Origin of the sequence: Paraburkholderia sp. BR10923 (genome assembly GCF_040948765.1) — a bacterium.
GTDB classification, from domain to species: Bacteria; Pseudomonadota; Gammaproteobacteria; order Burkholderiales; family Burkholderiaceae; genus Paraburkholderia; species Paraburkholderia youngii.
Map to the genome: position 1 here is coordinate 1 of NZ_JBFPKO010000008.1, position 57,104 is coordinate 57,104.

Below are 57,104 nucleotides of genomic sequence, written 5' to 3' on the forward strand. Positions count from 1 at the left end.
CAGCGCGGCGGCTTCTGCGACGCTTGGCGGGGCGCCCCACGGCGCCGCGGTGTCCGGCGCTGGCACGCTCATCGGCCACTGACGGCAGCGGCTGATGATGGTCGGCAGCAAACGGTCGATGCGCGCCGACACCATCAGGAACACGACGCCCGCGGGCGGCTCTTCGAGCGTCTTCAGCAACGCGTTGGCGGCCGCGACGTTGAGCGCCTCGGCCGGATACAGCACGACCACGCGCGCGCCGCCGCGGTGCGAACCGACGCCGACGAAGTCGAGCAGACCGCGGATCTGTTCGATCTTGATTTCCTTGCTCGGCGTGCGGGTCTTCTTGCCTTCGTCGCCATCGGCTTTTTCGGCCTTGTCGTCGGCGCCGTTCGCGGCGTTCGCGAGACCGGCTTCGGCGGCGAGCGCCTCCGGCACGACGATGCGGTAGTCCGGATGATTGCCCTGCACGAACCAGTTGCAGGCCGCGCACGCGCCGCACGGCTCGCCGTTCGGCAGCGGCGCCTCGCACAGCAGACCTTGCGCGAGGTGCTGCGCGAAGCGCAGCTTGCCGATCCCCGCCTGGCCGTGCAGCAACAACGCGTGCGGCCAATGGCCGCGCAGCTGCTGCAGGCGGTTCCAGTCATCGGCTTGCCACGGATAGATCATCGTTTGTCTTTTTGAATCAATTGGTTGCACGCATTACTTCAGGTGGTGAATCAACTTGACACGTGGTTATAAGAACCGATTATATCGTCTTGAAATCAAAGAGTTGCGATCAACTCTTCAAGCTGTTTCTGAATTCGCACGATGCTCTGCGAAGAGTCGATGATAGCGAATCGATGCGGCGCTTCTTCGGCGCGGCGCATGTATTCGGCGCGCGTGCGCTCGAAAAACTCCGCCGACTCGCTCTCGAAACGATCCGGGTTGCGCGCCGCGCTGCGCCGCTCGTTGGCGACGGCGGGCGGCAGGTCGAACAGCACGGTCAAATCCGGCTGGAAACCACCCTGCACCCAGCGCTCGAGCGTCTCCAGCTTGTCGCGCGGTAGGCCGCGGCCGCCGCCCTGGTACGCGAAGGTGGCGTCGGTGAAACGGTCGGACAGCACCCAGTCGCCGCGCGTGAGCGCCGGCTCGATCACCTCGGCCAGATGCTGGCGGCGCAGCGCGAACATCAACAACGCCTCGGTTTCGAGGTCCATCTTCTGATGCAGCACGATCTCGCGGATCTGCTCGCCGAGCGGCGTGCCGCCGGGCTCGCGCGTCATGACCACCGAGCGGCCGCTCGGCGCGAGCTTCGCCTCGAGGCGTTCGCGGAACCAGCCCAGATGGGTAGTCTTGCCCGCGCCGTCGATGCCTTCAAACGTTATGAATTTGCCGCGCGCCATCATTGCCCTCGAATGTATTTGTCCACGGCCTTGTTGTGTTCGCCGAGGGTGTCAGAAAAGATGCTGCTGCCGTCGCCGCGCGACACGAAGTACAGCGCGCTGCTCGGCGCCGGGTTCATCGCCGCCTGCAGCGACGCGACGCTCGGCAGCGAGATCGGCGTCGGCGGTAGGCCCATCCGGGTGTAGGTATTGTAGGGAGTGTCGGTCTGCAGGTCTTTCTTCCTGATGCGGCCAGCGTAGCTTTCGCCCATCCCGTAGATCACCGTCGGGTCGGTCTGTAGCGGCATGCCCGCGCGCAGACGGTTGGCGAACACGGCGGCGACGAGCGCCCGGTCGGACGCCTTGCCGGTTTCCTTTTCGATGATCGACGCCATCGTCAGAGCGTCGTACGGCGTCTTGTACGGCAGGTTCGGCGCGCGCGCGAGCCACGCTTCGTCCAGACGCACGCGCATCAGCCGGTACGCGCGGCGGTAGATGTCGAGGTCGCTCGTGTCCTTGTCGAACAGGTAGGTATCCGGGAAGAACAGCCCTTCGCCGTTGCCGATCGACGCCTCGGGCGCGCCGATTGCGCTCATCAGATCGGCGTCGCTCATGCCGAGCGTGTCGTGTTTCAGCGCGGGATTCGCGTCGAGCTCGGCGCGCATGCGCTTGAAGGTCCAGCCTTCGATGATCGTCGCCACATATTCGTTGACGTCGCCGCGGGCGATTTTCTGCAGCACCTCGTAGGGGGTGATGCCGCTCTTGAACTCATAGTTGCCGGACTTCAGGTCGCTTTGCAGGCCGAGCAGCCGCGTCATCGCGATGAACAGCTCGGGTTCGACCGGCACACCGCCGCGATTGAGCTGCAGCGCGACGCTGCGCAGGCTGCTGTGCGGTTTGACGGTGACGTCGAGTTGCGCCGGGGTCAATTCGAGCGGGCGGGTGGCCCAGAAGTATCCAGCGGCGATGGCCGCCGCGGCCAGCACAACGACGAGCGCGCCGGCTGCGAAACATTTCTTAAGAAAGGACACGACAGGAAAGCATTAGCGTTTAGATGGCAACGAACTGATTTTTAACGGGAAAGTCTTGCGTCGGTCAACACGGTGGCGGTGCCGCCTGGCAGCCCTTTCGGCGTTTTGCGCCCTGTATTGTATAGATGCGGGCACAAGATGGTCACAAGCCAGAGACGTCAACATGAAATCCACAGGCGTCGGTCCGATGCTACGCGGGTCTACGCGGCCACAACATGGGTCAGACGTCGCCCGGGTCGGACAGTTCGCGACAAACGACTTTCGGCCTCTTCCGCCTTTGACCGTTGTTGACAGTCTTGAACCACGCTTCAACCGCACCCTGGACGGCGCCGTCACCCCGCGGCAGGCGCGAAGTACACCGGTCCATGCGTCCCTCTCGATTCTGCATATCGCCTGCGTCGTTGTAGCCGCCAAGGCCATACGACAACAATAGCGCTCGCTTCGAACTTGTTTTTTCCCAAAGCATGATCGGGTCCCGGCCATAGGGCATCCCGGCTGATTTGACATGACAGAGGAGACGCATGGCGATCGACTTCAAAGTCGGCATCCACCGGAGCTGCACACTCCACACGCGGCAAGAATATCGCGGCAACGCACTCAGCGACGAGGCGCGTAACGGACGTAAGCTCATTACCTCGGCAAGCGCGTGGGAGCTTACGCACGACACGCGCCAGCTACCCCGGCTCGTCGAGTTCATGCGCAATGTGCGCGGCGGCGCATCTGCGAGCGGCACGGCACCGGATCAACTCGCCCGGACCCTACGAGCCGCCGTCGAGCGCGGCGAGGTGATTGCGGTGGCCCCGAAGCCGCACGTCCCGAGCGTAGGCGGCACGCCTATCCAACAGGAGATCCGTCCGTATTATCCGACCGTCACGCCGTCGCAGCTATTCCGGCGGGTGCTGCCGGCAGTGCGTGCCGAGCGCGCATTCGAGCGCCCCAAATTACCGCGGCTGGCGGCCGACGATGACCTCGCGATCTGGCACGCCCGCCCAGGCGACGTCTTGCCAGACGGAACCATCGCCACGCCAGTATCGACCCCGCTCGGCGATGCGCGGCCGTTTCAATACCCGGAGGATCCGCAGTTCGGCGATGTGCAGGAACTGGCGGCGCGTGGCGTCAGTGAGACGGATGAGGCTGAGTGTTTCGCGGACTACCATTCAGACATGGCCCAATGTCAGGTAGCCCGAGCCTTGTATCGAGATCCACGCAGCTATGCGCTCTGCACACAGCGAGCTTTCGACAAATTCCAGGCATGCAGGGGATATTGAGATGACTAAATCAGATCGGGCTAGCGTCATTTTTTACGATGCCGATACGCAGCAGTTAAAGATGTGCACAGTTTCACGGGTTCACGTGCAAGCGGCAATCGATCGAGCGCTGGCAATCACTATCCCACCGGATGCTGCGGAAAATTCAATATTGCCAGTTACCGACGAAGACGCACGGAAGCTGGGAGCGATGGCCATTCTGATTCAGGCAATCTCGCATCCCGAATTGCGCGAACGTCTGAAAATCACGACTGAGCAACCGATGGATTGGGCACCCGCCAAACCGCCCTCGGAATGACAGTAGAGCATCCGCCTCTCCAGCAGACGGCATTCCAAAATTACCAGAGCTGCAGAGGTTTCTGAGATGACAAAGCGCCAGCGTGCCACCGTGATCTTTTATAGCGAGGATGTCCAGCAGACACAGGTATGTACCGTGTCGCGCGACGAAGTCGAGGGGGCCCTAAATCGGCAGATCGCGCGGAGAATGGCAATGACTGTGCCACTGGGTTCTGAAGATTGCGGTGCGCCGATCACGGACGAAACCTTGCGTCAGATTGGTGGCATGGCCGTGCTCAACCAGGCGTCGGTCCATCCGGAACTGCACAGTCGGCTGCAGATTACGCTCCACCACGCCGTTGACTGGACGCCCGCCAAGCCACCCTCGGAATAACCATGGCTCATCCGCCTTGTTCAGCGGCTTGGCCTAGGCCACCTCGGGTCGCGCTGTGTAAGGCGCTCGCAAAGCCTTCATTCGCCAAGGACGTGCGAAACGTGACGGACTTGGACTGAATATAATGGGTGTTTGCCTTAGCCAAAGTCAGAATTGACGGAATCCATGAACACACCGCTCGTGAACGCCCCAGCTAACGCTTCCGGTCTCGCTCCGACCGCGGCGGCACCCGCCGCCCTGCCCATCCTGCCGCGCCCGTCGGCCGAAGAATTCGCCGCCGTGCTGGAACACGGCGCGTACATGCCGCTGTCGCAGTTCGGCGTGATCGACACGACCGGCGACGACGCGGCCAGCTTCCTGCACGCCCAGTTGACCAACGACGTCCAGCATCTCGATGCCGCGAACGCGCGCCTCGCCGGCTACTGCTCGGCCAAGGGCCGGCTGCTCGCGTCGTTCCTCAGCTGGCGCAGCGGCGACACGATCCGCCTGCTGGTATCGAAAGACGTGCAGGCCGCCGTGCAAAAGCGCCTGTCGATGTTCGTGCTGCGCGCAAAAGCCAGGCTCGTGGACGCGAGCGGCGAGCTCGCGGTGGTCGGCCTCGCGGGCGACGTGCGCGGCGCGCTGTCGGGCGTTTTCGACGCGCTGCCCGACGGTGTGCACGTGCAGGTCGACGGCACCGCGGGCACGCTGATCCGCGTGCCGGACGCCCTGGAGCGGCTGCGCTATCTGTGGATCGGACCGAAGGCGCAGGTCGAAGCGCTGCTGCCGTCGCTGGACGGCAAGTTGAAGCGCGTGTCGCCGGCCGTTTGGGACTGGCTCGACATCCGCGCGGGCGAGCCGCGCATCACGCAGCCGGTCGTCGAGCAGTTCGTGCCGCAAATGGTCAACTTCGACGTGCTCGGCGCAGTCAATTTCCGCAAAGGCTGCTATCCGGGTCAGGAAGTGGTCGCGCGCAGCCAGTATCGCGGCACGATCAAGCGGCGCACGTCGCTCGCCAACGTCGCCGGCGAGCTTGATACGGTGCGCCCCGGCGCCGAGCTGTTCCACTCGGACGATCCTGGCCAGCCGTGCGGGATGATCGTCAACGCGGCATCGGCACAAGGCGGCGGCGTCGATCTGCTGGTCGAGATCAAGCTCACGGCGCTCGACAGCGGCAGCGTGCATGTCGGCGCGGCCGACGGCCCCGCGCTGCGCTTCCTGGCGCTGCCCTACGGGCTGCCGGCCGAGGTCTGATCGTTGGGCAGGTAAGAAGCGGCGCAATCGGGCGCCGTTTTTTATTGGCTGCTTTATTCTCGTCTGATTTTTGTCGCTTTCTTTGCCGTCTGCCTTTGCGGCATCAGGCGGCCGCCCCACGCTCTGAACGGGAGATGCTCCCCGATGTGCCTGATCGTTTTCGACTGGCGACCCGATGCGGTCGATGGTCCGCTGTTCACGCTCGCCGCGAATCGCGATGAGTTCTTCCGCCGCACGGCCGAGCCGATCGGCTGGTGGCGCGACGCGCCGGGCGTGCTGGCGGGCCGCGATCTCGTGGGCGGCGGCACGTGGCTCGGGCTGTCGCGCGACGGCCGCTTCGCCGCGCTGACCAATTACCGCGCGCCGGGCGAAATGCGCGCCGATGCGCCGACCCGCGGCACGCTCGTCAGCAATTGGCTCACGAGCGCCGCGCGCGACACCGACGGCCATCCGCACGAAACGCCGCTCGCCTATCTGGAGCACGTCGCGCAAAGCGGCGACATCTACAACGGCTTCAACCTGTTGGTCGGCGACTGGACGCGCCGTGAGCTCGCGTGGTACTGCAATCGCGGCGCCGTCGACGCAAATAGTGGCCCCGCGCTGCTCGCGCCCGGCACGCACGGCATCTCGAACGCGGTGCTCGACACCGCGTGGCCGAAGCTGGTCAGAAAGCGCGGCGAGCTCGGCACGCTACTCGCGCGCAATGCAATGCCGCCGCTCGAACGCCTGATCGACCTGATGCGCGATCCGCGGCTCGCGCGCGACGACGAATTGCCGTCGACCGGTATTCCGCTCGAACGCGAGCGCGTGCTGTCGGCGGCATTCATCGAATCGCCGGAATACGGCACGCGCAGCACCACCGCGCTGCGCGTCGCCGCCTATGGCGACGTGATCGGCGTCGCGGTCGCCGAGCGCAGCGACGACAACGGCTCGCACCGCATCGTGAGGCCCGGCGATTTCGAGCGCAGCTTCGCGTTCAACGTCGAGCGCGACCGGATGAGCGTGGCGTGATCGTTTGATCGGCGCCTCGCCGGCGCATTCGCCGCCGGCCGCTCACCGCTTCGCGACGACTACCCTCACCCGATGCCGAATGCCGCGCGCAACGCCGCCGCGGCATCCGCATGCGCCTCTCCGACTTCGGGCACGAAGCCGCCCATCTTGAAGAACTCGTGGATCATGCCGGCGTAGCGCTTGAGCGTTACCGGATTGCCGAGCGCGCGTAGTTTTTCCGCATACGCATCGCCCTCGTCGCTGAGCGGATCGTATTCGGCGGTCGCGATCCACGCGGGCGCGACGCCGCGAAAATCCGGCGCGCCGCGCTCGCCGTCGAGCGGCGCGAAACGCCAGTCGTCACGATCACCGCTATCGCGCAGGTAGTGCTCGAAAAACCACTGGATCGTGTCGCCCGACAGCAGGAAGCCGTCGGCGAGGCGCGAGTGCGAGTCGGTCTGCTGATGGCCGGTTGTCCCCGGGTAGATCAGCAATTGCAGCGCGAGCGCGATCCCGGCATCACGCGCAAGCACTGCGCAGACCGTCGCGAGCGTGCCGCCCGCGCTATCGCCGCCGAGCGCGAGCCGGGTGTCGTCGATGCCGAACTCGGCCGCGTGCGCGTGCAGCCAGCTAAGGGCATCGAAGGCATCGTCGACCGCGGTCGGAAACTTGTGCTCGGGCGCGAGCCGGTAATCGACCGATAGCACCGCGCACTGGCCGTCGCGCGCGAACATCCGGCACAGCGCATCGTGCGTGTCGACGCTGCCGACCGTGAAGCCGCCGCCGTGGTAGTACACGAACGCCGGCAGCGGCTCGGCCCAGTTCGGCTCGACCGGGAAATAGAGGCGCGCGCGGATCGTCGCGCCGTCGCGCGTCGGCACCCGCAGGTCTTCGACGGAAAACATCGGCGCGCTCGGGATCTCGAGGATCGGCGCGCTTTTCTCGTACGACGCGCGCGCCGCTTGCGCGCTCATCTGGTGATACTGCGGGCGTTTGGCCCGCGCGATCATGTCGAGCACCTGCTCGATCGTTGGATTCAGCGGCATGGTTTCAGCAACGTGATGCGCACAGCGCAGCGCGGCGCGCGGTGCGCCAATTGTTGTGAGGACCCGGCGCAGCGGCCACGCAGCCGGCCGCTACTCCGCGTTCTTCACCTCGGGTTTCAGCGACATCGGATCGGACGGCTCGCGCAACTGTTCGATATCCTCGTGACGCAGCTTGACGGTCGCCATGATGCCCGGGTGCGTGATGATATAGAAACGCCGCGCGGCGATCGCCTCGAACGCAATGTCGGCGACATCGTCGGCGCTGAGCTTGCCCGACTGCACCGCACGCTGCAACTGCTTGGCTGCAGCGATCTGCGAGCGCGTCGGCCGGCTTGCGTTGCGCAGTTCGTCCGGACGCGCGCGCTCGGCGTCCGCGATGCCGGTCGGCACGAAGGCGGGACACAGCAGCGAACAGCCGACCTCGCCGCCCGTGCCGGCCTGCGCGAGCTTCAGGTCGTGATACAGCGTCTCGGTCAGCGCCACCACCGCATGCTTGGACGCGTTGTAGATGCCCATCGCCGGTGGCGCCAGCAGCCCCGCGACCGACGCCGTGTTGACGATATGCGCGGGCTCGTTCTGCGCGAGCATGAGCGGCGCGAACACGCGCACGCCGTGCGCGACGCCCATCACGTTGACGCCGAACACCCACGACCAGTCGTTGGCCGAGCTTTCCCACAGGAAGCCGCCGGTGCCGACGCCCGCGTTGTTGAACAGCAGGTGGACCTTGCCGAACGTGGCGAGCGCGGCTCGCGCTAGCGCCTCGACCTGCGTGGCGCTCGATACGTCGGTCGGCACGGCGATCGCTTCGGCGCCGCCTTCGCGCAATGCGTCGACGGTCTGCGCGAGCTGCTCGGCGTTGACGTCGGCGAGCACGAGCTTCATGCCGAGCGCCGCGCCCTTGTGCGCGAACGCGCGGCCGAAGCCGCTGCCCGCGCCGGTGATCACCGCCACCTTGCCTGCGAATTCGAACATCTAGTGACTCCCTGTTTGAGTGGCGACTGGCCGATGCATGACGACGTCGTGCTCAGATCAGCTTGACCAGTTGCTTGCCGAAGTTGCGGCCCTTCAGCAAGCCGATGAATGCCTCGGGCGCGGCTTCGAGCCCTTGCGCGATCGTCTCGCGATAGTGCAGCTTCTTCTGCGCGACGAGCGTGCCGAGCTGCTTGAGCGCCTCCGGCCACACGTCCATATGTTCGCTGACGATGAAGCCCTGCACGAGCAGCCGCTGCGTCAGCATTAGCGACGGATGCCTGAGCGGCAGCGGCTGGCCGTCATAGCCCGCGATGAAGCCGCACAGCGCGATGCGCCCGAACGCGTTCATGCGCGCGAGCGTCGCGTCGAGCCCCTCGCCGCCGACGTTCTCGAAGCAGCCGTCCACACCATCGGGCGTCGCGGCTTTCAGGTCCTGGTACAGGTTGCCGGCCTTGTAGTCGACGCAGGCGTCGAAGCCGAGCGTGTCGACCACGTAGCGGCACTTGTCCGCGCCGCCCGCGATGCCGACCGCGCGCGCGCCGGCCACCTTCGCGAGCTGGCCGACCACGCTGCCCACCGCGCCGCTCGCCGCACTGACGACCACCGTCTCGCCCGCCTTCGGCGCGATGATGCGGTTCAGCCCGTACCACGCGGTGACGCCCGGCATGCCGACCGGGCCGAGATACGCGGACAGCGGCACGTGCGTGTCGTCGACCTTCTGCATGCCCGCGCCGTTCGAGGTGCCGTACTCCTGCCAGCCGAACATCGCGACGACCTTGTCGCCGACCGCGAACTTCGGATTCCTCGTCTCGACGACCTCGCCGACCGTGCCGCCGATCATCACCTCGTTCAGCGGCTGCGGCGGCGCGTACGACTTGCTGTCGTTCATGCGTCCGCGCATATACGGATCGAGCGACAGATAATGGTTGCGCACTCGTACTTCGCCGTCGGCGAGCGGCGCCAGCGGCGTTTCGACGAGCTTGAAGTTATCGGGCGTGGCTTCGCCGTGCGGGCGCGAAATCAGCAGCACCTGGCGATTGATCTGGGCCATGAAGTCGTCTCCTTGGATTGTCGGGGATTGACCTGCATTCGTCGAATCCAGGTCGGAAGTTGATTGCGATGAGGGCTCAGTCGCTCGGACCGGGCCTGGCCGCCGGGTCGCTGCGCAGACGCTGACGCCTGACGTCGCGGCCCACCGCGAGGCGGCGCATGTACTTGAAGGTGCCGAGCGCCTTGGCGACGAAGTGACCTTCGCTGTCGCGGATCTCGCCTTCGCAATAGGCCATCGTGGTCGAGCGATGCAGCACGCGGCCGGTCGCGCGCAACTCGCCGCGCCCCGGCTGCATGAAGTTGACCTTCATCTCGACGGTGACGACGCCGACGCCGTCGCCCGCGAGACTGCGCGCGGCCATCGCGAGCGCGACGTCGGCGAGCGTCATCGTGACCCCGCCGTGCGCGACGTCCCATGTGTTCATATGATCGGGTTGCAACGGCAGCACGACTTCGCTGACGCCATCGGCGGCGCGCAGCAACTGCGCGCCGAGCCGGTCGATGAAGGGGCTTTCCGGCAACGATGGGTTGCCTGTTGTGGCGGATGTGGTGGGGTCGGTCATGGCGGTGTCTGGAGTTCGTGGCCGGCAACCTCGGAAATCGATTCGCCGCGTCCCGGCACTCCGCGAGGTGTACGCATTGGCGCTAAATGGGAAATTCTACCGGCTATCGCCTCGCTCCATCCGCCTCATTGCGCTCCGTCATGCGCGTCGCCAACCGCCCCGAGCGGCGCACCGCTTCATCGACCAGATCGAGCTCCGCGCTCGGGCAACTCAGGCGGATGAAACGATCGAAGCGCCCGGTGTTCGAAAACACGGTCCCAGGCATGACGCAATGCAGCGGAACTTCGCGAACTCCTGCGTCGAGCCGTCCGGCGACTCGCTAATGTCGTCGCGAGATCGTGGCGGCGTATTACCTGAACTCCGACTCGATCGCCAAAATCGACGCCTCGCCGCCAGTTAGAATGCGTGACCAACCGCTTCCTGCTTCGAGGTGCCGGTCATGTCCTTCCCACGCACGCGGCGTTTCAGCCGTTTCGCCACCTTCTTACGCTATTTCCACCTCGCCTGCGCGATCACGCTGACGCTTGGCGCATGCGCCGGCCTGCTCGGCGGCGATGCGTTGCGCGTCAATGTCGCCGGCATCGAGCCTCTGGCCGGCGAAGGCCTCGAGATGCGCTTCAACCTGAAGCTGCGCGTGCAGAACCCGAACGATTCCGCGGTGAGCTTCAACGGCATCGCGGTCGATCTCGAACTGAACGGCAAGCCGTTCGCGAGCGGTGTCAGCGACCAGAGCGGCACCGTGCCGCGCTTCGGCGAAACCGTCGTCAGCGTGCCGCTGACCGTGCCCGCGTTCGCCGCGGTTCGCCAGGCGCTCGGGCTTGCGGGCGTCGCGCAGTCCGGGCAGGTTCCGTACCGGCTGCAAGGCAAGCTCGCGGGCGGCCTGACCGGCACGACACGCTTCACCGATCAGGGCATGTTGACGCTGCCGGGCATGGCGTCGCAGTAGACACGAGGACGGCGGACAAAAAGAAGGCGCCGCGGGTCCAACATTGTCCCTCGTCGAACCGCGGCGCCCGTCTTCTTGAGGCGCGTTCGCGCCCGACTTACGCGATCTCGAACAGACCCGCGGCGCCCTGCCCGCCGCCGATGCACATCGTCACGACGACGAACTTCACGCCGCGCCGCTTGCCTTCGATCAGCGCATGGCCGACGAGCCGCGCACCCGATACGCCATACGGATGGCCCACCGCGATCGCACCGCCGTTCACGTTCAGGCGGTCGTGCGGAATACCGAGCTGGTCCGCGCAATAGAGCACCTGCACCGCGAACGCTTCGTTCAGCTCCCACAGGCCGATGTCCTCGACCTTGAGGCCGGCCTTCTGCAACAGCTTCGGCACCGCGAACACCGGGCCGATGCCCATTTCGTCCGGCTCGCAGCCAGCCACCGCGAAGCCGCGGAAAATGCCGAGCGGCTGCAGCCCTTCGCGTTCGGCCAGCGTCGCGTTCATCACGACGCAAGCCGATGCGCCGTCCGAAAACTGGCTCGCATTGCCCGCGGTGATCACGCCGCCCGGCAGCGCGGTGCGAATCTTCGACACGCCTTCGAGCGTCGTGTCGGCGCGGATGCCTTCGTCGCCGCTGACGGTCACTTCCTTCGTGTAGAGACGGCCGCTCGCCTTGTCGGCGACACCGGCGAGCACCGTCAGCGGCACGATCTCGTCGTGGAACCTGCCGGCTTCGAGCGCGGCCGCCGCGCGCTGCTGCGAGCGCACGCCGTATTCGTCCTGGCGCTCCTTCGAGATCGAGTAGCGCTTCGCGACGTTCTCGGCGGTCTGCAGCATCGACCAGTAGATTTCCGGCTTATGCTCGGTGAGCCAGCCGTCGGTCATCATGTGTTGGTTCATCTCGTTCTGCACGCACGAGATCGACTCGACGCCACCCGCGACGTACACGTCGCCCTCACCGGCGATCACGCGTTGCGACGCGAGCGCGATCGTCTGCAATCCCGACGAGCAGAAACGGTTCACGGTCATGCCCGGCACGCTGACCGGCAGGCCCGCGCGCAATGCGATCTGACGCGCGATGTTGCCGCCCGTCGCGCCTTCCGGATTCGCGCAACCCATGATCACGTCCTCGACGCGCGCCGGGTCGAGCTTCGCGCGCTCGACCGCGGCCTGCGTCACGTGGCCGCCGAGCGTCGCGCCGTGCGTCATGTTGAAACCGCCGCGCCAGGATTTGGCGAGGCCCGTGCGGGCGGTGGATACGATTACGGCGTCAGTCATGGGTGTCTCCAATTGCAATGTCGAAGTGGCGCGCCGGCTCCCTGCCGTGCGTTCAAAAGCGCATCACCGCGCCGCCTCTGTCGTTTGATGCGAGCGCTGCGGACGTCACCCGCAGCACTCAATTCGTCTGCTGAAGTGAGCCGTGCTCAGCCGTTGAAGCCGCGACCTTCGGCCGCCAGCTTCGCGATGCTCGGCGCGAGCTTCCACGCGTCGCCGTTCGGCCGCGCCGCATAGCGGCGAATCGCGCGCTCGACGTTGTACAGCCCGACCGTATCCGCGTACAGCATCGGGCCGCCGCGATAGAGCGGGAAGCCGTAGCCGGTCAGATAGACCATGTCGATATCCGACGCCTTCGACGCGATGCCTTCTTCGAGAATCTTCGCGCCTTCGTTGACGAGCGCGAACACCAGACGCTCGACGATCTCCTCGTCGCTGATCGTGCGGCGCTCGGAGTGGGTTTCCTTCGAGTACTCGACGATCATTTCGTTGACCACGCCGGACGGATACGCGGTGCGATCGCCCGCCTTGTAGTCGTACCAGCCGCCGCCGGTCTTCTGGCCGAAGCGGCCCATCTCGCACAGACGATCGGCGATCTTCGAGTAGTGCATGTCGGGATGCTCGATATAGCGGCGCTTGCGGATCGCCCAGCCGATGTCGTTGCCGGCGAGGTCGCTCATGCGGAACGGGCCCATCGCGAAGCCGAATTTCTCGATGGCCTTGTCGACCTGCGCGGGCAATGCGCCCTCTTCGAGCATGAAGAGCGCCTGACGCAGGTATTGCTCGATCATCCGGTTGCCGATAAAGCCGTCGCACACGCCCGACACCACCGCGGTCTTCCTGATCTTTTTCGCGAGCTTCATCACGGTGGCGAGCACGTCTTTCGCGGTCTCTTTGCCGCGCACGACTTCGAGCAGCTTCATCACGTTGGCCGGGCTGAAAAAGTGCATGCCGACCACATCCTGCGGACGCTTCGTGAACGCGGCGATCTTGTCGACGTCGAGCGTCGACGTGTTCGACGCGAGGATCGCGCCCGGCTTCGCGACTTCATCGAGCCGGCCGAACACCTGCTCCTTCACGCCGAGCTCTTCGAACACGGCTTCGACGATCATGTCGGCGTGCTTCAGGTCGTCGTAGGACAGCGTCGGGCTCAGCAGCGCGAGACGCTGCTCCATCACCTCGGGCTTCAGCTTGCCCTTCTGGACGGTCGCCTCGTAGTTCTTGCGGATCGTCGCGAGACCGCGGTCGAGCGCTTCCTGTTTCGTTTCGAGCAGCGTGACCGGAATCCCCGCGTTCAGGAAGTTCATCGCGATGCCGCCGCCCATCGTGCCGGCGCCGATCACGGCCACCTGATTGATCTCGCGCACGGGCGTATCGGACGGCACGTCGGGAATCTTGCTCGCGGCGCGCTCGCCGAAGAACGCGTGACGCAGCGCATGGCTCTCCGGCGTCTGCACGAGCGCAATGAAGCATTCGCGCTCGAATGCGAGGCCCTTGTCGAAGCCGTCCTTCACGCCGGCTTCGACCGCGTCGATGCACTTATGCGGCGCCGGGAAGTTCTTCGCGATGGCCGCGACGCTATTGCGCGCGAACTGGATGAAACCGGCCGCGTTCGGATGCTCGATCTTGCGCTCGCGCACATTCGGATGCGGGCCCGCTTGCGCGCCGACCTTGCGCGCGAACGCGAGCGCGGCTTCGGACAGTTCGGCGGGATTCGCGACGACCTGGTCGAACAGTCCCGAATCGGCGAGCTTTTCGGACAGCACCGGCGCGCCCGACACGATCATGTTCAGCGACGCTTCGAGACCGATCGCGCGCGGCAGACGCTGCGTGCCGCCCGCGCCCGGCAGGATGCCGAGCTTCACTTCGGGCAGCGCGATCTGCGCGCCGGCCGCGGCGACGCGGTAATGCGCGCCCAGCGCAAGCTCGAGGCCGCCACCCATCGCGACGCTGTGAATCGCCGCGACGACCGGCTTCGCGCTGCCTTCGACGGCCTTGATGACGGTCGCGAGCGTCGGTTCCTGGGTCGCCTTCGGCGTATTGAATTCGGTGATGTCGGCGCCGCCCGAGAAGGCCTTGCCCGCGCCCGTCAGCACGATGGCCTTGATGGCCGAGTCGTTCTGCGCGCGATCGAGTCCTTCGACGATCCCCGCCCGCGTCGACAGACCGAGCCCATTGACGGGAGGATTGTTCAGCGTGAGAACGGCCACGCCGTCATGAGTTGTGTAGTCCACTGCCATCTGCGTGCCTCCGTGCGATCCATGCATTCATTGAGGCGGCGCATGGTGCGCCGCCTGTCCGGGTCACCGCGTCTGCTCATTGTCAGACTTTTTCAAGCGGCGGTTCCAGGGTCAGCAGGCAGAATACACTGAAAAAGCACGAACGTTCAATTTATTCTAATGTAGGGTTTCCACCTAGGCCTCGGGGGTCAGCGGACAGTTGCGGCTGTCTTCGAGCGCGGACGGCAGCACGTGGTCGCGGAACAGATCGCGCAGCTTCAGCTTCTGCAGCTTTCCGGTCGCCGTGTGCGGCAGTTCGTCGACGAACACGACATCGTCGGGAATCCACCACTTCGCCACTTTGCCGTCGTAGAACGCCAGCAGTTCGTCGCGCGTGACGTCGTGCCCCGCGCGTTTGACGACGAGGAGCAGCGGCCGCTCGGTCCACTTCGGATGCGCGCACGCGATGCACGCGGCTTCCGCGACCGCCGGATGCGCGACCGCGACGTTCTCGAGTTCGATCGAACTGATCCATTCGCCGCCCGACTTGATCACGTCCTTCGAGCGGTCGGTGATGTGCAGGAAGCCGTCGGGGTCGATCGTCGCGACGTCACCGGTCGGAAACCAGCCGTCAATGAGGGGCGAGTCTTCCTTGCGGAAATACCGGTCGATGACCCACGGCCCGCGCACGTGCAGATCGCCGAACGCGACGCCGTCCCAGGGCAGTTCGCGGCCATCCTCGCCGACGATCTTCATGTCGACGCCATAGATCACATGGCCCTGCTTTTCGAGCAGCTTGCGCTGCTCGGCGAGCGGCCGCTGGCTCTGCTCCCAGTTCAGCTTCGCCAACGTACCGAGCGGCGACATCTCCGTCATGCCCCATGCATGGATCACCTGCACGCCGTAGTCGTCCTCGAGCACCCGCAGCATCGCGGGCGGACAGGCGGAGCCGCCGATCACCGTGCGCTCGAGCGACGAAAACTTCGCGCCGGTTTCGCGCAGGTAGTTCAGCAGACCGAGCCACACGGTCGGCACGCCGGCCGAACACGTGACGCGTTCGCTCTCCATCAGCTCGTACAGCGACTTGCCGTCGAGATCCTTGCCGGGGAACACGAGCTTCGCGCCGGTCAGCGGTCCGGCATGCGCGAGGCCCCACGCGTTGACGTGGAACATCGGCACGATCGGCAGCACCGAGTCGCGCGCCGACAGGCTCATCGAGTCGGGCAACGCCGCGCCGAACGCGTGCAGCACCGTCGAGCGATGCGTATACAGCGCGCCTTTCGGATTGCCGGTCGTGCCCGACGTATAGCAGAGGTACGACGCCTGCTGCTCGTCGAGCGCGGGCCAGTCGAAGCCGCCGTCCTGCCCGTCCATCAGCGTTTCGTAGCACAGCACCGACGTTTGCATCGGCGGCCGATGCGCTTCATCGCACAGTGCGATCCAGCCGCGCACGCGCGGGCACTGCGGCGCGAGCGTCTCGACCAGCGCCGCGAACGTCGTGTCGAACAGCACGTACGCATCGTCGGCGTGATTGATGATGTAGGCGATCTGCTCGGGGAAAAGGCGCGGGTTGATCGTGTGACACACGGCGCCGAAGCCGGTGGTGCCGTAATACGCTTCGAGATGCCGGTAGCCGTTCCACGCGAGCGTCGCGACCCGGTCGCCCGGCTCGACGCCGAGCGCGATGAGCGCCTGCGCGAGTTGCTTCGCGCGCTTCTCGCAATCGCGGTACGTGTAGCGATGCAGGTCGCCTTCGATGCGCCGCGACACGATTTCGGTGCTGCCGAAATGGCGTGCGGCATGCGCGAGCAACGATGATACGGTGAGCGGCACGTCCATCATCTGGCCCAGCAGCGGCGTCGTCATAAGGCGGGGTCTCCTCGGCTTGTCAGTGTGTCGATGGGTTGCGGTCGGGTTTGTTGAATACGTGGTGCAGGATCGTGGCGGCGTCGTACGCAGCATGGTCCGGACGATGAAGGCGGCCGCCCAGCAGCGCCGCGGGCGCGGACTTACAATATCGGCTAATCCAGAGGCGCTCAACATGTCGTTTTCCCCAAGCTTTGCAGGCTTATCCGCAGCATTGACGGATCTTTCCAACACACTCGCCACTCCCCCTGCCAACGCGTTCGCGCGGCTCGGCGGCACCTTCTTCACGCGGCTGCCCGCCGCGCCGCTCGACGCACCCTACCTCGTCGGCTTCTCGGCCGAGACCGCCGCGCGGCTCGGGATGCCCGAGGGCATCGAACGCGAGCCGGGCTTCCTCGAGCTGTTCTGCGGCAATGCGACGCGCGACTGGCCGGCCGACGCACTGCCTTACGCGTCGGTGTACTCGGGGCATCAGTTCGGCGTGTGGGCCGGCCAGCTCGGCGACGGCCGCGCGCTCACGCTGGGCGAGCTCGAACACGACGGCGAGCGCAATGAACTGCAGCTCAAAGGCGCGGGCCGCACGCCTTATTCGCGCATGGGCGACGGCCGCGCGGTGCTGCGCTCGTCGATCCGCGAATATCTGTGCTCCGAGGCGATGCATCACCTCGGCATTCCGACCACGCGCGCGTTGTGCGTGATCGGCTCCGACCAGCCGGTGCGGCGCGAGACGATCGAAACCGCCGCGGTGGTCACCCGCGTCGCGCCTAGCTTCGTGCGCTTCGGCCACTTCGAGCATTTCTATGCGAACGATCGCGTCGACGCGTTGCGCGCGCTGGCCGATCACGTCATCGAACGCTTCTATCCGCATTGCAAGGACGCCGACGATCCGTATCTGGCGCTGCTCGCCGAAGCGGTACGGTCCACCGCCGATCTGATGGTCGACTGGCAGGCGGTCGGTTTCTGTCACGGCGTGATGAATACCGACAACATGTCGATTCTGGGCCTGACGATCGACTACGGCCCGTTCGGTTTCATGGATGGCTTCGATGCCGGCCACATCTGCAATCACTCCGATACGCAGGGGCGTTATGCCTACCGGCTGCAGCCGCAAATCGCGTACTGGAACCTCTTCTGCCTCGCGCAGGGACTGCTGCCGTTGTTCGGCGAGAAGCACGACGAAAGCGTGCGCGCCGACAAGGCGGTCGAAGAAGCGCAGCACGTGCTCGCGGGCTTCAAGGAGCGCTTCGCGCCGGCGCTCGAAAACCGCATGCGCGCGAAGCTCGGCCTCGAACAGCCGCGAGACGGCGACGACGCCCTGGTGAACCGGCTGTTCGAAGCGATGCACACGAACCGCGCCGATTTCACGCTGACGTTCCGCAACCTCGCGCGCCTGTCGAAACACGATGCGAGCGGCGATGCGCCGGTACGCGACCTGTTCCTCGATCGCGCCGCCTTCGACGCATGGGCGAACGACTACCGCGCGCGGCTGGCCGTTGAGTCACGCGACGACGCTGCGCGCGCCATTGCAATGAATCGTGTGAACCCCAAATTCGTACTTCGCAACCATCTGGCGGAAACGGCGATCCAGCGTGCGAGGGAGAAGGATTTCTCCGAGGTGGAACGGCTCGCGGCCGTGCTGCGTCGTCCGTTCGACGAGCAGCCCGAATACGCGTCGTATGCGGGCCTGCCGCCCGACTGGGCAAGCTCACTGGAAGTGAGCTGTTCGTCATGACGCGCCTTTGCAGTTGAATCGCCACGGCCGTCCCGCCAGAAAACACCGGTACAAACCCGAGACAGGAACCCGACCATGAGCAACCCCGACGATCTCAAGCATGACGCCCCAGCCGTCCAGAAAAGCGACGCCGAGTGGCGCAAGGAGCTGTCCGACATCGAATACCAGGTGACCCGACACGCGGCCACCGAGCGCCCGTTCACGGGCCGCTACAACGATCACTGGGAACGCGGCGTCTACGACTGCGTGTGCTGCGGCACGCCGCTGTTCGAATCGGACACCAAGTTCGACGCCGGCTGTGGCTGGCCGAGCTATTTCCGGCCGATCAACGGCGAGGTGATCGCCGAGAAGACCGACCGCTCGCACGGCATGCTGCGCATCGAGGTGCAGTGCAAGAACTGCGGTGCGCATCTGGGCCACGTGTTCGAGGACGGTCCGGCGCCGACCGGTCTGCGCTACTGCATCAATTCGGCTGCGTTACAATTCGAGCCCAAGTAACGCGGCGCGGCAGCAGCCTTGCCCGCTTCGGGCGCCGGGGCGCGAAACCGCGCGCGGCGCCCTTTCAATGCGGTACCCCCGCTCGTTGGCGGGCACCGCGCACCTTGCACGCCAGGCTGGCGCGCATCAATGTTCGACTCACCGTTCGACTCACTCTCCGATTTCCCGACCAGATAATGAAATTCCTGTTCGATCTGTTCCCGATCATCCTGTTCTTCGTCGCCTTCAAGATCTGGGGCATTTTCACGGCGACGGCAGTGGCGATCGTCGCCACGCTGGTGCAGATCGCGTGGGTGGCGTTCCGCCACCGCAAGGTCGACCCGATGCTGTGGGTGAGCCTCGGCGTCGTCGTGGTATTCGGCGGTGCGACGCTCGTACTGCACAACGACACCTTCATCAAATGGAAGCCGACTGTGCTGTACTGGGCGTTTTCGGTCGCGCTGATCCTGTCGCAGCTCGGCTTCAACAAGAACCTGATCGAAGCGATGATGGGCAAGCAGATCACGCTGCCGCACGCGATCTGGGGCAAGCTGAACCTGATCTGGGCGGTGTTTTTCGTGCTGCTCGGTCTTCTGAACCTGTTCGTCGCGTATCACTACACGACCGATCAGTGGGTCAATTTCAAACTGTTCGGCGCGACCGGGTGCCTGCTCGTGTTCATCGTCGGACAGAGCCTGTGGCTGTCGAAGTACATGAAGGAGGAATGACATGAGCGACCTGTTCATGCACGCCACCACCGCCGAGCGCGCCGCGCTGATCGAGGCACGCCTCGCGGCCGCGCTCGCGCCCGTCGAGTCGATCCGCATCACCGACGACAGCGCGCAGCACGCGGGCCACGCAGGTGCCGCCGCCGGCGGGCATTTCAGTGTCACGATCGTGGCCGTCGCGTTTGCCGGCAAGCCCCGCGTGGCGCGGCATCGCATGGTGTATGATGCGCTGGCCGATGCCATGCAGCGCGGCATTCATGCCCTTGCCATCACGGCGTACACGCCCGAAGAATTTGCTTTGTTGCCCCGCTAGGAACCTTTCGATGACCTTGAAGAAAACCCGACTCTGGGTATTGCTGGCTGCGTTCGCGGCCGCACCTGCATTCGCACAGAACATCGCCGTCGTGAACGGTACGCCGATTCCGAAGTCGCGCGCCGATGCGTTGATCCAGCAACTGGTTCACCAGGGCCAGCAGGACACGCCGCAGCTGCAGCAGGCGGTGCGCGAAGAGCTCGTGAATCGCGAAATCCTGATGCAGGAAGCCCTGCGTCGCGGGCTGCCGAACCGTCCGGACATCAAGGCGCAAATCGCGGTCGCACAGCAAACCGTCGTGTTGCGCGGGCTGATCGAAGATTTCGTGAAGAACAACCAGCCGAGCGACGCCGAAGTCACCGCGCGCTACAACGCGCTCGTCAAGGAAGCAGGCGGCAAGGAATATCACCTGCACCATATCCTCGTCGACAACGAGCAGCAGGCGAAGGACCTGATCGCGAAGATCAAGGCCGGCGCAAGCTTCGAAGATCTCGCCAAGCAGTACTCGAAAGACCCGGGATCGGGCAAGAACGGCGGCGACCTCGACTGGTCGGACCCGAAGGCCTACGTGCCTGAGTTCGCGGACGCGGCCGCCCATCTGCAGAAAGGCCAGATGACCGACACTCCGGTGCGTACGCAATTCGGCTGGCACATCATCCGTGTCGACGACATCCGCGCCGTCACGCCGCCGCCGCTCGAGCAGGTGCGTGCGCAGATCGTGCAGCAGATCCAGCAGGAAAAGCTGCAGGCGTTCGAAGAGAATCTGCGCAAGAATGCGAAGATTCAGTGAGTGTCAGCGGCGCGCAGATCGTCTTTGGACAGTCCGCCGCCTCCTGGCTCTGAAGAAGCCGGAACGCAAAAAAGCCGCCCATGGGCGGCTTTTTTGTTGCTGTGAGACTTGCGGGGCGTCAACGTACTGCTGCCGCAAACAGAGGCCGCCGCACACGGGCGGCAGCCCCCTGAACCATCAGCCGAGCCAGCGACGCGCGTTCTGGAACACACGCAGCCACGGGCTCGCGTCCGTGCCGATCTCGCCCCAGCCCTGCGGATGCCAGCTCATCTGCACCGCGCGATGCACGCGCTCCATGTGCGGCATCAGCACCGTGAAGCGGCCATCGGCCGTCGTGACGGACGTGATGCCCTCGGGCGAACCGTTCGGGTTGAACGGATACTGCTCGGTCGCCTGACCACGGTGATCGACGTAGCGCATCGCGACCGCGACCTTCGACTTGTCACCCTGCTGCGAGAAGTCCGCGAAGCCTTCGCCGTGCGCGACGGCGACCGGAATGCGCGAGCCTTCCATGCCCGCAAAGAACAGCGACGGCGATGCCTGCACCTCGACGAGCGAGAAACGCGCCTCGAACTTCTCCGACTTGTTGCGCGTGAACTTCGGCCATGCTTCGGCGCCGGGGATCATCGACGCGAGGCTGCTCATCATCTGGCAGCCGTTGCAGATGCCGAGCGCGAACGTGTCTTCACGACCGAAGAACGCGGCGAACATGTCGGCCAGTTGCGCGTTGAAGCGGATCGTCTTCGCCCAGCCTTCGCCGGCACCCAGCGTGTCGCCGTACGAGAAACCGCCGCAGGCGACCGCGCCCGCGAAATCGGCGAGGTTCGCGCGGCCGGCGAGCAGGTCGCTCATGTGCACGTCGTGCGCGTCGAAGCCGGCGCGATCGAATGCATAGGCCGTCTCCAGATGCGAATTCACGCCCTGCTCGCGCAGGATCGCGACGCGGGGACGCACGCCCTTGCCGACGAACGGCGCGGCGACGTCTTCCGCCGGATCGAAGCTCAGCACCGGCGTGATGCCCGGGTCGGCCGCGTCGAGCAGCGAATCGTATTCGGCGTCGGCGCAAGCGGGGTTGTCGCGCAGACGGGCGATGCGCCAGCTCACTTCGCTCCACGTGCGATGCAGTTCGGCACGCGGGGCTTCGTAGACCTTCTTCGCGTCGCGATAGATCTCGATCACGTCGCGCTCGTTGGTCTTGCCGATCACGTGCGAGCACGCCGACAGGCCATGGTCGCGCAGCGCGGCGAGCACCGCGTCGCGATCGGCCGCGCGCACCTGCACGACGGCGCCGAGCTCTTCGTTGAACAGCGCGCGCAGCGTGCGGTCTTCGCGGCGACCGCTGGTCTGCTTCGCCCAGTCCTTCGCGTCGCCGTAATCCGATTCGTGGTTTGCATCGAGTATCAGCATGTCGACGTTCAGCGACACACCCGCGTGACCCGCGAACGCCATTTCGCAGACCGTCGCCCACAGGCCGCCGTCCGAGCGGTCGTGGTATGCGAGCAGTTTGCCGCCGCTATTGAGCGCCTGGATCGCGTTGAAGAAGCGCTTCAGATCTTCCGGATCGTCGACGTCCGGCACCGTGTCGCCGACCTGCTGCGTGACCTGTGCAAGGATGCTGCCGCCCAGACGCTGCTTGCCGCGACCGAGGTCGATCGCGATCAGCACCGACTCGCCGACTTCGCTCACGCGCCGCAGTTGCGGCGTCAGATGGCGGCGCACGTCTTCGACCGGAGCGAATGCGGAGATGATCAGCGACACCGGCGCGACCACTTCCTTCGCGACGCCGCGGTCTTCCCAGCGCGTGCGCATCGACAGCGAATCCTTGCCGACCGGAATGCCGATACCGAGCGCCGGGCACAGCTCCATGCCGATCGCCTTGACCGTGTCGTAGAGCGCCGCGTCTTCTCCCGGCGCACCGCACGCGGCCATCCAGTTGGCCGACAGCTTCAGCTTGTCGAGCGACGCGATCGGCGCGGCCGCGATGTTGGTAATCGCCTCGCCGACCGCCATGCGGCCCGAGGCCGGCGCGTTGATGACGGCGAGCGGCGTGCGCTCGGACATCGTCATCGCTTCGCCGCTGAAGCCCGCGTAATCCAGCGTCGTGATCGCGACGTCGGCCACCGGCACCTGCCACGGGCCGACCATCTGGTCGCGCGCGGTCGTGCCGCCGACCGAGCGGTCGCCGATCGTGATCAGGAACGACTTGCTCGCGACCGTCGGATGACGCAGCACGCTCTGCGCCACCTCTTGCAGCGCGAGCCCGGTCACGTCGACCGGTTCGAGCGCGCGCTCGACGCGCTTCACGTCGCGGTGCATACGCGGCGGCTTGCCGAGCAGCACTTCCATCGGCATATCGACCGGCTGGTGCGCGGCTTCGTTCTGCTCTGAATCGATCAGTTTCAGCTGACGCTCGGCGGTGGCCGTGCCGATCACCGCGAACGGGCAGCGCTCGCGCTTGCACATCGCCTCGAACACCGGCAGATCGGCCGGCGCGATCGCGAGCACGTAGCGCTCCTGCGCTTCGTTCGACCAGATTTCGCGCGGCGACAGGCCGCTTTCTTCGAGCTGGATCTTGCGCAGTTCGAACCGTGCGCCCTTACCCGCACCGTCCACCACTTCGGGGAACGCGTTCGACAGACCGCCAGCGCCGACGTCGTGAATGCTGAGGATCGGGTTCTTCTCGCCGAGCTGCCAGCACGCGTTGATCACTTCCTGCGCGCGCCGCTCGATTTCCGGGTTGCCGCGCTGCACCGAGTCGAAGTCGAGTTCAGCGGTGTTGGTGCCGGTCGCCATCGAGCTCGCGGCGCCGCCGCCCATGCCGATGCGCATGCCGGGACCGCCGATCTGGATCAGCAGCGAGCCTTCCGGCAGATCGTGCTTGTGCGTGTGCTGGTCGGAGATATTGCCGATACCGCCCGCGATCATGATCGGCTTGTGATAGCCGCGCACGAGGCCCGCGACATTCTGCTCGTAGGTGCGGAAGTAGCCGCCGAGGTTCGGCCGGCCGAATTCGTTGTTGAACGCGGCGCCGCCGAGCGGGCCGTCGATCATGATCTGCAACGGCGACGCGATGCGGTCCGGGCGGCCGTACGCTTCGTGCTGGTCGGCGGGATTGCGCTGCGCGAGCGGCTGTGCGGAGTCGCGCGCGTTTTCCCACGCCTCGACGCCGTCCGGCAGTTCGAGGTTCGATACTGTGAAGCCCGTGAGACCCGCCTTCGGACGCGCGCCGCGGCCGGTCGCGCCTTCGTCGCGGATTTCGCCGCCCGCGCCGGTCGCGGCGCCCGGGAACGGCGAGATCGCGGTCGGATGATTGTGCGTTTCGACCTTCATCAGCGTGTGCGTAAGCTCGACGCTGCGACCGTAGTGCTCGGGCAATTCGCCCGCGCCGAGTTCGGCTGGCGTGCGCGGGAACCAGCGCTCGGCCATGCCGCCGACCATGATCGCCGAGTTATCCGAATACGCGACGATGGTGCCCTGCGGGTTCAGCTTCTCGGTGTTGCGGATCATGTTGAACAGCGACATGTCCTGCTTCTCGCCGTCGATCGTCCAGTCCGCGTTGAAGATCTTGTGGCGGCAGTGCTCGCTGTTGGCCTGCGCGAACATCATCAGTTCGACGTCGGTCGGATTGCGCTCGAGTTTCGTGAATGCGTCGACCAGGTAGTCGATTTCGTCGTCGGCGAGCGCGAGGCCCAGTTCCACATTGGCGGTTTCGAGCGCGGCGCGGCCGCTCGCGAGCACGTCGACCGTTTGCAGCGGCTTGGCCGGCAGTTCGTCGAACAGATGCAGCGCATGGTCGCGCGACGGTGCGACGCTCTCGGTCATGCGGTCGTGCAGTGCGGCACCAACCGCCGCGCGCGCCTCGTCGGACAGCGTCTTCTTGCCGCCGAGCAGCCCGCTTTTCAGCGTCACCGAGTATTCGACGCCGCGCTCGATGCGGCGCACCTGCGTGAGACCGCAATGATGCGCGATGTCGGTTGCCTTACTGGCCCACGGCGACACGGTGCCGAAGCGCGGCACCACGAGGAAGGTCTCGACCGCACCACGTTCCTTGCCTTCTTCGAATGGATCGCCGTAGTGCATCAGCGCCTCGATCTTCGCGCTGTCTTCAGCGGACAGTTCGGTCTGGGCATTGACGAAGTGCAGATACTGCCCGCGCACGCCGGTGATATTCGGGTCGATGCGCGTGAGCGTTTCGAGCAGGCGGGTTTGACGGAAATCGGAAAGGGCCGAAGCGCCGGGGAAACACGAGAAGTGGGCCATGGGACTTGACGTTGCGTCGCTCATTGATGCCGGAGAGCCGCGCATGCAGGCGACGTGAGGCGGAAAGGAAGTCCGAGATTATACCCCGGGAACAAGCTTCCAGCGGGCTCCGGGGTGTGGCGCCGGCGGGCCGCGTTTGCCCGCGCGAGGCGCCGCCGGAGTGCCCGTCACGTCGCCGCGCGGGTGCTTTGACTGCTATCATTCGCGTTTCACCAGATCGGCGCATGCGGCCCGGGCTTCACCCGGCGGCGCGCCGCATGTCACAGCCAGCGGGAACGCGCGCGAGCCGCCCGTCGGCACATCGAATCAGAGCATGGATGTCATCGTCATTGGCGGCGGGGTAGCGGGCGTCGCCACCGCTTATCAGCTGCGCGCGGCCGGCCACCGGGTATGCGTCGTCGAGCGTCACGCGACCGTCGCCCAAGGCGCCACTTACGGACAAGGCGGCACCGTGCTGCCGACGCCGCTCGACGTCTGGTTCGGCCCGACCTTCATGGCGAGCCGCTACAACGCGAAAAATGGCGTGATCAGCAAGACCGGCTTCAACGGCGCCGCGCGGCAGTTCAGCAAACAGCTCGGAGCATGGCAGGAACCTGCGGCGTTCGCTCGCCAGTACGGGCTGTTGCGGCCGCTGATCGAATCGTCGCGCGAGGCGATGGCCGACATCGAAGCCCGCTTCGGCCTCGAATTCGAACAGGCGAGCGGTCTCTTGTACCTCGTGCGCAGCGCGCACGAATGGGAGTTGAGCGCCGCTGCGCTCGATCTGCTGGGCCAATTCGAGGTGCCGCATCACGTGATGAGCCCGGCCGAATGCGCGGCGTTCGAGCATGCGGTGCCCATAGATCCCGAATTCGCCGGCGGCGTGCTGTTCGAGCACGAGCGCACCGCGAACTGTCCGCTTTTCACCAAGCTCGTCAAACAGGTGCTCGATACGCAGGGCGGCGTGCAGTTCATGCCTAATTGCGAGGTGACGGGCATCCGGCTCGAAAATCAACGTGCGGCGGTCGAACTGGCGCCGCGCGACAGCGCGCCCCGCTCGCGCGAAATCGACGTGGTCCAGGCCGACGCGGTTGTGGTCGCAGCCGGTTATGGCAGCCTCGCGCTGCTCGACCGCGCGGGACTCAAGCTGCCGCTGCATCCGCTGCGGCTGCATTCGCTGGTCGCGCCGATCGCGCACGAGGAATGCGCGCCGCATGTCGCGATCGTCGATGCGGTCAAGCGCATCGGCATCAGCCGCATGAACCATCGGTTGCGGATCGCGGGCGGCGCGGTGCTGCAAAGCGCCAGCCAGATCGACAAGCCGCTCGGCGAAGCGCTGACCAAGGAGGCGCTCGCGATGCTCGGCCAGGCGACGCACGACTGGATTCCGGGCGCCGCACGCATTTCGGCGGCACTGCCGTGGGAAGGCGTGAAAGTGCTGTCGCCGGACGGCTTGCCGGTGATCGGCAACGCGCTGCATCCGCGGCTTTTCGTCAACGTCGGGCATGGGCCCGCGGGCTGGGGTCTCGCCTGCGGCGCGGGCAAGCTCGTTGCGGAGCTGATGTCGGGGCAGACACCGACGTTGCCGCCAGACACGCTCGCGGCGTTGCGGCCGGAGCGGTTCCAGTAAGGTTTCGCGCTCTTCCGCGCGGGGATGGCGGGCTGACAGCCCGCTGTCGACACCGCGCGTTCATCGCGCCCCTCCCACCGCCAGCACCGAAACAGCCGCACGCCGTGCGCCTATCGGCACTACCATAGCGATTCCCCAGTCTGCCCGCCGCGCCGCGGGCGCACCGCCAGGTTTCGCCATGACAGACGCCGAAAACTCGCTGCTCACCCTTTTCGATCCGCTAACCACCCCACTCAGCGACCCGCAGCCGCTTGCGCTGCCGCTGCTGACGCTGACCGACTTGCGGATCGCCGAGTCCCAGGCCGCCGCGGCCCTGCCCGAGCACACGCTGATGGCGCGAGCCGGTCACGCGGCCGCGCGCTGGCTGCTCGAACGGATCGCCGCTGACACGTCGGTGACGAAATCGCAGCAGCGCGCATGGCTGGTCGCCGGTCCAGGCAACAACGGCGGCGACGCGCTGGTCGTCGCGACGGAACTGCACAAGGCCGGCATCGCCGTCGAAGTCTGCATGCCGGTCGAAGTGAAGCCCGCCGACGCGCGCTGGGCACTCGACGCCGCACGCGCCGCCGGCGTGCCGATCGACGCGGCGCCGCCCGCCTCGCTCGACGGCTATGGCTGGCTCGTCGACGGCATGTTCGGCATCGGTCTCGCGCGGCCGCTCGACGGCGTCTTCGCGACGCTCGCGCGGCAGCTGTCGCAGCGCACGAAGACGCGCCCGACACAAGGCGCCGTGCTCGCGCTCGATGTGCCCAGCGGGCTCGACAGCGACACCGGCGCGGTGATCGGCGGCAATGGCGCGGCGGCGGTCCATGCGACCCACACGATCACGTTCATCGGCGCGAAACCTGGGCTTTTCACCGCGCAGGGCCGCGACCTCACCGGGCGGCTGACGGTCGCACCGATCGGGCTCGCCGCAGGGATCAACGGCGGCGGCGGTGGCCCGGACGCCGCCACAGGCGCCCCCCGCGCCGCGATCCAGCTCAGCGCCCCCGACCTCTTCGGCCCGTTCATGCCCCCGCGCAACTTCGCGACCAACAAGGGCACCTTCGGCAGCCTCGCGGTGGTCGGCGGCGACACCGGCATGTGCGGCGCGCCGATCCTCGCGGCGCGCGCGGCGCTCTACAGCGGCGCGGGCAAGGTCCATGTCGCGCTGCTCGGCGAAGGCGCCCCGCCCTACGATCCGCCGCACCCCGAACTGATGCTGCATCCGATCGACACGCTGCCGCTCGATTCGATGGACGCACTCGCGGTCGGCTGCGGCATGGGGCATGGCGAACGCGCGACGCGCGTCCTGCACGACGTGCTGAAACTCGACGTGCCGAAGCTGTTCGATGCCGACGCGCTGAATCTGATCGCCAAAGACCCTGCGCTCGCCGCCGAACTCACCGCGCGCGGCGTGCAAGGCGATCCGTGCATCCTGACGCCGCATCCGCTCGAAGCGGCGCGCCTGCTCGGCGGCGACGCGGCGAGCGTGCAGCGCGACCGTCTCGCGGCCGCCCGTGCGCTCGCGGCGCGTTTCGCGAGCGTCGTCGTGCTGAAGGGCGTCGGCACGATCATTGCCGCGCCCGACGGTCGCCTCGCGCTGAACCCAACCGGCAACGCCGCGCTCGCGACGGGCGGCACCGGCGACGTGCTCGGCGGCATCATCGGCGCGCTGCTCGCGCAGCACCTGCCACGCTTCGAGGCGGCGCTCGCGGGCGTCTATCTGCACGGTCTCGCCGCCGATACGCTGACCGCGCAGGGCCAAGGTCCCGCGGGATTGACGGCCGGCGAGCTGGCACCGATGGTGCGTACCTTGCTGAACCGGCTGTTCTATTCGGCGACGCCTGCGTGACGGACCTGTCGTGCGCGGCTTATTAGCGGCGCCCGTTCAGACCGGTGAAACATCGCCATCCCAATCATTGCGAGCGCGCGCAACGCACTGCTGCCCCTCGCGCATCCCCGCTATACTGATTGCCTGCGCCGCGCGTCGGATCGACTGCGGGTCGCGGCGATACTCCAGCGGGCGCGTGCGCCGCCTCGCGTTTTCGCGAAGTTCACCCGCTTCGCGAAGTATCGTCGGCACCCGCTCGCGAACCGGCCCGCGTGGCATCGCTCTGACTGAATCGCCGCATCATTCTCGGCCGCGCTTCATGCGCGCGCCTTCCTTCGTGCCCCTTGGTTAGACGGACGCTATGACCCAGAACTCGCTCCCCTCCTGGTCCTCGCTGCAAACGCATTACGACACGATTCGCGATGCGCATCTGCGCGACTGGTTCGCCCCCGAGAACGATCCCGCTCCCACCCGCGCCGAACGCTTCACGTTCGCGGGCGGCGGTCTCGCGGCCGATTTCTCGAAGCACCGCATCACCGACGAAACCCTGCAACTGCTCGTGCAACTCGCGCGCGAAGCCGGCGTCGAAAAGCGCCGCGACGCGATGTTCGCGGGCGAAGTCGTCAACCCGACCGAAGGCCGCGCCGCGCTTCACACGGCATTGCGCGCAACCGACCCGAAGGCGCCGTTCTTCGCCGACGTGCAGGCCGAGCGCAAGAAAATGGCCGCGTTCGCCGAACAGGTTCGCAGCGGCGCGTGGACCGGCTACACCGGTAAGCGCATTCGTCATGTCGTGAACATCGGCATCGGCGGCTCGGATCTCGGGCCGAAGATGGTCGTGCACGCGCTGCATCATCTGGCGACGCCCGAGATCTCGACGCACTTCGTGTCGAACGTCGACGGCGCCGATCTGTACAACGTGATGCAGCAGATCGATCCCGAGGAGACGCTCGCGATCATCGTGTCGAAGACCTTTACGACGCTGGAAACGATGACGAATGCGCGCTCGCTGCGCGACTTTTTCATCCAGAAAGGCTGCCCGGAAAGCGCGCTCGCGAAGCACTTCGTCGGCGTGTCGGCGAATACGGCCGAAGTCGTCAAGTTCGGCATCGCGAAAGAGAACGTGTTCTCGATGTGGGACTGGGTCGGCGGACGGTACTCGCTGTGGTCGGCCGTCGGTCTGTCGATCATGATCGCGGTCGGCCCGCAACAGTTCGACGAGCTGCTCGCCGGCGCCAACGAGATGGACCAGCACTTTCGCACCGCGCCGCTCGAGAAGAACCTGCCGGTGCTGCTCGGCATGATCGGCATCTGGTATCGCAACTTCTTCGGCTCGCAGAGCTATCTGGTCGCGCCATATTCACAGGCGCTGCATTTCCTGCCGTCGTATCTGCAGCAGCTCGAAATGGAGAGCAACGGTAAGTCCGCGCGACTCGACGGCGCATTCGTCGACTATGCGACTTCCGCGGTCACCTGGGGCGAGCCCGGCACGAACGGTCAGCACGCGTTTTTCCAGATGCTGCACCAGGGCCCGACGATCGTGCCGATCGATTTCATCGCGGTGCTGACGCCCGAGCATCCGCTCGCGAGCCATCATCCGAAGTTGCTCGCGAACTGCTTCGCGCAAAGCGAAGCGCTGATGCTGGGGCGCACGCTCGATGAAGCGAAGAAGGTGGCCGGCCCCGACAAGCCGGAACTCGCGCCGCACCTGACGTTCCCCGGTAATCGCCCGACCGCTACGCTGCTGCTCGACGCGTTGAGCGCGCGCACGCTCGGCGCGCTGATCGCGCTTTACGAACACAAGGTGCTGGTGCAGGCGTCGGTGTGGAACATCAACCCGTTCGATCAGTGGGGCGTCGAGCTCGGCAAGATCCTCGGCAAGGTGGTCGAAGCCGATCTGGGCGCGGCGAGTGCCGACGTGAAGAAGCATGACTCGTCGACGTCGGCGTTGATCGCGCGGGCGCGGGCTGCATTGAAGCGCTGAGTGGAAGTTTGAAGTGCGCGATAGTGCGCCCTGGAAAAAACAAAGCGGGCTACGGCCCGCTTTGTTTTTGCTTCGACGGCCACATGATCGCGGCGGTACGTGAGCCCATGCCCGCGATCCGGCAGACCATTACGCGAGCCGCCCCGCTTCGATCGTCACCGTGGTGTCGCAACGCCGCGCGAGTTCGATGTCATGCGTCACGAGCACGAGCGTCGCGCCGTGCGCGCGATTCATCTCGAACATCAGATCGATGACCGCGTGGCCGGTGGCCGCGTCGAGGCTGCCGGTGGGTTCGTCGGCAAACAGGATCTTCGGGCGGGTGACGAACGCGCGAGCGAGCGCAACGCGCTGCTGCTCGCCGCCCGACAGCAGCTTCGGATAATGACCGGTGCGCTGCCCGAGCCCTACCTGTTCGAGCAGTTCACGCGCGCGCGCGGAGGCCTCGCGTGTGCCGATGCCGCCTTGCAGTTCGAGCGGCAACGTGACGTTTTCGAGCGCGGTCAGATGCGGCATCAATTGAAACGACTGGAACACGAAGCCGACCGCGCCGCTGCGCAATGCGGCGCGCCCGTCTTCGTCGAGCTCGCCGAGTTCGCGGCCGAGCAGCCGAACCGAGCCCGCGCTCGCGCTGTCCAATCCCGCGAGCAGCCCGAGCAGCGTAGACTTGCCCGATCCGGATGCACCGACGATCGCGACGCTGCTGCCGGCATCGATGGCAAGATCGATGTCATCGAGAATCGTGAGTTCGCCCGTCGCATCCTTAACCCTCTTGCACAAACCCCGCACTTCAATGACTGGATCAGTTCTGTTTGGCATGGTGAAGCGTTGGTTGAAAGTGCGCGCCATCGCCGCTCGCGCCGCGGCGCTGACTGCGGCATTCGGCGCGACCATGATGGCCGCCGCGCTGGTTTGGTTACCGTTGCAGGCTCATGCGGCGAATACGCCCGAACCCGCGAAGCCGGTGATCGTCGTGCTCGGCGACAGCATCTCCGCCGAGTACGGGCTGCCCCGCGATACGGGCTGGGTCGCGTTGATGCGTCAGCGTCTGGCCGAAGAGCGCATCGATTATAGCGTCGCCAATGCGAGCATCAGCGGCGACACGACGAGCGGCGGGCGCGCGCGTCTGCCCGCGCTGATGGAACGGCTCAAGCCGAGCATCGTGATCGTCGAGCTGGGCGCCAACGACGCGTTGCGCGGCGTGCCCCTCTCGACGACCGAGGCCAACCTGCGCACGATCATCGAACAGGCGCAGCAAGGCCACGCGAAGGTCGTGCTCGTCGGCATGTACGTGCCGCCCAATTACGGCCCCGACTATACGCAAAAGTTCCACGGTCTCTATGGCCAGCTGTCGAAGGAATTCCATCTGCCGCTCGTGCCTTTTTTGCTCGCCGGCATCGCGGATAATCCGGATATGTTCCAGGCCGATCAGATCCACCCGACGCAGCAGGCACAGCCACTGCTACTCAACAACGTGTGGCCCGCTGTCAAGCCACTCCTTCGCACAAGTTCGCCGCACTGAAACACCTGCTAACGACTTGTTTCCGGAACCTGGGGGAGCACGGATCGCCGAGCCGTTCGGCGCATGGGGCGTTCCGTACCACCCGGCTCAATCTTGAGCGACTCCTGAGGAGATAACGTTGAAATACTTACCGTTAATCGCTTTGACTGTTGCCATCTCGGCCTGCGCGGCTCAACCGCCGGCCGGGGTTCAGTCGGTGGGTCAAAGCCAGCAGCCGCCTCGCGCCGTCGCAACCTGCATCGCGCAGAAATGGGCGGATAGCTCACAACAGCAGGTCGTTTCGCAAAGTATCCTGGCCAACGATCAGGCCATGGACGTCTACGTCCCGGGCCAGCAACCGCCCAACGGCGCGGCAGCGGTGGTCCGTCCGTCGTATAGCGGCAAGGGCACGTGGGTCGGCTTCCGCGCAGGCGGCGCCGGCGCAAGCAATGCTACTGGCGCGATCAGCGGCTGTCTGTGAAACGGTCGTCCTGGGTGTAGATAGAAAAAGCCCCGCATTTGCGGGGCTTTTCTTTTGACCGGCAGGTAATGCCTACTGCGGCTTACTGCGGCGGCTTACTGGTCGGCCGTCTGCGCGGCGTTGTCGAGCGTGCCGTAGAACTGCACCTTCGAGCGCTCGCGCAGCGCCTTCAGATAGGCCTCGGCCTGCGACTGCGCGTCCACCTGCGCAATCTGCTGCTGCGCGACGGCGAGATGCTGCGCGTCGGTGGCCGCGGGCGGCACGATCTGGTTCACGCGATAAACCGCATAGCCGTCATCGCCGAGATCGACACCGACGTAGGCCGGCAACTTTTGCGCATCGACCTTGTAGATCGCGCTCAGTGCGGCAGGCGGCACGCCCTGCGCGTCATTGCGCGATACCTTCAGCGGCGACGAGAAACCGGCGGTCGCCTTCGATTTCTCGAACTCGGCCAGCTTCGCAGCGCCGTCCTTGTGCGCCGCTTCGTTCGCCTGCTCGGCGATGACCTTCTGACGTACCGCGTCCTTCACCGCGTCGAAGGCGGGCACGGCGGCGGGCTTGTAATCCGTCACGCGCGCGGCGATCAGCGTGTTGTTGCCGACGTCGATGGCCTGCGTGTTGTTGTGCGCCGATACCGAGTCGTTCGCGAATACGGCTGCGAGGAACTTCGGATTGTTCAGCGGGCTGTCGGGCGGCAGCTTCGCATCCGGCTGTGGCGTGACCGTCGCGGTCTGGATCTGCAGCTTGAACTTGTCCGCGGCCGGCTGCAGGCTCTTGGCCTTTTCATAGACCAGCGACGTGAAGGCTTCCGAGCCGTCGGTGAACGCCTTGCTCGCCAGTTGCGTCTTCATCTCCCTGGTGATCTGGTCTTTCACTTCGTCGAACGACTTCGTGACCGCCGGCTTTACATCAGTGACCTTGATGATGTGGAAGCCGAAGTCCGTCTGCACGATGCCACTGATTTCGTCCTTCTTCAGCGCGAACACCGCGTCGTCGAACGCCTGGCCGCCCGCGATCATGCCGCGGCCGAAGTAACCGAGATCGCCGCCCTTCGATGCCGAACCCGGGTCCTGCGAGCTCTGCTGCGCGATCTGCGCGAACTGGTCTGGATGCGCCTTGAGCTGCGCGAGCAACTCCTCGGCTTTCTGCTTCGCCTTGGCCTTGTCGGCCGCGCTCGCGTCCTTCGGTGCCGCGATCAGGATGTGGCTCGCGCGGACTTCACCTTCGGTGCGGAAGTGGGCGATGTTGTCGTCGTAGTATTTCTTCAGGTCCGCGTCGCTAGGCTGCACCGATGCGCCCAGCGTGGCCGGCGACATCACCAGATACTGGATCGTTGCGGTAGCGGGCGTCGCGAAGTCGTTGCGATGCGCGTCGTAATACGTTTGCAGTTGCGCATCGGTCGGCTGGATCTTCGCTTCGTAATCGTGCGGATGGAACGCGATGCCCTGCACTTCACGCTGCTGCTGGGCCAGCTCGGTCAGGTGCTGCGCAAGCGTCTTCGACGTGAACGCGCTCGCCGCGATGCTCGCGGGCAGCTGTTGCATCGCGAGGTTGTAGCGCATGCGCTCGTCGTACTGATCGGGCGTCATGCCCTGCATCGCGAGCAACTGCTTGTAGCGCTCGAGGTCGATCGAACCGTCGGGATTTTTCAGCGACGAAATCACCGGATCGGACAGCAGCGCACGGCGCACCGCGTCGTCCGATGCGGTCAGATGCAGACGCTGCGTTTCGTCGGCGAGCACACGCTGCTCGATCATGCCGTCGAGCATCTGGCGGCGGCGCTCCGGTGTGTCGAACGACTTCATGTCGAACTGTGCACCGAGCATCTGACGCCCCCGGTCGATCTGCTGGCGCATCGCGTCGTCGTATTCGACGCGGGTGATCTTGTGACCGTTGACACTCGCGACGTTTGCGCTTTCGTCAAAGAAGCCGCGGAAGCCCTGAATACCCACAAAACCCAACCCCGGCAAAATGACGAGGATGAGCATGAACATCATCAGGCGTTGGTGATTGCGGAAAAAATCGAGCATGCGTGAGGGATGCCAAAAACAGAACGCCCGATCTTACCTCAGCGGGCAACAAAAAAGGCGAACCGGAGTTCGCCTTTCGTGGATACTGGCGGAGTGGACGGGACTCGAACCCGCGACCCCCGGCGTGACAGGCCGGTATTCTAACCGACTGAACTACCACTCCTTTTACTGCGCTCTTGCTATTGAAAACACTGCCGCCGAATCTGAAACTGGTGGGTGCTGAGAGGCTCGAACTCCCGACCTACGCCTTGTAAGGGCGCCGCTCTACCAACTGAGCTAAGCACCCGTTTCGTGATTCAGTGCTTGATGTGTTTTCTGCCTTGCAGCCGCTCACCCGATGAATCGACGATGCAACCGGGTCAAGCAATTCCTCAAGCAGCAAGCCCGTTAGTTTAGCGCATCCTTCAGCGCTTTGCCAGGCCTAAATTTAGGAACTTTTGCCGCCTTGATTTTGATCGCGGCGCCCGTGCGCGGATTGCGCCCGGTGCGCGCCGTGCGCTTGCCGACCGCGAACGTGCCAAAGCCAACCAGCGTGACCGATCCGCCCTTCTTCAACGTGCTTTTGACGCCCGCGATGACTGCATCGAGCGCACGGCCGGCCGCAGCCTTCGAAATGTCGGCTTGCTGTGCGATGTGATCGATCAATTCCGTCTTGTTCATTCAAAACCCCCGTGAATGGTTATTGGCAATCGTGACAGTGCTTTCCAGCACCTCGCGCCACGCGGCTGGCGCTAACGCCAGGCCGCCCCATTAGAAGCGGCCGAAACCCTTGTGTCAACCGGGGTTGAGCCTGATCGAGGTGATTTTAGAGGGGCGCTTTCATCACAGTATGTTGCAGCGGAGAGTCTGGTGATGCGACACCGCGCCAAGGTCGTGCGGGCAATAAAAAACCCGCGGCCTTGACCGCGGGTTTTCTGCTTCAGCGAACAACAGCGCCGCTGGATGCTTTGACGCCAGCGCATTCAGATGCGCTTCGGACCTTAGTGCTTGACGACGTCCGTCGCGGCATCCTTGCCCGGCTCGGCACCAACCGGCGCCGAAGGCTTCGGTTCTTCTTCCGGCAACGCCTGCGGCACGCGTTCGAGCGCAAGTTCGAGCACCTTGTCGATCCAGCGGACCGGCACGATTTCGATCGCGTTCTTCACGTTGTCCGGAATCTCCGTCAAGTCCTTGACGTTTTCTTCCGGAATCAGCACCAGCTTGATACCACCGCGATGCGCCGCGAGCAGTTTCTCCTTCAGGCCGCCGATCGGCAGGACTTCGCCACGCAACGTGATTTCGCCCGTCATCGCGACATCGGCGCGCACCGGAATACCGGTCAACACCGACACCAGCGCGGTCGTCATCGCGATACCAGCCGAAGGACCATCTTTCGGCGTCGCGCCTTCCGGCACGTGGATGTGAATATCCTGCTTGTCGAACGCTTCGTCCTTGATGCCAAGACGACGTGAACGCGAACGCACGACCGAGCGCGCCGCTTCGACGGATTCCTTCATCACGTCGCCGAGCGAACCCGTGCGGATCACATTGCCCTTGCCCGGCATCACTGCGGCTTCGATGGTCAGCAGATCGCCGCCCACTTCCGTCCACGCGAGACCCGTGACCTGGCCCACCTGATTTTCCTTTGCGGCCAGACCGAAGTCGTACTTGCGCACGCCGAGGAACGTGTCGAGATTGCTACCGTCGACCTTCACCGCGCCTTCCGCCTTCTTCAGCAGAAGCATCTTCACGACCTTGCGGCAAATCTTCGACACTTCACGCTCGAGCGAACGCACGCCCGCTTCACGCGTGTAGTAGCGAATGATGTCGCGGATCGCGGATTCGGTTACATCGACCTCGCCATCCTTGAGGCCGTTGTTCTTCTTCTGCTTCGGCAACAGATAACGCTGCGCGATGCTGACCTTCTCGTCTTCCGTATAGCCGGACAGACGAATCACTTCCATCCGGTCGAGCAGTGGCGGCGGAATGTTCAGCGAGTTCGACGTCGCGACGAACATCACGTCCGACAGATCGAAATCGACCTCGACGTAGTGATCGGCAAACGTATGGTTCTGTTCCGGATCGAGCACTTCGAGCAGCGCCGACGACGGATCGCCGCGGAAATCCTGGCCCATCTTGTCGACTTCGTCGAGCAGGAAGAGCGGATTGCGCACGCCGACCTTGGTCAGGCTCTGCAGGATCTTGCCCGGCATCGAACCGATGTACGTACGACGGTGGCCGCGAATCTCGGCTTCGTCACGCACGCCGCCCAATGCCATGCGCACGAACTTGCGGTTCGTCGCGCGCGCGATCGACTGGCCGAGCGAAGTCTTACCGACACCCGGAGGCCCAACGAGGCACAGGATCGGCGCCTTGACTTTGTCGACACGTTGCTGCACCGCGAGGTACTCGAGGATGCGTTCCTTCACCTTCTCGAGACCGAAGTGGTCTTCGTCGAGCACGCGTTCCGCATTCGACAGGTCGTTGTTGACCTTGCTCTTCTTGCGCCACGGCAAGCCGATCAGCGTGTCGATGTAGTTGCGCACGACCGTCGCTTCCGCCGACATCGGCGACATCAGCTTGAGCTTCTTCAGCTCGGCGTCGGCCTTCTTCTTCGCTTCCTTCGGCATGCGGGCAGCCGTGATGCGCTTCTCGAGCTCCTCGAGATCCGCACCTTCTTCGCCTTCGCCGAGTTCCTTCTGGATCGCCTTGACCTGTTCGTTCAGGTAGTACTCGCGCTGGCTCTTCTCCATCTGACGCTTCACGCGCCCACGGATACGCTTTTCGACCTGCAGGATGTCGATCTCGGCTTCGAGTTGCGCGAGCAGATGCTCGAGCCGCTCGATCACCGGGAACATCTCGAGGATGTGCTGCTTCTGGTCGAGCTTGAGCGGCAGATGCGCGGCAATCGTGTCCGCGAGACGCCCGGCTTCGTCGATACCCGACAAGGAGGTCAGGATCTCCGGCGGGATCTTCTTGTTCAGCTTCACATACTGGTCGAACTGCGACACGATCGCGCGACGCAGCGCTTCGGTTTCAGCGCTGTCGGCGTGGTCGGGTTCGAGCGGCATGACTTCGCACGAGAACTGCGTTTCCTGTTCTTCGATGGAAAGCGTCTTCGCGCGCTGCAAGCCTTCGACGAGCACCTTCACGGTACCGTCGGGCAGTTTCAGCATCTGCAGGATGTTGGCGATACACCCTACTTCGTACATGTCCTTTTCGGTCGGCTCATCTTTCGCAGCCGTTTTCTGGGCGACGAGCATGATGTGCTTGCCGCCTTCCATCGCTGCTTCGAGAGCCTTGATCGACTTCGGGCGGCCTACGAAGAGCGGAATCACCATGTGCGGGAAAACGACTACGTCGCGCAGCGGGAGCAGCGGCAGCGTAATGCGTTCCGGCGGGAGGAGTTGGGTTCCTGACATTTCATTTCCCCATGAGTGGAATCAGTTCGTTCGATAGGTGAGGCCAGCAGAAAATATTGCAAGCCTCCGCGTGTGGGAAAAGTTCAGTGACTCCGAAGGTTCAGTGACTCCATAGTTGAGAACAACCAGCCTGACCACACGATAAACGAAAAAGCCGTTCACGTCGCCATGAACGGCTTTTTTGCAGAACTCGAAAGCCGATCAGTTCGAACCCGCGACCTTCGGCGCGTCTTCGTAGATCAGCAGCGGTTTGCCGTCGCCGTCGATAACGTTGTCATCGATGATGACCTTGCTGACACCTTTCATTTGCGGAAGGTCGTACATCACGTCGAGCAACGCCTGTTCCAGAATTGAACGCAGGCCCCGCGCCCCGGTCTTGCGGCGGATCGCCTTGCGCGCCACGGCCTGCAGCGCGGCCGGACGAATTTCCAGTTCGACGCGCTCCATGCTGAAGAGCTTGTGATACTGCTTGACCAGCGCATTCTTCGGTTCGACGAGAATCTTCATCAGCGCCGCTTCGTCGAGCTTGCCGAGCGTGGCAACCACCGGCAGACGGCCGATCAGTTCTGGAATCAGGCCGAACTTGATCAGATCTTCCGGTTCCACTTCACGCAGCACTTCACCGGCATCGCGGTCCTGCTTGCTCTTCACGCTGGCGCCAAAACCGATGCCAGTCTTCTCGGTACGGTCGACGATGACCTTTTCCAGGCCGTCGAACGCGCCGCCGCAGATGAACAGGATGTTGGTCGTATCGACCTGGATAAAGTCCTGGTTCGGATGCTTACGGCCACCTTGCGGCGGCACCGACGCCATCGTGCCTTCGACCAGCTTCAGCAGAGCCTGCTGCACGCCCTCGCCCGACACGTCGCGCGTGATGGACGGGTTGTCGGACTTGCGGCTGATCTTGTCGATCTCGTCGATGTAGACAATGCCGCGCTGGGCCTTGTCCACCTCGTAATTACAATTCTGCAGCAGCTTCTGGATGATGTTCTCGACATCTTCACCGACATAGCCGGCTTCCGTCAGCGTGGTCGCGTCGGCGATCACGAACGGCACGTTCAGAAGGCGCGCGAGCGTCTGCGCGAGCAGCGTCTTGCCGGAGCCGGTCGGGCCGATCAGCAGGATGTTGCTCTTCGACAGCTCGATTTCGTCCTTCTTGTCGAGATGCTTGAGACGCTTGTAGTGGTTGTAGACCGCGACCGCGAGGATTTTCTTCGCACGTTCCTGACCGATCACGTACTGGTCCAGAATTTCGCGGATTTCCTGCGGAGTCGGTAGGTCGGACTTGGACAAGCCCGCCTCGATGCCCGCGCCTGCAGCCTCGTCACGAATGATTTCGTTGCATAGATCGATACATTCATCGCAGATGAATACCGACGGGCCAGCAATCAGTTTCTTGACCTCATGCTGGCTCTTGCCGCAAAACGAGCAATACAACAGCTTTTCGCTGTTAGAACCTTTCTTGTCCGCCATAGATGTGTGAGCCTCCGGACACCGGATTACATAATACGCCGTTTGCCCCCGCCACGCAGTTTGGGCGCGGCAGAGCTAGTGAGCAGGATAACGGCGCTTGCCGCAGACGCCCGGACGGAAGTTGAACATTCACCACCGGCCCGATGACGGTTTTGCCGCAACAGTGGGCAAAACAGCGTGGCAAAACCGTACCAGGTCAAGGACGTTTGTGCGCCACTTGGTCAACAAGGCCGTACGCCTGCGCGTCATCGCCAGACATGAAATTGTCGCGGTCGGTGTCACGCGCGATGCGCTCAACGGGCTGACCGGTGTGATGCGCGAGCAGATGATTCAGTCGATCCTTCAGGTACAGGATTTCGCGCGCCTGGATTTCGATGTCCGATGCCTGACCGCGCGCGCCGCCGAGCGGCTGGTGAATCATCACGCGCGAATTCGGCAGCGCGAAACGCTTGCCCTTCGCGCCGGCCGCGAGCAGGAACGCGCCCATGCTTGCCGCGAGCCCCATGCAAAGGGTCGAAACGTCCGGCTTGATGAACTGCATCGTATCGTAGATCGCCATACCGGCAGACACGGAGCCGCCCGGGCTGTTGATGTAGAAGTAGATGTCCTTGTCTGGATTCTCGCTTTCGAGAAACAGCATCTGCGCAACCACCAGGTTGGCTGTCTGGTCGTTCACTTCGCCTACGAGGAACACAATGCGTTCCTTCAGCAGACGCGAATAAATATCATACGAACGCTCGCCCCGGCCGCTCGTTTCCACGACGATCGGCACCAGACCGAGTGCCTGCGCTTCGAGATCCCGGGACGACTGGGAGGTCAACGTGTCCAGCATTTGGGCGCGAAAGGTCATGCAATGGATCCTTGTCTGGAAATATTCTGAATATTAGCTGCTAGACACAGGTTGGTGCGACGAGCCCGTATTCAAGTGCCGTCTTTGTGTGCACCCACGACCGGGATCCGGTACGTCACACACTCTCGCGGCGCAAAAAAACGGCGTGCGGGCCGTCGGTCGCTCCGACAGCCGGCACGCCGTTGCAGCGACGCTTACGATTGCGCCGTTGCGCTTGCCAGTTCCTCGAAGCTCACTTCCTTGTCCGTCACCTTGGCCTTGCTGAGGACGAAGTCGACGACGTTGGCTTCAACGACGTACGCTTCCATTTCAGCAAGACGTTGCTGGTTCGAATAATACCAGCGGACGACTTCCTTCGGGTCTTCGTAGCTTTTCGCGAATTCGTCGACTTCGGCACGGATCTGCTCCGGCTTCGCCTGGAGTTCGTTCGCCTTGACGAGCTCGGCCAACACGAGACCCAGCTTGACGCGGCGCTCGGCCTGTTCCTTGAACATCGCAGCCGGGATCGGCGCGTCCTTCGCGTTCGGCACGCCACGCTGCTCCAGATCCTGGCGAGCCATAGCGACGAGGCGTTCCTGATCCTGTTCGATCAGCGCGTTCGGCACGTCGAGTTCCGAGATCTTCAGCAGCGCGTCCATCACCTGATTCTTGACGATGGCTTGCGTGCGGCGCTTCGCTTCGCGCTCGAGGTTGTCCTTGATTTCGGCGCGCATCTTGGTCAGATCGCCGTCCTGGATACCGAGCGATTTCGCGAATTCGCCATCGACTTCCGGCAGATGCGGCCATTCGATCTTCTTCATCGTGATCGTGAATTGCGCCGTCTTGCCCGCCACTTCCTTGCCGTGGTAGTCGTCCGGGAACTTCAGGTCGAATTCCTTCGCTTCGCCGACCTTCAGGCCGAGCGCCGCTTTTTCGAATTCCGGCAGCATGCGGCCTTCGCCGAGGATGAAGCCGAAGTCTTCGGCGCTACCGCCCTGGAATGCTTCACCGTCGATCTTGCCGACGAAGTCGACCGTCACTCGGTCGCCTTCTTTGGCGGCCGCGTCCGCGCCGCCGTCGCCGTGCTCGCCGGCTTCGCCGCGAGCGTGGAAGTGCACGCGCTGCTTGCGCAAGATGTCCAGCGTGCGATCGATTTCCGCTTCGCTGATGGTGGTCGTGGTGCGCTCGATTTCAGCCGTGGCGACGTCGCCCAGCTTCACTTCCGGGTACACCTCGAAGGTCGCGTCGAACGCGTAGCTGCCTTCAGCGGCGTCGGTCTTCGGCGCGAAGCTCGGCTGACCCGCCACACGCAGGTTCTCGGCGCGGCTGATGTCGAAGAATTCCTTGCCGACCTTGTCGCTCAGCACTTCGGCTTCCACCTGGCCCGAATACTGTTGCGTGACCATCTTGAGCGGCACCTTGCCCGGGCGGAAACCCGGCATGCGCACGTTCTTCGCGAGTTGACGGATACGCGAATCCACTTCCTTCTGCACGGCATCCTTCGGCAGGGAAATCGTCACGCGGCGTTCGAGCTTGCCGAGGTTTTCAACAACGTTAGCCATGGCTTCAATCGTCCTAAAATTATTCGAGCGAATCAGTTATCTTCTCCGTGCTGCCCGTCGATGTCGCTTCGCATCGATTTGCGCCGATTGCATCGATCACGCACCTGCGCCGCGGGCTTGCAGGCCGCCGGCAGCACGGTTGAGTCCAAAGAGCCGAATATTTTAGCAAACTATTTGCGCGCCAAGCCGGGATTCGATGAATGCATCGAGTTTTCCCTTCATTCTGCGCGTTTTGCGGGGCATTTTCGGGTTGTTTTGGCACAGCAAGCGTGGTTTGTCTCTGGCGTCGCTATCCGGTTTGCAGCGATCCCGCCTATGCCTTTCGACATATTCAGCCGACGCCCCCATGCTGATAAGCTAACGCACTCGGTCGGGCCACCACCGCCGGTCACCAGCAGCCGGTCGCTTCATCGGCGCCAGCAACCGCTTACAACGACTCAAACCTCTCAGAGACACCATGCCGAATTCGTCGCCCTCGCCTGTCGTCGTCATCGCTCCCGATTCATTCAAAGGCTCGCTCAGCGCGGAAGAGGTCGCGCAGGCGATCGCAGCCGGCATCCAGCGTGCACGCCCCGACGCAAGCGTGCGCATTTGTCCGATGGCCGACGGCGGCGAAGGCACGCTCGACGCCATGCTCACGAGCGGCGGCGAGCGCCGCACGCTTAGTGTGCGCGGCGCGGCCGGCCCGACGCGCGCGGCGCTCACAGGCCTGCTCGCGGATGGCAGCGCAATCATCGAAACGGCGGAGATCGTCGGCATTACGGACCCAGTCGGCATGGGCGTGCCGGTCGAGGCGCGCAGCACGCGTGGCATGGGCGAAGCGATTCGCGCGTTGCTCGACGCCGGCGTGCGGCGCTTTTTCGTCGCGCTCGGCGGCAGCAGCACGAACGACGGCGGCGCCGGCTTGCTGACCGGCCTCGGCCTGCAACTGTTCGACGCGCAAGGCAACGCGCTCGAAGGCACGCCCGAGCAGCTTGCACGCGTGGCGCGGGTCGATGCGTCGCTACTCGACGCGCGGCTTGCCGACACGCAGTTCGTCGGTATGTCGGACGTCGACAATCCGCTGACCGGCGAGCACGGCGCGACCGCGATCTTCGGACCGCAAAAAGGCGTGAAGCCCGAACAGGTCGTACCGATCGACGCGGCGCTCGCGCGCTTCGCCGATCTGCTCGAAGCCGCGCTCGGCCACAGCGCGCGCGACCTGCCGGGCGCGGGCGCGGCAGGCGGTCTCGGCTTCGCGTTGCATATGCTCGGCGCGCAGTTCGAGCCGGGCGCGGAGACCGTCGCGCGGCAAATCGGCCTCGACGCGGCGCTCGCCGGCGCCGACTGGCTGATCACCGGCGAAGGCCGCTCCGACGTACAGACGCTGCATGGCAAGGCGCCGTTCATCGCGTGCGCGCATGCGCGAGCCGCGGGCGTGCCCGCTACGCTGCTGTCGGGCGCAGTCGACCCCGCCGCGCTGCCACGCCTCGCCGAACACTTCAGCGGCTGCTTTTCGCCGGCGCCCGGGCCGATCACGCTCGACATCGCGATTCGCGACGCAGCGCGCCTGCTCGCCAACGAGGCCGAGCAGTTGACGCGGCTGAAATACGGCGTGCGTTGACCCGCGAAACGGTTGCCGCAACAATCACAGCGCCACGACCGTTCCACACATCACGGGGTGACCATGAAGGACTCCGCCAAAGCCGGGCTCGAGCAACTCCTCACGTATCGTCTGCATGTTCTGAACAAACTGGCCGAGCGCGGCATCAGCGCGCGCTATGCGGCGAAGCTCGACGTAACGCTGCCTGAAGCGCGCGTGATTGCGTCGGTGGGATCGTTCGGACCATTCTCGATCATGGAACTGGCACGTCATGCCAATCTGGACAAAAGCCAGGCGAGTCGCGCAGCCGAAGCGCTGATCCGGCAGGGACTCGTGCAACGCGAGACGAGCGCCGCGGACGGCCGCGTCGTGCTGGTCTCGCTGACGCAGGAAGGCCGCGCGCTGTATCGCAAGGTGATGCCGATCGCGCGCAAGTGGAACGGCGATATGTTCGACTGTCTCGACGAAGAAGAAAGGGCCGCGTTCGGCGCGGCGCTCGACAAGGTAATTCGCGCGATGAACGCGCGGGAGTGATCACCCGCGGCGCACCGGCCACATTTGAAGAGCGCCGTTTCACGGCATTGGGCGGCGCGTGTCAAAATTGAGCATTGGCCAACGTGCCTTCACCCTCTTTTTCATCCAGGGACGTTTCAGTGGACATCAACAAACAGGTCGCGGCACTCACCGCGTCGGAACTTCAGACCGCCGGCGCGAGCCAGGCAACCGCAATCGCGGTCAGCGTCGTGCTGCGTCATCTTCGTTCGCCGGAACTGGCGAAACTTCTGTCGTCGGCATTTGAAAATCATCAGGCCGTGATGCTGCAAACGCCGTGGCCGGACCAGATGCTGCAAGCGTTCGAGTCGACGCGCCGCTTCCTCGAAGGTGCCGCGCAAGCGGAGTTGCCGGGTTCGCAGCAAGCGCCGGGAACGCCGGGCGCCTAAGTCGCGCGGCCGCAATGACAGGCCGCGGGGCAACCCTGCGGCCTTGCAGAGACCGTGCAGCAAAGAAAAAACCCCGTCGGTCCGAAGACTTGACGGGGTTTTTCTTGACTACCGATAAATGGTGCGAGGGAGGGGACTCGAACCCCTACACCCTTGCGGGCGTCAGGACCTAAACCTGGTGCGTCTACCAATTTCGCCACCCTCGCAGCCGGGTACGCCGCGATGCGTCGTGCCCGATTGTCCTGTGCACTTCCATGCGCGCCAAACACGTGCCCGAAAGCGTAAGCGCGAGATTCTAACCGATTGATTCGCGCTTGTCTGCACCCAGCGGTATCTGCGCGCGCGGCGCCGATGCTACAATTTTCGGCTCGTCGAGACGGGCGCCGCAACGGACGCCAGCGCCCTTCTCGCCAGCCCTTCCCCACACTCTCATCCCGTGAATTTCGACGACTATTGCCAGCAGAAAGCGGCGCCCCCAGGATCGAGCACCTACTATGCGCTTCGCCAGGCCCGCGCAGCCAGTCAGCCGCTGTTGACGGCGCTCTTCGCATTGCGTCGCGAGTTCGAGGAAACGGTCAAGGAGACGAGCGATCCCGCGGTCGGCCGCACCAAGCTCGCGTGGTGGCAGAAAGAAATCGCCGCGCTCGCCGCGGGCTCGCCGTCGCATCCGGTGTCCAAGGCCCTCGCGGCCTATCTGCCCGACGCGCAGGCCGAGTATCCGGCTCTGCAGGAATTGCTCGCGGGCTTCGAGATGGATCTCGACCAGGCACGCTATCTCGACTATCCGAACCTGCGGCGCTATGTGCGCGGGGTCGGCGGCAATTTCGCGTCGCTGGTGTCGCGCGCCGCGGCAGCCGGATCGGCCGACGATGCCGAGCAAGCGTCGACGTGGGCCGCTCCGCTCGGCGAGGCGCTGATGCTCGCGCAGTTCGTCGCCGAAACCGGCAACGATGCGCGGCACGGCCGCATCTACGTTCCGATCGACGAGATGCAGCGCTACAACGTCACCGCCGCTGATCTGATCAACCGCAAATACACCGATGCGTTCACCGAGCTGATGCGCTTCGAGACGCATCGCGCGCGCGATGCCGTGCAGAGCGCGCTCGCCGCGGTGCCCGCGAGCGCGCGGCGTGCGCAGCGCACGCTGCTCGCGCTCGCGGCGCTCGCGTTGGCGTTGCTCGATGAAATCGAGCGCGACGGTTATCACGTGCTGCATCAACGCATCGCGTTGACGCCGATCCGCAAGCTATGGATCGCATGGCGCGCGAAGTAGCGTGACAGCGAGGCGCGTCGATTCGCTCCCATCCGCTCACGCCCGCAGCAATGGCAGCGGCTCGAATCGCTGTCGCAGAATCGTCGACGCGTCCAAGCCCCACCAGGGCCCGAGCACCGTCGCATAAATCTGGCGAAAATCCACGCCCACCGGCAGGTTGCCATTTCCGTCGAGCCGCGCAAGCATCGGCGGTACGCCATACAAACCGCCCCGCACGCGACCACCCGTCACGAAGTGCGGCGCCACCGTGCCGTGATCGGTGCCGTTGCTCTCATTCTCGCGCGGACGGCGCCCGAACTCCGCATGCGTCATCACGAGCGTATCGTTCCACCGGCCCAACTCGACGAGCGCGGCCTGCATCGCCACCATCCCTTGCGCGAAGTGTTGAAGCAACGCGGCGTGCTGTCCGCGCTGGTTCTGGTGCGTATCGAAACCGTTCAGCGTTAGCCGGATCCCGGCCACACCTCGGCCGCTCGACGACTGCTCCATTGGCGCGCGTCCGGCGGCAGTTATCTTCAGGGTGTCCGAAGCGGCCAGCACCTGCATCGCCGTTTTGATCGAACTGCCGAACGCGCCATCAGGAAACGCGGTCTTCAACTCAGGCACCGGCGTCGCGAGTCGCAAGGTCCCGACGAACTGCGTGCGATTGACCAGCGCGATCGCGCGCGCGCCATTTGCGAGCGGCCCCATTTCGGCGCTGCCGATCACGACGCCGTCGGCCGCGAAATCGAAGGGCACCGGCTTCATCGCGAACGCGCGCGTGAGCCAGCCGTCGCGCAGATACTGATCGGAGCGTGACGCGGTATCCCAGATCTCGATCGACCGGAAATGCGACAGGTTCGGCTGCGCGTAGCCGACACCCTGCACGATCGCGAGTTGCCGGCTGCGCCATAGCGGCATCAACGGCTGCAACGCTGGATGCAGCGCGGTGCGCTCGTCGAGGTGGATCATCTGTTCGCGTTTGATGCCGATGTTTTTGCGCAGCGCGTAGTACGCGGGATCGGCGAACGGGATCACGGTGTTCAAACCGTCGTTGCCGCCTTTGAGTTCGATCAGGATCAGCAGGTTGTCGTAACCGCGCCCCGGCACAACCGACGCTTTCGATGCATCCCGCCAATGCGCAGCGTTCGCGTCCTCCGCGGCGAGCGCGCGAGGCAAACACAGCAGTGCGCCGGCGGCCGCGCTCATCGACAGAAAGCTGCGTCGTTTCATGCTGCACCTCGTCGTGATCATGATGGCGCGTGCCGGGCCGCCCGTTGCCTCTGCGCGAGCCAGATCGCGATGTCAAAGCGTACGCCACCCCGGCCATTGCGCGCCATGACGCGCTGCAGCGGCGGGCGCACCTGATTCGAGGCAAGCGCTGGCCGCGCCATTCATGCGCGGCGCCGCTGCACTCCTGGTCGCGCGAAACAGCTGCTCGACGAACTGCTTGTGCGCGAGCAGCGTCGAGCTGTTGATCCGCGACGCCCCGCCCAGCCATCGCTTGGCGTTCGGCGGATAGAACAGGTTCGCCCGGAACGCGCGGATCGGCGCGACGAACCGCGAGGTATCGTCGTAGCCGACATCGAATGCGCGCAATGCGCCGATCACGAACTCGACTGGCGGCGAAGGCGTGTTCGCCCGGCGCGCACTCAGCTTGCACGTAATAGTTCGTAACGCTGTCCGAGCCGCATTTGTTGCTCGCGACGCTGGTCCGGTCTCCGTGTGATGCGCTCGGCACGCATTGGAATGGGCTCGAACACCCAGTCAGGAGACGCCGATATCGCTTCGCTGCGCGCGCTAACGCGCGACGCTCACCACACACGTTGAAAAGGTTCGCCAACGCTGATCCGTTGCGCGTGAAATCTCGAACGGATGCTAGCGACTCAACAGAGCAGCGGACCAGAAAGTGGAAGCTGAAGGTGCGACAGGATTGTTCACGCGACGATGCGCGCGCTGAGACTAACGCTTGTACAACTCGCGCACGGCATCTTCGATGTGCTGCCGCAGCAGCCGACGCTCTTCGGGCGTCATATGCCCGTCGCGCCGACGTTGATCGAGATCGGGGGGAACCGCGGTACGCAACATCACGTCAGAAGCAGGGTGATCGATGCTCGGATTGCGGTGGCTGGGTTTGCCATTGCCGGAGCGGGGCGCATGCTCGCTCGCCGCTCTATCCGCGGACGGCTGCGCATGGGCGAGCGTCGGGCCCAGTGTGCCTGCGAGCGTACCGGCAACCGCCAGTGCAATCACGCTCAGGCGCACATTTGGCCAAACCCCTCCCTTCATGTTGTTCCCTTCGTGGCGCGGCAACCGGCTACCTCAGATGCGTATACAAACCCCGGTAACAGCCGGGTACGAGAGTTTTGTCGAGTGAAGTATCCACCGAACAGCCGCATTCAGTAAAGGAGTCTAAACGCGCATACTTTACGTCGCGCCATACCGCGGGTAAATTTTGTAACTGACTGTAACCCCAGAAATGGTGTAACCGCGCACCACTTTCTAATCGCGCTAAGATGCCGACCATGGAAACCAAAAACCCTTCGAAAATCCTCGTCGTCGACGACGATCCACGCCTGCGCGATCTTCTGCGCCGCTATCTCGGTGAGCAGGGCTTCAACGTCTACGTCGCCGAAAATGCGCCGTCAATGAACAAGCTCTGGGTGCGCGAGCGCTTCGATCTGCTGGTGCTCGATCTGATGCTGCCCGGTGAGGACGGCCTGTCGATCTGCCGGCGTCTGCGCGGCAGCAACGACCGCACGCCGATCATCATGCTGACGGCCAAGGGCGAGGATGTCGATCGCATCGTCGGACTCGAGATGGGTGCCGACGACTACCTGCCCAAGCCGTTCAATCCGCGTGAACTGGTCGCGCGCATTCACGCGGTGCTGCGCCGTCAGTCGCCGTCCGAGTTGCCGGGCGCGCCGTCCGAGACCACCGAGGTGTTCGAGTTCGGTGAGTTCGCACTGAATCTCGCCACCCGCACGCTGACCAAGGCCGGCCAGGAAATTCCGCTTACCACCGGTGAATTCTCGGTGCTGAAGGTGTTCGCCCGTCATCCGCGTCAGCCGCTGTCGCGCGAAAAGCTGATGGAGCTCGCACGCGGCCGCGAATACGAAGTCTTCGACCGCAGCCTCGACGTGCAGATTTCGCGTCTGCGCAAGCTGATCGAGCCGGATCCGGGCAGCCCGCGCTTCATTCAGACCGTGTGGGGCCTCGGCTACGTGTTCATTCCCGACGGCGCAGCCTGAGTTTGTGCTCCGTTTTCATGTCGACCAGAGTAGGCGCTTTAGCTGTCGATCAGAGTTCGCGCTTCAGTGCGTCATCTGGTCTCATGCAAAGCACCTGCTTCGGTCCCATATAGTTTCTGTCTTTGACTCCAGATAAGAAGGGCCCATGCGGATCGACCGGCGCCTCCTGACGCTCGCGTTCGGCGGCCTTTTCTGGCGGACCTTTCTGCTGATCGCGCTGTTGATCGCAGTCAGTCTCGCCGCGTGGTTCCAGAGCTTTCGCGTGATCGAGCGGGAGCCGCGCGCGCAGCGCGTGGCTCTGCAACTCGTGGCGATCGTCAAACTCACGCGCACCGCACTCCTCTATTCCGATCCGGACCTGCGGCGCGCGCTGCTGCAGGATCTGGAGAGCAATGAAGGGGTGCGCGTGTATCCGCGCGAAGCCACCGACAAATACAAACTCCAGCCCGACGAATCACTGAATCGTCTGATCGAGCACGACATCCGCGGCCGTCTCGGCGACGACACGGTGATCGCGCAGAGCGTCAACGACATCAACGGCGTATGGATCAGCTTCAAGATCGACGACGACGATTACTGGGTCGCCCTCGATCGCGATCAGCTCGATAACGCGACCGGCCTGCAGTGGGCCGGCTGGGGCGTGTTCGCGCTTGCGCTGTCGCTGTTCGGCGCGGCGTTCATCACGAGTCTGGTGAACCGGCCTTTTGCGCGCCTCGCGATGGCCGCGCGTAGGGTCGGCTCCGGGCAATCGCCCGAGCCGCTGCCCGAGCGCGGCATGGGCGTCGCCGCCGAAACCAATCGAAGCTTCAACCAGATGGTGCGCGACCTCGAACAGCTCGAGGCCGATCGCGCGCTGATGCTCGCGGGCATCTCGCACGATCTGCGCACGCCGCTCGCGCGGCTGCGGCTCGAAACCGAAATGAGCCCGTCCGATCAGGCCACCAAGGACGCGATGGTCGACGACATCGAGCAGATGGACATGATCATCGGCCGCTTCCTCGACTACGCGCGTCCGGTGCAGCGCGTGCCGGAACCGGTCGACCTGTCGGTGATCGCGAGCGAGCTCGCCGCGCGCATGCAAAGCGAGGACAGCATGCGGCTGATCACGCGGCTCGCTCCGTCGGCGGTGATCGAGGCCGATGAAACCGACATGCGGCGCGTGGTCGGCAATCTGCTCGAGAACGCGCGCAAATATGGTCTCAGCGACGGTGACGGTGTGCCACGCGTGATTCTCGAAACGCGCGTGTCGCATTCGCGCGTCGAACTGTCGGTGGTCGACGAAGGCCCCGGCATTCCCGAAGACCAGCTCGCGCTCGTCACGCGGCCGTTCTATCGCGTAAATTCGGCGCGCACCCAGGCCAACGGCACGGGCCTCGGCATGGCGATCGTGCAGCGGCTCGTCGCGCGTTATCGCGGCGCGCTGCGTCTGCGCAACCGCTCGCCCGGACCTGGACTTGAAGTGACGATCGAGTTTCCGCTCGCGAAAAGCGCGTGAGCCGACGACGCGCGACACGGCGCGCCGTCGTGATTCGAAGCACGCCGCTTTATGTGACTTCCGAAGGAGCCTTTGCATGAAAACCGTTGGCGACAAACTCGAAGCGTTCACCGTCATTGCCGCGAAACCGGGTTTCAACCATCCCGAAGAGCACGGCGTCTCGGCGTTCGAATACATCACCGATCAGTCCTTTCCGGGCAAGTGGAAAATCATCTACTTCTATCCGAAGGATTTTTCGCTGATCTGCCCGACGGAAATCGTCGATTTCAGCAAGCTCGTCAAGGAGTTCGAGGACCGCGAGGCGGTGCTGCTCGGCGGCAGCGTCGACAATGAATATGTGAAGCTCGCGTGGCGCCGCGAGGACAAGGCGCTCGACAGGCTCAACCACTACTCGTTCGGCGACGTGAAAGGCGAGCTGATCGACCAGCTCGGCGTGCGCGACAAGGAAGCGGGCGTCGCGCTGCGCGCGACCTATATCGTCGATCCGGACAACACGATCCAGCACGTGTCGGTCAACAATCTATACGTGGGCCGTAACCCCCAGGAAGTGCTGCGCATCCTCGACGGCCTGCAAACGGACGAACTGTGTCCGAGTAATCGGACGATCGGCGGCGCGACGCTGTAAGCGGCACCGCCGGTCACGCAAACCAAAGCCCGCTCAGTTCCTGACCAGCAACACCGCGGCCTGCGCCTCGATGCCCTCGCCGCGGCCGAGATAACCGAGCTTCTCGTTCGTCTTCGCCTTGACGTTCACACGCTCGATCGGCAGGCCGAGGTCCGCCGCGATATTCGCGCGCATCCCTTCGATATGCGGCGCGAGCTTCGGCGCCTGCGCGATCACGCTGCTGTCGACGTTGCCGATCGCGAAGCCCGCCGCCTTCACGCGCGCCACGCATTCGCGCAGCAGCACGCGGCTGTCGGCGCCGGCGAACTTCGCGTCGGTATCGGAGAAGTGGCGGCCGATATCGCCCAGCGCGGCCGCGCCGAACAGCGCGTCGGTGATCGCGTGCAGCAGCACGTCCGCGTCCGAGTGACCGAGCAGCCCGCGCTCGTACGGAATCGTCACGCCGCCGATGATCAACGCGCGTCCCGGCACCAGCGCATGCACGTCGTAGCCTTGCCCAATTCTGAAATCCATATGCGTCACATCCTCAAGTGCTGAAGCGTTTAAAGCTTCTTTAAAGCCTTTCCAAATCTTTCTATTGAGCAAATACGAAGTATCACGAACCGGCGGCGCGGCTCAGAATCGCCTCGGCCAGATCGAAATCTTCCGGATACGTGACCTTGAAATTGCGCAGACTGCCTTGCACGAGCTTCGGCGCATGCCCCGACCATTCGATCGCGCTCGCCTCGTCGGTCAGATCGTGGCCGTCGGCCTGCGCACGCAGGATCGCCTCGCGCAGCATGCCGATGCGGAACATCTGCGGCGTCTGCGCCTGCCACAAGCCGTCGCGTGCCTCGGTACGGGCGATGCGGCCATCGGTCGACGTGCGATCGATACGCTTTAACGTATCGGCGACCGGCAGCGCCATGATGCCGCCGACCGCGTCGTCCTTGAGCGTTCCGATCAGCGTGCGGATCAGCGCCGGCGTGATGCCGGGCCGGGCTGCGTCGTGCACGAGCACCCAATCGTCGTCGTGGGCGCCGAACTCGGCGAGCGCGTGCAGACCGTTGAGCACCGACTCCTGGCGCGACGCGCCGCCCACGCGCCGCACCGCGAAACGCAGATTGCCGAAGCGGCGCGCGTCGAAGTGCTGGTCGTCGGGTGCGATGACGACCAGCGTCTGCGTGAATTCGCTGCACGCGTCGAACGCGGCGAGCGAGTAATGCAGCATGTCGCGGCCGGCGACAGTGCGGTATTGCTTGGGCATCGCGGCGCCGGAACGGCTGCCGGTGCCTGCGCACGGGATCAGGGCGAAGAGACGGGAAGTCACGAGTGCGGATGCCGCCAGGTCAAAGTAAAGGACGGATTTTATAATACGTCCTTCGCATTCACGCCCGTGGACGCGTAAACTTGGCCGTCGTGTGAGCCCCGAGCCGCTTTCTCTCCTTTATGCCAGACATCGCCGCAATCTCGCAGTCCTCCTCGCCTGTCGCGCTCGTCAAGGCCGGCCAGCGTTTCGCCTTCGACGGCACGCGCGGTTCGTCCGACGCGCTGCTGATCGCCCGCTACCACCTCAGCTATCGCGAGAAGATGCCGCTGCTGGCGGTGGTCTGCGAAAGCGCGGTCGACGCGCAGCGGCTGTCGCAGGAAATCGGCTTCTTCGCGCCCGACGCGCGCGTGCGCCTCTTGCCCGACTGGGAGACCCTGCCTTACGACACGTTTTCGCCGCATCAGGACCTCGTGTCCGAGCGTCTCGCGACGCTGCACGATCTCGGCGAAGGCCGCTGCGACATCCTGCTGGTGCCGGCCACGACGGCCTTGTACCGGATGCCGCCCGCGTCGTTCCTCGCCGCCTACACGTTCTCGTTCTCGCAGGGCGAACGGCTCGACGAAGCGAAGCTGAAGGCGCAGCTGACGCTCGCCGGCTACGAGCACGTGAGCCAGGTCGTGCGTCCCGGCGAATACTGCGTGCGCGGCTCGCTGCTCGATCTGTTCCCGATGGGCTCCCCGCTGCCCTACCGGATCGACCTGTTCGATGACCAGGTGGACTCGATCCGCGCATTCGACCCCGACACGCAGCGCAGCCTCTATCCGGTCAAGGACGTGCGCCTGCTGCCGGGCCGCGAATTCCCGTTCGACGAAGCCGCGCGCACCGCATTCCGCAGCCGCTGGCGTGAGACCTTCGAGGGCGATCCGAGCCGCGCATCGATCTATAAAGACATCGGCAACGGCGTGCCGTCGGCGGGCATCGAATACTATCTGCCGCTGTTCTTCGAGGAAACGGCCACCCTCTTCCATTACCTGCCCGACGGTTCCCAGCTCGCGTTCGTCGGCGATCTGGACGCGGCGATCCGGCGCTTCACGAACGACACGAAACAGCGCTTCAACTTCCTGTCGCACGACCGCGACCGGCCGATCCTCGAACCGCAGAAGCTGTTCCTGTCGGACGAAGATTTCTTCACGTTCGCGAAACCGTTCGCTCGGCTCGTGCTGCCCACCAACGGCGGCGGCGCCTGGTCGATCGCTCTGCCGAACCTCGCGATCGACCGTCACGCCGACGACCCCGTCTCGGCACTGCGCGCGTATCTGAGCACGACGCCGAACCGCGTGCTGTTCGCCGCCGAATCGGCGGGCCGTCGCGAGACGCTGCTGCAACTGCTCGCCGACAATCAGCTGAAGCCCGCCTCGGCCGACAGCTTCGCCGACTGGCTCAAGAGCGATGCGCCGTTCTCGCTCGGCGTCGCGCCGCTCGCGAACGGCTTCGCGATTCCGGGCGACGGCATCGCGATCATCACCGAAACCGAGCTGTACGGACCGCTCGCGCGCCGCGCGGGGCGCCGCCGCCAGGAACAGGCGAGCAACGTCGATTCGATGGTGCGCGATCTGTCCGAGCTGAAGGTCGGCGATCCGGTCGTCCATTCGCAGCACGGCATCGGCCGCTACATGGGTCTGGTCACGATGGACCTCGGCGAAGGCGAGACCGAGTTCCTGCACCTCGAATACGCGGGCGACAGCAAGCTCTACGTGCCGGTCGCGCAATTGCACGTGATCTCGCGCTACAGCGGCGCCGATCCGGAAAGCGCGCCGCTGCATTCGCTGGGTTCGGGCCAGTGGGAAAAGGCCAAGCGCAAGGCCGCGCAGCAGATCCGCGATACCGCCGCCGAACTGCTCAACCTGTACGCGCGCCGCGCCGCCCGCGAAGGCCACGCGTTCGCGCTCGAACCAAAGGACTATGTGAAGTTCGCCGAGAGCTTCGGTTTCGAGGAGACGCCGGACCAGGCCGCCGCGATCGCGGCCGTGATCGGGGACATGACGGGCGGCAAGCCGATGGACCGGCTCGTGTGCGGCGACGTCGGCTTCGGCAAGACCGAGGTCGCGTTGCGCGCGGCGTTCATCGCGGTGATGGGCGGCAAGCAGGTCGCGCTGCTGTCGCCCACCACGCTGCTCGCCGAACAGCACACGCAAACCTTCAGTGACCGCTTCTCCGACTGGCCGGTGCGCATCGCCGAGCTGTCGCGCTTCAAGTCGACCAAGGAAGTGAACGCGGCGATCCAGCAGATCAACGAAGGTTCGGTCGACATCGTGATCGGCACGCACAAGCTGCTGTCGTCGGATGTGCAGTTCAAGCGGCTCGGGCTCGTGATCATCGACGAGGAGCATCGCTTCGGCGTGCGTCAGAAGGAAGCGCTGAAGGCGCTGCGCGCTGAAGTCGACGTGCTTACGCTGACCGCGACGCCGATTCCGCGCACGCTCGGCATGGCGCTCGAAGGCCTGCGCGATTTCTCGGTGATCGCCACGGCGCCGCAAAAGCGCCTTGCGATCAAGACCTTCGTGCGGCGCGAGGAAGACAGCGTGATTCGCGAAGCGATGCTGCGCGAGTTGAAGCGCGGCGGCCAGGTCTACTTCCTGCACAACGAAGTCGAGACGATCGAGAACCGCCGGCAGATGCTCGAAGCACTCGTGCCCGAAGCGCGCATCGCGGTCGCGCATGGGCAGATGCACGAGCGCGAACTGGAACGCGTGATGCGCGACTTCGTCGCGCAACGCGCGAATGTGCTGCTGTGCACGACGATCATCGAAACCGGCATCGACGTGCCGAGCGCGAACACGATCCTGATCCATCGTTCCGACAAGTTCGGTCTCGCGCAATTGCATCAGTTGCGGGGCCGCGTCGGCCGCTCGCATCACCAGGCATATTCATATCTGCTCGTGCATGATCCGCAGGGGCTCACCAAGCAGGCGCAACGACGGCTCGAAGCGATCCAGCAGATGGAGGAACTCGGCTCGGGCTTCTATCTCGCGATGCACGACCTCGAGATTCGCGGCACCGGCGAGGTGCTCGGCGACAAGCAGTCGGGCGAGATTCACGAGATCGGCTTCCAGCTTTATACCGACATGCTCAATGACGCGGTGAAGGCGCTGAAGAACGGCAAGGAACCGGACCTCACCGCGCCGCTCGCGGCGACCACCGAGATCAACCTGCATTCGCCGGCGATCCTGCCGTCGGATTATTGCGGCGACGTGCAGGAACGTCTGTCGCTGTACAAGCGCCTCGCGAACTGCGAACACAGCGATTCGATCGACGGTATCCAGGAGGAGCTGATCGACCGCTTCGGCAAGCTGCCGCCGCAGGCGCATGCGCTGGTGGAGACGCATCGTCTGCGGCTCGCCGCCAAACCGCTCGGCATTTCGAAGATCGATGCCGGCGAAGCGGTGATCGGCCTGCAGTTCATCCCAAATCCGCCCGTCGACGCGATGCGGATCATCGAGATGGTGCAGAAGCACAAGCACATCAAGCTCGCGGGCCAGGACAAGCTGCGTATCGAAACGCGCAGCCCGGATCTCGCGGTGCGCGTCGCGACCGTCAAGGAGACCTTGCGCGCGCTCGGTTCGCCGAGCCGCGGCACCGCGCCGGCGCCCGCGCGCTGAGGGTCCTGAACTAGCAAAAAAAACGGGGGGACGTCCCCCGTTTTTTGCATCGATGCTGCGCTGCGCCAACGCGCGCCGGGCGTTTTGGCCACCTTACCAAAATGCAATATGGGATATGATCGATAGACACAAAATGATGGAGTCATGTCATGTCTCACGTCGCTGAAACAGCGCAATCGTCGCAGTCGCCCGCCTCCTCCGCTTCTCCCGCTTCTCCGGTATCTCTGCCCTGGGTCACCCGTCTCGTGTCGATGGACACGGTGAGCCGCAATCCGAATCTCGGCCTGATCGAAACCGTACGCGACGAACTGCGCGCGGTCGGTATCGACGCGACGCTGACGCACGGCAAGGGCGGCAAATGGGCGAACCTGTTCGCGACGATTCCCGCGCACGATGGCGAAACGAACGGCGGCGTCGTGCTGTCGGGCCATACGGACGTCGTGCCAGTGGATGGCCAGCAATGGGACAGCGATCCGTTCAAGCCCGAGATTCGCGGTGACAAGCTCTACGGCCGCGGCACCTGCGACATGAAGGGTTTCATCGGCGCGGCGCTCGCGCTCGTGCCCGAGATGCAGCGTACCAGGCTCGCGAAACCGATCCACTTCGCGCTGTCATTCGACGAGGAAGTTGGCTGCGTCGGCGCGCCGCTGATGATCGCCGATCTGATGAAGCGCGGCGTGAAGCCGGACGGCTGTATCGTCGGCGAGCCGACCAGCATGCGCCCGATCATCGCGCACAAGGGCATCAACGCGTATCACTGCTGCGTGCGAGGCCAGGCCGCGCATTCGTCGCTGACGCCGAAGGGCTTGAACGCGATCGAGTACGCGGCGCGCCTGATCTGCCACATCCGCGACATGGCCGACCAGTTCCGCGCGCAAGGCCCGTTCGACGAACTGTACGACGTGCCGTTCAGCACCGCGCAGACCAGCACGATCACGGGCGGCAACGCGATCAACACGGTGCCGGCCGAATGCCAGTTCCAGTTCGAATTCCGCAATCTGCCGACGCTCGATCCCGAGCAGATCTTCGCGCGCATCGACAGCTACGCGCGCGAAACGCTGCTGCCGAAAATGCTGCGCGAGCATCCGGCGGCCGCGATCGAGATCACGAAGATCGCCGCGGCGCCCGGACTGGATTCGTCTGAACAGGCCGCGATCACGCAACTCGTGCGCGCGCTGACGGCCGACCAGGACAAGCGTAAGGTCGCGTACGGCACCGAGGCAGGCCTCTTCTCGAACGCGGGGATTCCGAGCATCGTCTGCGGCCCCGGCGATATCCAGCAGGCGCACAAGGCGAACGAATTCGTCGAGCTCGAGCAGCTCGTCGCGTGCGAGCGCTTCCTGCGCAAGTTCATTCACAGCATGTCGGTCGAGGCCGCTTAGCCCGTCTCGTTGCAGCGGCGCGCAGCCGCGGTGAACCTGCGCGCCGCGCCACGGGTCTGAGCGACATCGACGACTCCGGAGCGACCGCCATGTCCAGCGCCATGCAGCAGCACACGGATCACACGATCGACGGCGAGCCGATCCCCACGCTCGACGACATCGCCGCGCAGCATTTCGCATTGACGCCGTGGGTCGCGCGCACGCCGGTGTTCGACCGG

Annotated in this window: 48 protein-coding genes, 3 tRNA genes and 2 pseudogenes (1 of these 53 running past the window's edge); 26 read left to right on the forward strand and 27 right to left on the reverse strand. The window is 64.7% G+C overall.

Going from position 1 to position 57,104, the window contains the following annotated elements:
* From holB to mltG, 3 genes are all read right to left on the reverse strand, one after another.
* The coding region (holB, locus tag AB3X94_RS16420; RefSeq protein ID WP_368612099.1) for a DNA polymerase III subunit delta' at positions 1-648 on the reverse strand (648 nt) is incomplete at its 3' end.
* Positions 649-743: 95 nt separating this feature from the next.
* Complete coding sequence (tmk, locus tag AB3X94_RS16425) at positions 744-1,364, reverse strand: dTMP kinase (RefSeq protein ID WP_368612100.1); 621 nt, start codon at positions 1,362-1,364, stop codon at positions 744-746.
* On the reverse strand, positions 1,364-2,374 hold the full coding sequence (gene mltG, locus AB3X94_RS16430) for an endolytic transglycosylase MltG (RefSeq protein ID WP_176108578.1): 1,011 nt from the start codon (positions 2,372-2,374) through the stop codon (positions 1,364-1,366). The genes tmk and mltG overlap by 1 nt, the downstream gene beginning before the upstream one ends.
* Before the next feature lie 521 nt (positions 2,375-2,895).
* Between mltG and AB3X94_RS16435 the strand changes: the two genes are divergently transcribed.
* From AB3X94_RS16435 to AB3X94_RS16455, 5 genes are all read left to right on the forward strand, one after another.
* Positions 2,896-3,642: a hypothetical protein gene (locus AB3X94_RS16435; protein WP_176108579.1), complete on the forward strand. Its 747-nt coding sequence runs from the start codon at positions 2,896-2,898 to the stop codon at positions 3,640-3,642.
* A gap of 1 nt (position 3,643) precedes the next feature.
* On the forward strand, positions 3,644-3,940 hold the full coding sequence (locus AB3X94_RS16440; protein WP_176108580.1) for a hypothetical protein: 297 nt from the start codon (positions 3,644-3,646) through the stop codon (positions 3,938-3,940).
* 66 nt (positions 3,941-4,006) lie between these two features.
* Positions 4,007-4,312 (forward strand): hypothetical protein, encoded by a 306-nt coding sequence (locus AB3X94_RS16445; RefSeq protein WP_368612101.1) that lies wholly within the window; start codon positions 4,007-4,009, stop codon positions 4,310-4,312.
* A gap of 165 nt (positions 4,313-4,477) precedes the next feature.
* Positions 4,478-5,545: a folate-binding protein YgfZ gene (locus tag AB3X94_RS16450; RefSeq protein WP_368612102.1), complete on the forward strand. Its 1,068-nt coding sequence runs from the start codon at positions 4,478-4,480 to the stop codon at positions 5,543-5,545.
* Positions 5,546-5,689: 144 nt separating this feature from the next.
* Positions 5,690-6,556 carry an NRDE family protein gene (locus tag AB3X94_RS16455; RefSeq protein WP_176108583.1) on the forward strand — a complete coding sequence of 289 codons (867 nt, stop codon included), beginning with the start codon at positions 5,690-5,692 and terminating at the stop codon, positions 6,554-6,556.
* Positions 6,557-6,621: 65 nt separating this feature from the next.
* Here AB3X94_RS16455 and AB3X94_RS16460 read toward each other — a convergent pair whose 3' ends face one another.
* The 5 genes and pseudogenes from AB3X94_RS16460 to AB3X94_RS16480 form a co-directional block, all read right to left on the reverse strand.
* Positions 6,622-7,581 carry an alpha/beta hydrolase gene (locus tag AB3X94_RS16460; RefSeq protein WP_368612103.1) on the reverse strand — a complete coding sequence of 320 codons (960 nt, stop codon included), beginning with the start codon at positions 7,579-7,581 and terminating at the stop codon, positions 6,622-6,624.
* 90 nt (positions 7,582-7,671) lie between these two features.
* Positions 7,672-8,553: an SDR family oxidoreductase gene (locus tag AB3X94_RS16465; RefSeq protein ID WP_368612104.1), complete on the reverse strand. Its 882-nt coding sequence runs from the start codon at positions 8,551-8,553 to the stop codon at positions 7,672-7,674.
* Between the two features lie 52 nt (positions 8,554-8,605).
* Positions 8,606-9,604, reverse strand: coding sequence for an NADP-dependent oxidoreductase (locus AB3X94_RS16470; protein ID WP_368612105.1), 999 nt, complete (start codon positions 9,602-9,604; stop codon positions 8,606-8,608).
* A gap of 76 nt (positions 9,605-9,680) precedes the next feature.
* Entirely contained in the window at positions 9,681-10,166 is a 486-nt protein-coding gene (locus tag AB3X94_RS16475; protein WP_176108587.1) for a PaaI family thioesterase, read from the reverse strand.
* Positions 10,167-10,269: 103 nt separating this feature from the next.
* A pseudogene (locus tag AB3X94_RS16480) lies at positions 10,270-10,434 on the reverse strand (PLP-dependent aminotransferase family protein); the annotation flags it as partial.
* Positions 10,435-10,605: 171 nt separating this feature from the next.
* Here AB3X94_RS16480 and AB3X94_RS16485 point away from each other — a divergent pair.
* On the forward strand, positions 10,606-11,112 hold the full coding sequence (locus tag AB3X94_RS16485; protein WP_176108588.1) for an LEA type 2 family protein: 507 nt from the start codon (positions 10,606-10,608) through the stop codon (positions 11,110-11,112).
* Positions 11,113-11,209: 97 nt separating this feature from the next.
* Here AB3X94_RS16485 and AB3X94_RS16490 read toward each other — a convergent pair whose 3' ends face one another.
* The 3 genes from AB3X94_RS16490 to AB3X94_RS16500 form a co-directional block, all read right to left on the reverse strand.
* Complete coding sequence (locus AB3X94_RS16490) at positions 11,210-12,388, reverse strand: acetyl-CoA C-acyltransferase (protein ID WP_368612106.1); 1,179 nt, start codon at positions 12,386-12,388, stop codon at positions 11,210-11,212.
* 146 nt (positions 12,389-12,534) lie between these two features.
* Positions 12,535-14,625 carry a 3-hydroxyacyl-CoA dehydrogenase NAD-binding domain-containing protein gene (locus AB3X94_RS16495; RefSeq protein ID WP_368612107.1) on the reverse strand — a complete coding sequence of 697 codons (2,091 nt, stop codon included), beginning with the start codon at positions 14,623-14,625 and terminating at the stop codon, positions 12,535-12,537.
* Positions 14,626-14,799: 174 nt separating this feature from the next.
* Positions 14,800-16,470, reverse strand: coding sequence for a 3-(methylthio)propionyl-CoA ligase (locus AB3X94_RS16500; RefSeq protein WP_368612108.1), 1,671 nt, complete (start codon positions 16,468-16,470; stop codon positions 14,800-14,802).
* A 175-nt stretch (positions 16,471-16,645) separates the two neighbouring features.
* On the opposite strand from AB3X94_RS16500, the gene AB3X94_RS16505 reads away from it, so the two are divergent.
* From AB3X94_RS16505 to AB3X94_RS16525, 5 genes are all read left to right on the forward strand, one after another.
* Positions 16,646-18,202, forward strand: coding sequence for a YdiU family protein (locus tag AB3X94_RS16505; protein WP_368612109.1), 1,557 nt, complete (start codon positions 16,646-16,648; stop codon positions 18,200-18,202).
* A gap of 75 nt (positions 18,203-18,277) precedes the next feature.
* Positions 18,278-18,700 carry a peptide-methionine (R)-S-oxide reductase MsrB gene (msrB, locus tag AB3X94_RS16510; RefSeq protein WP_013089415.1) on the forward strand — a complete coding sequence of 141 codons (423 nt, stop codon included), beginning with the start codon at positions 18,278-18,280 and terminating at the stop codon, positions 18,698-18,700.
* A gap of 176 nt (positions 18,701-18,876) precedes the next feature.
* Entirely contained in the window at positions 18,877-19,407 is a 531-nt protein-coding gene (locus AB3X94_RS16515; protein WP_176108593.1) for a septation protein A, read from the forward strand.
* A 1-nt stretch (position 19,408) separates the two neighbouring features.
* On the forward strand, positions 19,409-19,720 hold the full coding sequence (locus AB3X94_RS16520; RefSeq protein ID WP_013089413.1) for a BolA family transcriptional regulator: 312 nt from the start codon (positions 19,409-19,411) through the stop codon (positions 19,718-19,720).
* A 10-nt stretch (positions 19,721-19,730) separates the two neighbouring features.
* On the forward strand, positions 19,731-20,510 hold the full coding sequence (locus AB3X94_RS16525; RefSeq protein ID WP_176108594.1) for a peptidylprolyl isomerase: 780 nt from the start codon (positions 19,731-19,733) through the stop codon (positions 20,508-20,510).
* A gap of 177 nt (positions 20,511-20,687) precedes the next feature.
* Here AB3X94_RS16525 and purL read toward each other — a convergent pair whose 3' ends face one another.
* Positions 20,688-24,770: a phosphoribosylformylglycinamidine synthase gene (gene purL, locus AB3X94_RS16530; protein WP_368612110.1), complete on the reverse strand. Its 4,083-nt coding sequence runs from the start codon at positions 24,768-24,770 to the stop codon at positions 20,688-20,690.
* A 313-nt stretch (positions 24,771-25,083) separates the two neighbouring features.
* Here purL and AB3X94_RS16535 point away from each other — a divergent pair, with 313 nt between their 5' ends.
* The 3 genes from AB3X94_RS16535 (at position 25,084) to pgi (ending at position 30,176) form a co-directional block, all read left to right on the forward strand.
* A complete protein-coding gene (locus AB3X94_RS16535) occupies positions 25,084-26,379 on the forward strand; it encodes an FAD-dependent oxidoreductase (RefSeq protein ID WP_368612111.1) in 1,296 nt (431 codons plus the stop codon).
* Positions 26,380-26,557: 178 nt separating this feature from the next.
* A complete protein-coding gene (locus AB3X94_RS16540; RefSeq protein WP_176108597.1) occupies positions 26,558-28,213 on the forward strand; it encodes an NAD(P)H-hydrate dehydratase in 1,656 nt (551 codons plus the stop codon).
* Positions 28,214-28,553: 340 nt separating this feature from the next.
* Complete coding sequence (gene pgi, locus AB3X94_RS16545; protein ID WP_368612112.1) at positions 28,554-30,176, forward strand: glucose-6-phosphate isomerase; 1,623 nt, start codon at positions 28,554-28,556, stop codon at positions 30,174-30,176.
* A gap of 129 nt (positions 30,177-30,305) precedes the next feature.
* Here the strand turns inward: pgi and AB3X94_RS16550 are convergent, their stop codons facing one another.
* Entirely contained in the window at positions 30,306-30,992 is a 687-nt protein-coding gene (locus AB3X94_RS16550) for an ABC transporter ATP-binding protein (protein ID WP_176108599.1), read from the reverse strand.
* Between AB3X94_RS16550 and AB3X94_RS16555 the strand changes: the two genes are divergently transcribed.
* Together AB3X94_RS16555 and AB3X94_RS16560 are read left to right on the forward strand one after the other, a co-directional pair.
* A complete protein-coding gene (locus AB3X94_RS16555) occupies positions 30,991-31,695 on the forward strand; it encodes an arylesterase (protein WP_176108600.1) in 705 nt (234 codons plus the stop codon). The two genes, AB3X94_RS16550 and AB3X94_RS16555, sit on opposite strands and share 2 nt — an antisense overlap.
* 118 nt (positions 31,696-31,813) lie before the next feature.
* Positions 31,814-32,155: a hypothetical protein gene (locus AB3X94_RS16560; RefSeq protein ID WP_176108601.1), complete on the forward strand. Its 342-nt coding sequence runs from the start codon at positions 31,814-31,816 to the stop codon at positions 32,153-32,155.
* Between the two features lie 95 nt (positions 32,156-32,250).
* Here AB3X94_RS16560 and AB3X94_RS16565 read toward each other — a convergent pair whose 3' ends face one another.
* The 8 genes from AB3X94_RS16565 to tig all read right to left on the reverse strand — a co-directional run bounded on the left by AB3X94_RS16565 (position 32,251) and on the right by tig (position 41,450).
* Positions 32,251-34,185, reverse strand: a complete 1,935-nt coding sequence (locus AB3X94_RS16565) for a SurA N-terminal domain-containing protein (protein ID WP_368612113.1) — start codon at positions 34,183-34,185, stop codon at positions 32,251-32,253.
* An 86-nt stretch (positions 34,186-34,271) separates the two neighbouring features.
* Positions 34,272-34,348, reverse strand: a tRNA-Asp gene (locus tag AB3X94_RS16570).
* A gap of 47 nt (positions 34,349-34,395) precedes the next feature.
* Positions 34,396-34,471, reverse strand: a tRNA-Val gene (locus AB3X94_RS16575).
* 101 nt (positions 34,472-34,572) lie between these two features.
* Positions 34,573-34,845, reverse strand: a complete 273-nt coding sequence (locus AB3X94_RS16580; protein ID WP_008923411.1) for an HU family DNA-binding protein — start codon at positions 34,843-34,845, stop codon at positions 34,573-34,575.
* 320 nt (positions 34,846-35,165) lie between these two features.
* A complete protein-coding gene (lon, locus tag AB3X94_RS16585) occupies positions 35,166-37,586 on the reverse strand; it encodes an endopeptidase La (protein WP_018432018.1) in 2,421 nt (806 codons plus the stop codon).
* Positions 37,587-37,787: 201 nt separating this feature from the next.
* Positions 37,788-39,059, reverse strand: a complete 1,272-nt coding sequence (clpX, locus tag AB3X94_RS16590) for an ATP-dependent Clp protease ATP-binding subunit ClpX (RefSeq protein WP_013089402.1) — start codon at positions 39,057-39,059, stop codon at positions 37,788-37,790.
* 196 nt (positions 39,060-39,255) lie between these two features.
* Positions 39,256-39,909 carry an ATP-dependent Clp endopeptidase proteolytic subunit ClpP gene (gene clpP / locus AB3X94_RS16595; protein ID WP_013089401.1) on the reverse strand — a complete coding sequence of 218 codons (654 nt, stop codon included), beginning with the start codon at positions 39,907-39,909 and terminating at the stop codon, positions 39,256-39,258.
* 194 nt (positions 39,910-40,103) lie between these two features.
* Positions 40,104-41,450, reverse strand: a complete 1,347-nt coding sequence (gene tig, locus AB3X94_RS16600) for a trigger factor (protein WP_176108603.1) — start codon at positions 41,448-41,450, stop codon at positions 40,104-40,106.
* Positions 41,451-41,907: 457 nt separating this feature from the next.
* Between tig and AB3X94_RS16605 the strand changes: the two genes are divergently transcribed.
* The 3 genes from AB3X94_RS16605 (at position 41,908) to AB3X94_RS16615 (ending at position 43,973) form a co-directional block, all read left to right on the forward strand.
* Positions 41,908-43,053, forward strand: coding sequence for a glycerate kinase (locus tag AB3X94_RS16605; protein WP_368612114.1), 1,146 nt, complete (start codon positions 41,908-41,910; stop codon positions 43,051-43,053).
* 63 nt (positions 43,054-43,116) lie between these two features.
* Positions 43,117-43,566: a MarR family winged helix-turn-helix transcriptional regulator gene (locus AB3X94_RS16610; protein ID WP_176108605.1), complete on the forward strand. Its 450-nt coding sequence runs from the start codon at positions 43,117-43,119 to the stop codon at positions 43,564-43,566.
* Positions 43,567-43,685: 119 nt separating this feature from the next.
* The gene (locus tag AB3X94_RS16615; RefSeq protein WP_176108606.1) at positions 43,686-43,973 is read left to right on the forward strand and encodes a hypothetical protein; all 288 of its coding nucleotides are present in this window, start codon (positions 43,686-43,688) and stop codon (positions 43,971-43,973) included.
* A gap of 119 nt (positions 43,974-44,092) precedes the next feature.
* On the opposite strand, the gene AB3X94_RS16620 is transcribed toward AB3X94_RS16615, so the two are convergent.
* Positions 44,093-44,179, reverse strand: a tRNA-Leu gene (locus AB3X94_RS16620).
* Between the two features lie 230 nt (positions 44,180-44,409).
* Between AB3X94_RS16620 and AB3X94_RS16625 the strand changes: the two genes are divergently transcribed.
* Positions 44,410-45,246, forward strand: a complete 837-nt coding sequence (locus AB3X94_RS16625) for a squalene/phytoene synthase family protein (protein WP_176108607.1) — start codon at positions 44,410-44,412, stop codon at positions 45,244-45,246.
* A gap of 36 nt (positions 45,247-45,282) precedes the next feature.
* Here the strand turns inward: AB3X94_RS16625 and AB3X94_RS16630 are convergent, their stop codons facing one another.
* The 3 genes and pseudogenes from AB3X94_RS16630 to AB3X94_RS16640 form a co-directional block, all read right to left on the reverse strand.
* Positions 45,283-46,458 carry a DUF1501 domain-containing protein gene (locus AB3X94_RS16630; protein ID WP_368612115.1) on the reverse strand — a complete coding sequence of 392 codons (1,176 nt, stop codon included), beginning with the start codon at positions 46,456-46,458 and terminating at the stop codon, positions 45,283-45,285.
* A gap of 186 nt (positions 46,459-46,644) precedes the next feature.
* Positions 46,645-46,848 (reverse strand): annotated as a pseudogene (locus tag AB3X94_RS16635) (DUF1800 domain-containing protein); the annotation flags it as partial.
* Between the two features lie 339 nt (positions 46,849-47,187).
* Positions 47,188-47,514 (reverse strand): hypothetical protein, encoded by a 327-nt coding sequence (locus tag AB3X94_RS16640; protein WP_176108610.1) that lies wholly within the window; start codon positions 47,512-47,514, stop codon positions 47,188-47,190.
* A 236-nt stretch (positions 47,515-47,750) separates the two neighbouring features.
* On the opposite strand from AB3X94_RS16640, the gene ompR reads away from it, so the two are divergent.
* The 3 genes from ompR (at position 47,751) to AB3X94_RS16655 (ending at position 50,596) form a co-directional block, all read left to right on the forward strand.
* Entirely contained in the window at positions 47,751-48,476 is a 726-nt protein-coding gene (ompR, locus tag AB3X94_RS16645; protein ID WP_033379433.1) for a two-component system response regulator OmpR, read from the forward strand.
* Between the two features lie 145 nt (positions 48,477-48,621).
* The gene (locus AB3X94_RS16650) at positions 48,622-49,971 is read left to right on the forward strand and encodes an ATP-binding protein (RefSeq protein ID WP_176108611.1); all 1,350 of its coding nucleotides are present in this window, start codon (positions 48,622-48,624) and stop codon (positions 49,969-49,971) included.
* A gap of 76 nt (positions 49,972-50,047) precedes the next feature.
* Positions 50,048-50,596 (forward strand): peroxiredoxin, encoded by a 549-nt coding sequence (locus tag AB3X94_RS16655; RefSeq protein WP_176108612.1) that lies wholly within the window; start codon positions 50,048-50,050, stop codon positions 50,594-50,596.
* Between the two features lie 33 nt (positions 50,597-50,629).
* Here AB3X94_RS16655 and ispF read toward each other — a convergent pair whose 3' ends face one another.
* Complete coding sequence (ispF, locus tag AB3X94_RS16660; protein ID WP_368612116.1) at positions 50,630-51,109, reverse strand: 2-C-methyl-D-erythritol 2,4-cyclodiphosphate synthase; 480 nt, start codon at positions 51,107-51,109, stop codon at positions 50,630-50,632.
* 82 nt (positions 51,110-51,191) lie between these two features.
* A complete protein-coding gene (gene ispD, locus AB3X94_RS16665; protein WP_368612117.1) occupies positions 51,192-51,905 on the reverse strand; it encodes a 2-C-methyl-D-erythritol 4-phosphate cytidylyltransferase in 714 nt (237 codons plus the stop codon).
* A 119-nt stretch (positions 51,906-52,024) separates the two neighbouring features.
* Between ispD and mfd the strand changes: the two genes are divergently transcribed.
* The 3 genes from mfd to AB3X94_RS16680 all read left to right on the forward strand — a co-directional run.
* Positions 52,025-55,504, forward strand: a complete 3,480-nt coding sequence (mfd, locus tag AB3X94_RS16670) for a transcription-repair coupling factor (protein ID WP_176108615.1) — start codon at positions 52,025-52,027, stop codon at positions 55,502-55,504.
* A gap of 149 nt (positions 55,505-55,653) precedes the next feature.
* Positions 55,654-56,886, forward strand: coding sequence for an acetylornithine deacetylase (gene argE / locus AB3X94_RS16675; protein WP_176108616.1), 1,233 nt, complete (start codon positions 55,654-55,656; stop codon positions 56,884-56,886).
* 89 nt (positions 56,887-56,975) lie between these two features.
* Positions 56,976-57,104: the start of a threonine/serine dehydratase gene (locus AB3X94_RS16680; RefSeq protein ID WP_368612118.1), read on the forward strand. It continues 906 nt past the right edge of the window; only the first 129 of its 1,035 coding nucleotides appear in the window; its start codon is at positions 56,976-56,978; its stop codon lies off the right edge, out of view.

Excerpts from the sequence above, each read along its gene's own strand:
- AB3X94_RS16505 (WP_368612109.1), top strand. The coding sequence starts at position 16,646 with ATGTCGTTTTCCCCAAGCTTTGCAGGCTTATCCGCAGCATTGACGGAT.
- AB3X94_RS16555 (WP_176108600.1), top strand. The coding sequence starts at position 30,991 with ATGGTGAAGCGTTGGTTGAAAGTGCGCGCCATCGCCGCTCGCGCCGCG.
- tmk (WP_368612100.1), bottom strand. The coding sequence starts at position 1,364 with ATGGCGCGCGGCAAATTCATAACGTTTGAAGGCATCGACGGCGCGGGC.
- clpX (WP_013089402.1), bottom strand. The coding sequence starts at position 39,059 with ATGGCGGACAAGAAAGGTTCTAACAGCGAAAAGCTGTTGTATTGCTCG.
- AB3X94_RS16500 (WP_368612108.1), bottom strand. The coding sequence starts at position 16,470 with ATGACGACGCCGCTGCTGGGCCAGATGATGGACGTGCCGCTCACCGTA.
- mfd (WP_176108615.1), top strand. The coding sequence starts at position 52,025 with ATGCCAGACATCGCCGCAATCTCGCAGTCCTCCTCGCCTGTCGCGCTC.
- AB3X94_RS16455 (WP_176108583.1), top strand. The coding sequence starts at position 5,690 with ATGTGCCTGATCGTTTTCGACTGGCGACCCGATGCGGTCGATGGTCCG.
- AB3X94_RS16540 (WP_176108597.1), top strand. The coding sequence starts at position 26,558 with ATGACAGACGCCGAAAACTCGCTGCTCACCCTTTTCGATCCGCTAACC.
- AB3X94_RS16535 (WP_368612111.1), top strand. The coding sequence starts at position 25,084 with ATGGATGTCATCGTCATTGGCGGCGGGGTAGCGGGCGTCGCCACCGCT.
- AB3X94_RS16520 (WP_013089413.1), top strand. The coding sequence starts at position 19,409 with ATGAGCGACCTGTTCATGCACGCCACCACCGCCGAGCGCGCCGCGCTG.
- ispF (WP_368612116.1), bottom strand. The coding sequence starts at position 51,109 with ATGGATTTCAGAATTGGGCAAGGCTACGACGTGCATGCGCTGGTGCCG.
- pgi (WP_368612112.1), top strand. The coding sequence starts at position 28,554 with ATGACCCAGAACTCGCTCCCCTCCTGGTCCTCGCTGCAAACGCATTAC.
- lon (WP_018432018.1), bottom strand. The coding sequence starts at position 37,586 with ATGTCAGGAACCCAACTCCTCCCGCCGGAACGCATTACGCTGCCGCTG.
- tig (WP_176108603.1), bottom strand. The coding sequence starts at position 41,450 with ATGGCTAACGTTGTTGAAAACCTCGGCAAGCTCGAACGCCGCGTGACG.
- AB3X94_RS16605 (WP_368612114.1), top strand. The coding sequence starts at position 41,908 with ATGCCGAATTCGTCGCCCTCGCCTGTCGTCGTCATCGCTCCCGATTCA.
- AB3X94_RS16450 (WP_368612102.1), top strand. The coding sequence starts at position 4,478 with ATGAACACACCGCTCGTGAACGCCCCAGCTAACGCTTCCGGTCTCGCT.
- AB3X94_RS16485 (WP_176108588.1), top strand. The coding sequence starts at position 10,606 with ATGTCCTTCCCACGCACGCGGCGTTTCAGCCGTTTCGCCACCTTCTTA.
- AB3X94_RS16490 (WP_368612106.1), bottom strand. The coding sequence starts at position 12,388 with ATGACTGACGCCGTAATCGTATCCACCGCCCGCACGGGCCTCGCCAAA.
- AB3X94_RS16440 (WP_176108580.1), top strand. The coding sequence starts at position 3,644 with ATGACTAAATCAGATCGGGCTAGCGTCATTTTTTACGATGCCGATACG.
- AB3X94_RS16565 (WP_368612113.1), bottom strand. The coding sequence starts at position 34,185 with ATGCTCGATTTTTTCCGCAATCACCAACGCCTGATGATGTTCATGCTC.
- argE (WP_176108616.1), top strand. The coding sequence starts at position 55,654 with ATGTCTCACGTCGCTGAAACAGCGCAATCGTCGCAGTCGCCCGCCTCC.
- AB3X94_RS16470 (WP_368612105.1), bottom strand. The coding sequence starts at position 9,604 with ATGGCCCAGATCAATCGCCAGGTGCTGCTGATTTCGCGCCCGCACGGC.
- AB3X94_RS16580 (WP_008923411.1), bottom strand. The coding sequence starts at position 34,845 with ATGAACAAGACGGAATTGATCGATCACATCGCACAGCAAGCCGACATT.
- AB3X94_RS16655 (WP_176108612.1), top strand. The coding sequence starts at position 50,048 with ATGAAAACCGTTGGCGACAAACTCGAAGCGTTCACCGTCATTGCCGCG.
- AB3X94_RS16515 (WP_176108593.1), top strand. The coding sequence starts at position 18,877 with ATGAAATTCCTGTTCGATCTGTTCCCGATCATCCTGTTCTTCGTCGCC.
- AB3X94_RS16650 (WP_176108611.1), top strand. The coding sequence starts at position 48,622 with ATGCGGATCGACCGGCGCCTCCTGACGCTCGCGTTCGGCGGCCTTTTC.
- AB3X94_RS16610 (WP_176108605.1), top strand. The coding sequence starts at position 43,117 with ATGAAGGACTCCGCCAAAGCCGGGCTCGAGCAACTCCTCACGTATCGT.
- purL (WP_368612110.1), bottom strand. The coding sequence starts at position 24,770 with ATGGCCCACTTCTCGTGTTTCCCCGGCGCTTCGGCCCTTTCCGATTTC.
- AB3X94_RS16550 (WP_176108599.1), bottom strand. The coding sequence starts at position 30,992 with ATGCCAAACAGAACTGATCCAGTCATTGAAGTGCGGGGTTTGTGCAAG.
- AB3X94_RS16495 (WP_368612107.1), bottom strand. The coding sequence starts at position 14,625 with ATGGCAGTGGACTACACAACTCATGACGGCGTGGCCGTTCTCACGCTG.
- AB3X94_RS16630 (WP_368612115.1), bottom strand. The coding sequence starts at position 46,458 with ATGAAACGACGCAGCTTTCTGTCGATGAGCGCGGCCGCCGGCGCACTG.
- AB3X94_RS16435 (WP_176108579.1), top strand. The coding sequence starts at position 2,896 with ATGGCGATCGACTTCAAAGTCGGCATCCACCGGAGCTGCACACTCCAC.
- AB3X94_RS16460 (WP_368612103.1), bottom strand. The coding sequence starts at position 7,581 with ATGCCGCTGAATCCAACGATCGAGCAGGTGCTCGACATGATCGCGCGG.
- msrB (WP_013089415.1), top strand. The coding sequence starts at position 18,278 with ATGAGCAACCCCGACGATCTCAAGCATGACGCCCCAGCCGTCCAGAAA.
- clpP (WP_013089401.1), bottom strand. The coding sequence starts at position 39,909 with ATGACCTTTCGCGCCCAAATGCTGGACACGTTGACCTCCCAGTCGTCC.
- AB3X94_RS16445 (WP_368612101.1), top strand. The coding sequence starts at position 4,007 with ATGACAAAGCGCCAGCGTGCCACCGTGATCTTTTATAGCGAGGATGTC.
- AB3X94_RS16640 (WP_176108610.1), bottom strand. The coding sequence starts at position 47,514 with ATGAAGGGAGGGGTTTGGCCAAATGTGCGCCTGAGCGTGATTGCACTG.
- AB3X94_RS16525 (WP_176108594.1), top strand. The coding sequence starts at position 19,731 with ATGACCTTGAAGAAAACCCGACTCTGGGTATTGCTGGCTGCGTTCGCG.
- AB3X94_RS16465 (WP_368612104.1), bottom strand. The coding sequence starts at position 8,553 with ATGTTCGAATTCGCAGGCAAGGTGGCGGTGATCACCGGCGCGGGCAGC.
- ompR (WP_033379433.1), top strand. The coding sequence starts at position 47,751 with ATGGAAACCAAAAACCCTTCGAAAATCCTCGTCGTCGACGACGATCCA.
- AB3X94_RS16475 (WP_176108587.1), bottom strand. The coding sequence starts at position 10,166 with ATGACCGACCCCACCACATCCGCCACAACAGGCAACCCATCGTTGCCG.